The organism is Arthrobacter sp. zg.Y820 (assembly GCF_030125555.1).
GTDB lineage: Bacteria > Actinomycetota > Actinomycetes > Actinomycetales > Micrococcaceae > Arthrobacter_B.
In genome coordinates this window covers 1-55,925 of record NZ_JASKLX010000014.1, presented here as the reverse complement: position 1 = coordinate 55,925, position 55,925 = coordinate 1, and the positions used below count along the sequence as shown (strand labels likewise).

General features: G+C 64.6%; 52 protein-coding genes, 1 tRNA gene, 1 rRNA gene and 2 pseudogenes (1 of these 56 running past the window's edge). 30 read left to right on the top strand and 26 right to left on the bottom strand.

All coding sequences use genetic code 11. The features are described from left to right. Window positions 1-54, bottom strand: the 5' end (the start) of a protein-coding gene (locus QNN99_RS15760; RefSeq protein ID WP_104055710.1) for a type II toxin-antitoxin system VapB family antitoxin. It extends 246 nt beyond the left edge of the window; only the first 54 of its 300 coding nucleotides appear in the window; it begins with the start codon at window positions 52-54; its stop codon lies beyond the left edge, outside the window. 204 nt (window positions 55-258) lie between these two features. On the opposite strand from QNN99_RS15760, the gene QNN99_RS15755 reads away from it, so the two are divergent. Continuing rightward, window positions 259-1,152 carry a Cof-type HAD-IIB family hydrolase gene (locus tag QNN99_RS15755; protein WP_229967840.1) on the top strand — a complete coding sequence of 298 codons (894 nt, stop codon included), beginning with the start codon at window positions 259-261 and terminating at the stop codon, window positions 1,150-1,152. Here QNN99_RS15755 and QNN99_RS15750 read toward each other — a convergent pair. Next, window positions 1,149-2,030 carry a LysR family transcriptional regulator ArgP gene (locus QNN99_RS15750; RefSeq protein WP_229967838.1) on the bottom strand — a complete coding sequence of 294 codons (882 nt, stop codon included), beginning with the start codon at window positions 2,028-2,030 and terminating at the stop codon, window positions 1,149-1,151. The two genes, QNN99_RS15755 and QNN99_RS15750, sit on opposite strands and share 4 nt — an antisense overlap. A 70-nt stretch (window positions 2,031-2,100) precedes the next feature. Between QNN99_RS15750 and QNN99_RS15745 the strand changes: the two genes are divergently transcribed. After that, complete coding sequence (locus tag QNN99_RS15745) at window positions 2,101-2,697, top strand: LysE/ArgO family amino acid transporter (protein WP_229967998.1); 597 nt, start codon at window positions 2,101-2,103, stop codon at window positions 2,695-2,697. A 144-nt stretch (window positions 2,698-2,841) separates the two neighbouring features. After that, window positions 2,842-3,135: a hypothetical protein gene (locus QNN99_RS15740; protein ID WP_229967836.1), complete on the top strand. Its 294-nt coding sequence runs from the start codon at window positions 2,842-2,844 to the stop codon at window positions 3,133-3,135. Between the two features lie 44 nt (window positions 3,136-3,179). Here the strand turns inward: QNN99_RS15740 and QNN99_RS15735 are convergent, their stop codons facing one another. Genes QNN99_RS15735 through QNN99_RS15715 form a run of 5 tightly spaced genes read right to left on the bottom strand, consistent with a single transcriptional unit; the run spans window position 3,180 to window position 7,614 of the window. Further along, a complete protein-coding gene (locus tag QNN99_RS15735) occupies window positions 3,180-3,851 on the bottom strand; it encodes a hypothetical protein (RefSeq protein WP_229967835.1) in 672 nt (223 codons plus the stop codon). Next, window positions 3,848-4,537: a hypothetical protein gene (locus QNN99_RS15730; RefSeq protein WP_229967833.1), complete on the bottom strand. Its 690-nt coding sequence runs from the start codon at window positions 4,535-4,537 to the stop codon at window positions 3,848-3,850. Before QNN99_RS15730 ends, QNN99_RS15735 begins: the two co-directional genes overlap by 4 nt. Continuing rightward, on the bottom strand, window positions 4,534-5,388 hold the full coding sequence (locus QNN99_RS15725) for an ABC transporter ATP-binding protein (protein ID WP_229967831.1): 855 nt from the start codon (window positions 5,386-5,388) through the stop codon (window positions 4,534-4,536). The genes QNN99_RS15730 and QNN99_RS15725 overlap by 4 nt, the downstream gene beginning before the upstream one ends. Next, a complete protein-coding gene (locus QNN99_RS15720) occupies window positions 5,385-6,488 on the bottom strand; it encodes a FecCD family ABC transporter permease (protein ID WP_229967829.1) in 1,104 nt (367 codons plus the stop codon). The genes QNN99_RS15725 and QNN99_RS15720 overlap by 4 nt, the downstream gene beginning before the upstream one ends. Continuing rightward, the gene (locus QNN99_RS15715) at window positions 6,481-7,614 is read right to left on the bottom strand and encodes an ABC transporter substrate-binding protein (protein ID WP_229967827.1); all 1,134 of its coding nucleotides are present in this window, start codon (window positions 7,612-7,614) and stop codon (window positions 6,481-6,483) included. Before QNN99_RS15715 ends, QNN99_RS15720 begins: the two co-directional genes overlap by 8 nt. 149 nt (window positions 7,615-7,763) lie before the next feature. Between QNN99_RS15715 and QNN99_RS15710 the strand changes: the two genes are divergently transcribed. Both QNN99_RS15710 and QNN99_RS15705 read left to right on the top strand, forming a co-directional pair. Further along, on the top strand, window positions 7,764-8,156 hold the full coding sequence (locus QNN99_RS15710; protein WP_229967825.1) for a hypothetical protein: 393 nt from the start codon (window positions 7,764-7,766) through the stop codon (window positions 8,154-8,156). 281 nt (window positions 8,157-8,437) lie between these two features. Further along, a complete protein-coding gene (locus QNN99_RS15705; RefSeq protein ID WP_229967823.1) occupies window positions 8,438-9,463 on the top strand; it encodes an isopenicillin N synthase family dioxygenase in 1,026 nt (341 codons plus the stop codon). A 9-nt stretch (window positions 9,464-9,472) separates the two neighbouring features. On the opposite strand, the gene QNN99_RS15700 is transcribed toward QNN99_RS15705, so the two are convergent. Next, window positions 9,473-10,336 (bottom strand): alpha/beta hydrolase, encoded by an 864-nt coding sequence (locus tag QNN99_RS15700; protein ID WP_229967821.1) that lies wholly within the window; start codon window positions 10,334-10,336, stop codon window positions 9,473-9,475. 297 nt (window positions 10,337-10,633) lie between these two features. Further along, window positions 10,634-10,792 carry a hypothetical protein gene (locus tag QNN99_RS15695; RefSeq protein WP_229967819.1) on the bottom strand — a complete coding sequence of 53 codons (159 nt, stop codon included), beginning with the start codon at window positions 10,790-10,792 and terminating at the stop codon, window positions 10,634-10,636. Window positions 10,793-10,897: 105 nt separating this feature from the next. On the opposite strand from QNN99_RS15695, the gene QNN99_RS15690 reads away from it, so the two are divergent. The 5 genes from QNN99_RS15690 to QNN99_RS15670 all read left to right on the top strand — a co-directional run bounded on the left by QNN99_RS15690 (window position 10,898) and on the right by QNN99_RS15670 (window position 16,755). Continuing rightward, entirely contained in the window at window positions 10,898-11,971 is a 1,074-nt protein-coding gene (locus QNN99_RS15690; RefSeq protein ID WP_442860543.1) for a DNA polymerase IV, read from the top strand. Window positions 11,972-12,122: 151 nt separating this feature from the next. After that, the gene (locus QNN99_RS15685) at window positions 12,123-13,349 is read left to right on the top strand and encodes a toxic anion resistance protein (RefSeq protein WP_229967817.1); all 1,227 of its coding nucleotides are present in this window, start codon (window positions 12,123-12,125) and stop codon (window positions 13,347-13,349) included. Window positions 13,350-13,351: 2 nt separating this feature from the next. Next, window positions 13,352-14,161 carry a hypothetical protein gene (locus tag QNN99_RS15680; protein WP_229967815.1) on the top strand — a complete coding sequence of 270 codons (810 nt, stop codon included), beginning with the start codon at window positions 13,352-13,354 and terminating at the stop codon, window positions 14,159-14,161. 101 nt (window positions 14,162-14,262) lie between these two features. Beyond that, window positions 14,263-15,117 carry an AfsR/SARP family transcriptional regulator gene (locus tag QNN99_RS15675; protein ID WP_229967813.1) on the top strand — a complete coding sequence of 285 codons (855 nt, stop codon included), beginning with the start codon at window positions 14,263-14,265 and terminating at the stop codon, window positions 15,115-15,117. Window positions 15,118-15,174: 57 nt separating this feature from the next. Continuing rightward, window positions 15,175-16,755 (top strand): esterase/lipase family protein, encoded by a 1,581-nt coding sequence (locus QNN99_RS15670; RefSeq protein WP_229967811.1) that lies wholly within the window; start codon window positions 15,175-15,177, stop codon window positions 16,753-16,755. 64 nt (window positions 16,756-16,819) lie between these two features. On the opposite strand, the gene QNN99_RS15665 is transcribed toward QNN99_RS15670, so the two are convergent. From QNN99_RS15665 to QNN99_RS15655, 3 genes are all read right to left on the bottom strand, one after another. Then, on the bottom strand, window positions 16,820-17,839 hold the full coding sequence (locus tag QNN99_RS15665; RefSeq protein WP_229967808.1) for an NADPH:quinone reductase: 1,020 nt from the start codon (window positions 17,837-17,839) through the stop codon (window positions 16,820-16,822). Window positions 17,840-17,967: 128 nt separating this feature from the next. Continuing rightward, on the bottom strand, window positions 17,968-18,582 hold the full coding sequence (locus QNN99_RS15660) for a class I SAM-dependent methyltransferase (RefSeq protein ID WP_229967806.1): 615 nt from the start codon (window positions 18,580-18,582) through the stop codon (window positions 17,968-17,970). A 50-nt stretch (window positions 18,583-18,632) separates the two neighbouring features. Further along, window positions 18,633-18,911 carry a hypothetical protein gene (locus tag QNN99_RS15655; protein WP_229967804.1) on the bottom strand — a complete coding sequence of 93 codons (279 nt, stop codon included), beginning with the start codon at window positions 18,909-18,911 and terminating at the stop codon, window positions 18,633-18,635. A 285-nt stretch (window positions 18,912-19,196) separates the two neighbouring features. Between QNN99_RS15655 and QNN99_RS15650 the strand changes: the two genes are divergently transcribed. The 7 genes from QNN99_RS15650 (at window position 19,197) to QNN99_RS15620 (ending at window position 26,885) form a co-directional block, all read left to right on the top strand. Next, window positions 19,197-19,325 carry a hypothetical protein gene (locus QNN99_RS15650; protein ID WP_269439247.1) on the top strand — a complete coding sequence of 43 codons (129 nt, stop codon included), beginning with the start codon at window positions 19,197-19,199 and terminating at the stop codon, window positions 19,323-19,325. A 280-nt stretch (window positions 19,326-19,605) separates the two neighbouring features. Beyond that, entirely contained in the window at window positions 19,606-21,129 is a 1,524-nt protein-coding gene (locus QNN99_RS15645) for an amino acid permease (RefSeq protein WP_229967802.1), read from the top strand. Between the two features lie 62 nt (window positions 21,130-21,191). Continuing rightward, entirely contained in the window at window positions 21,192-22,772 is a 1,581-nt protein-coding gene (locus QNN99_RS15640; RefSeq protein ID WP_229967800.1) for a sulfatase-like hydrolase/transferase, read from the top strand. A gap of 68 nt (window positions 22,773-22,840) precedes the next feature. Further along, window positions 22,841-23,542 (top strand): histidine phosphatase family protein, encoded by a 702-nt coding sequence (locus QNN99_RS15635; protein ID WP_229967799.1) that lies wholly within the window; start codon window positions 22,841-22,843, stop codon window positions 23,540-23,542. Between the two features lie 15 nt (window positions 23,543-23,557). Further along, the gene (locus QNN99_RS15630; RefSeq protein ID WP_229967797.1) at window positions 23,558-24,112 is read left to right on the top strand and encodes a DUF3090 family protein; all 555 of its coding nucleotides are present in this window, start codon (window positions 23,558-23,560) and stop codon (window positions 24,110-24,112) included. Continuing rightward, the gene (locus QNN99_RS15625) at window positions 24,112-24,879 is read left to right on the top strand and encodes an SCO1664 family protein (RefSeq protein WP_229967795.1); all 768 of its coding nucleotides are present in this window, start codon (window positions 24,112-24,114) and stop codon (window positions 24,877-24,879) included. Before QNN99_RS15630 ends, QNN99_RS15625 begins: the two co-directional genes overlap by 1 nt. A 302-nt stretch (window positions 24,880-25,181) precedes the next feature. Continuing rightward, complete coding sequence (locus tag QNN99_RS15620) at window positions 25,182-26,885, top strand: FAD-dependent oxidoreductase (protein WP_229967793.1); 1,704 nt, start codon at window positions 25,182-25,184, stop codon at window positions 26,883-26,885. Here the strand turns inward: QNN99_RS15620 and QNN99_RS17435 are convergent. The 3 genes from QNN99_RS17435 to QNN99_RS15610 are packed head-to-tail and all read right to left on the bottom strand — an operon-like array spanning window position 26,851 to window position 28,376. Next, the gene (locus QNN99_RS17435; protein ID WP_331461796.1) at window positions 26,851-27,198 is read right to left on the bottom strand and encodes a PhzF family phenazine biosynthesis protein; all 348 of its coding nucleotides are present in this window, start codon (window positions 27,196-27,198) and stop codon (window positions 26,851-26,853) included. The genes QNN99_RS15620 and QNN99_RS17435 overlap by 35 nt on opposite strands. A 20-nt stretch (window positions 27,199-27,218) precedes the next feature. After that, window positions 27,219-27,689, bottom strand: a complete 471-nt coding sequence (locus QNN99_RS17430; RefSeq protein ID WP_331461794.1) for a PhzF family phenazine biosynthesis protein — start codon at window positions 27,687-27,689, stop codon at window positions 27,219-27,221. 9 nt (window positions 27,690-27,698) lie between these two features. Further along, window positions 27,699-28,376, bottom strand: coding sequence for a hypothetical protein (locus tag QNN99_RS15610; protein ID WP_229967791.1), 678 nt, complete (start codon window positions 28,374-28,376; stop codon window positions 27,699-27,701). A gap of 47 nt (window positions 28,377-28,423) precedes the next feature. Here QNN99_RS15610 and QNN99_RS15605 point away from each other — a divergent pair, with 47 nt between their 5' ends. Beyond that, window positions 28,424-29,599: a phosphoglycerate dehydrogenase gene (locus QNN99_RS15605; protein ID WP_229967789.1), complete on the top strand. Its 1,176-nt coding sequence runs from the start codon at window positions 28,424-28,426 to the stop codon at window positions 29,597-29,599. A 111-nt stretch (window positions 29,600-29,710) separates the two neighbouring features. Next, window positions 29,711-30,199, top strand: coding sequence for a universal stress protein (locus tag QNN99_RS15600; RefSeq protein WP_229967787.1), 489 nt, complete (start codon window positions 29,711-29,713; stop codon window positions 30,197-30,199). 295 nt (window positions 30,200-30,494) lie between these two features. Here QNN99_RS15600 and QNN99_RS15590 read toward each other — a convergent pair whose 3' ends face one another. From QNN99_RS15590 to QNN99_RS15580, 3 genes are read right to left on the bottom strand one after another with little or no spacing between them, the layout of a single operon-like run. Next, window positions 30,495-32,000, bottom strand: coding sequence for a tripartite tricarboxylate transporter permease (locus QNN99_RS15590; protein WP_229967785.1), 1,506 nt, complete (start codon window positions 31,998-32,000; stop codon window positions 30,495-30,497). A gap of 1 nt (window position 32,001) precedes the next feature. Beyond that, window positions 32,002-32,574, bottom strand: coding sequence for a tripartite tricarboxylate transporter TctB family protein (locus QNN99_RS15585; protein ID WP_229967783.1), 573 nt, complete (start codon window positions 32,572-32,574; stop codon window positions 32,002-32,004). Beyond that, complete coding sequence (locus tag QNN99_RS15580) at window positions 32,574-33,530, bottom strand: Bug family tripartite tricarboxylate transporter substrate binding protein (protein WP_229967994.1); 957 nt, start codon at window positions 33,528-33,530, stop codon at window positions 32,574-32,576. Before QNN99_RS15580 ends, QNN99_RS15585 begins: the two co-directional genes overlap by 1 nt. Window positions 33,531-33,670: 140 nt before the next feature. On the opposite strand from QNN99_RS15580, the gene QNN99_RS15575 reads away from it, so the two are divergent. The 3 genes and pseudogenes from QNN99_RS15575 to QNN99_RS15565 all read left to right on the top strand — a co-directional run. Then, window positions 33,671-34,189: a universal stress protein gene (locus QNN99_RS15575; protein ID WP_331461793.1), complete on the top strand. Its 519-nt coding sequence runs from the start codon at window positions 33,671-33,673 to the stop codon at window positions 34,187-34,189. A gap of 102 nt (window positions 34,190-34,291) precedes the next feature. Beyond that, window positions 34,292-34,429, top strand: a pseudogene (locus tag QNN99_RS15570) (DUF3090 domain-containing protein); the annotation flags it as partial. A 2-nt stretch (window positions 34,430-34,431) separates the two neighbouring features. Next, window positions 34,432-34,889: pseudogene (locus QNN99_RS15565) on the top strand (SCO1664 family protein); the annotation flags it as partial. 239 nt (window positions 34,890-35,128) lie between these two features. On the opposite strand, the gene QNN99_RS15560 reads toward QNN99_RS15565, so the two are convergent. From QNN99_RS15560 to QNN99_RS15545, 4 genes are all read right to left on the bottom strand, one after another. Then, window positions 35,129-36,841 carry an ATP-dependent nuclease gene (locus QNN99_RS15560; RefSeq protein ID WP_229967775.1) on the bottom strand — a complete coding sequence of 571 codons (1,713 nt, stop codon included), beginning with the start codon at window positions 36,839-36,841 and terminating at the stop codon, window positions 35,129-35,131. A gap of 495 nt (window positions 36,842-37,336) precedes the next feature. Continuing rightward, window positions 37,337-38,374, bottom strand: coding sequence for a hypothetical protein (locus QNN99_RS15555; protein ID WP_229967773.1), 1,038 nt, complete (start codon window positions 38,372-38,374; stop codon window positions 37,337-37,339). A 353-nt stretch (window positions 38,375-38,727) separates the two neighbouring features. Further along, window positions 38,728-40,380 (bottom strand): UvrD-helicase domain-containing protein, encoded by a 1,653-nt coding sequence (locus QNN99_RS15550; RefSeq protein ID WP_229967771.1) that lies wholly within the window; start codon window positions 40,378-40,380, stop codon window positions 38,728-38,730. A 5-nt stretch (window positions 40,381-40,385) separates the two neighbouring features. Beyond that, entirely contained in the window at window positions 40,386-42,326 is a 1,941-nt protein-coding gene (locus QNN99_RS15545; protein ID WP_229967769.1) for an ATP-dependent nuclease, read from the bottom strand. A gap of 620 nt (window positions 42,327-42,946) precedes the next feature. Here QNN99_RS15545 and QNN99_RS15540 point away from each other — a divergent pair. The 6 genes from QNN99_RS15540 (at window position 42,947) to QNN99_RS15515 (ending at window position 51,193) form a co-directional block, all read left to right on the top strand. Further along, window positions 42,947-44,449, top strand: a complete 1,503-nt coding sequence (locus QNN99_RS15540; RefSeq protein WP_229967767.1) for a DUF3375 family protein — start codon at window positions 42,947-42,949, stop codon at window positions 44,447-44,449. After that, the gene (locus QNN99_RS15535) at window positions 44,442-45,200 is read left to right on the top strand and encodes a DUF4194 domain-containing protein (protein ID WP_229967765.1); all 759 of its coding nucleotides are present in this window, start codon (window positions 44,442-44,444) and stop codon (window positions 45,198-45,200) included. Before QNN99_RS15540 ends, QNN99_RS15535 begins: the two co-directional genes overlap by 8 nt. Further along, window positions 45,197-48,547, top strand: coding sequence for an ATP-binding protein (locus QNN99_RS15530; protein WP_229967763.1), 3,351 nt, complete (start codon window positions 45,197-45,199; stop codon window positions 48,545-48,547). The genes QNN99_RS15535 and QNN99_RS15530 overlap by 4 nt, the downstream gene beginning before the upstream one ends. A gap of 58 nt (window positions 48,548-48,605) precedes the next feature. After that, the gene (locus QNN99_RS15525; protein ID WP_229967761.1) at window positions 48,606-49,511 is read left to right on the top strand and encodes an oxygenase MpaB family protein; all 906 of its coding nucleotides are present in this window, start codon (window positions 48,606-48,608) and stop codon (window positions 49,509-49,511) included. Between the two features lie 299 nt (window positions 49,512-49,810). Then, window positions 49,811-50,566 (top strand): VOC family protein, encoded by a 756-nt coding sequence (locus QNN99_RS15520; protein ID WP_229967759.1) that lies wholly within the window; start codon window positions 49,811-49,813, stop codon window positions 50,564-50,566. A gap of 27 nt (window positions 50,567-50,593) precedes the next feature. Next, the gene (locus QNN99_RS15515; protein WP_229967758.1) at window positions 50,594-51,193 is read left to right on the top strand and encodes a GNAT family N-acetyltransferase; all 600 of its coding nucleotides are present in this window, start codon (window positions 50,594-50,596) and stop codon (window positions 51,191-51,193) included. A gap of 2 nt (window positions 51,194-51,195) precedes the next feature. Here the strand turns inward: QNN99_RS15515 and QNN99_RS15510 are convergent, their stop codons facing one another. Beyond that, on the bottom strand, window positions 51,196-52,089 hold the full coding sequence (locus tag QNN99_RS15510; protein WP_229967756.1) for a LysR family transcriptional regulator: 894 nt from the start codon (window positions 52,087-52,089) through the stop codon (window positions 51,196-51,198). A 201-nt stretch (window positions 52,090-52,290) separates the two neighbouring features. On the opposite strand from QNN99_RS15510, the gene QNN99_RS15505 reads away from it, so the two are divergent. Next, window positions 52,291-52,977 carry a DsbA family protein gene (locus tag QNN99_RS15505; protein ID WP_229967754.1) on the top strand — a complete coding sequence of 229 codons (687 nt, stop codon included), beginning with the start codon at window positions 52,291-52,293 and terminating at the stop codon, window positions 52,975-52,977. A gap of 185 nt (window positions 52,978-53,162) precedes the next feature. Next, window positions 53,163-54,227, top strand: coding sequence for a phosphatase PAP2 family protein (locus tag QNN99_RS15500; protein ID WP_229967751.1), 1,065 nt, complete (start codon window positions 53,163-53,165; stop codon window positions 54,225-54,227). 483 nt (window positions 54,228-54,710) lie between these two features. Here QNN99_RS15500 and QNN99_RS15495 read toward each other — a convergent pair. The 3 genes from QNN99_RS15495 to rrf form a co-directional block, all read right to left on the bottom strand. Next, window positions 54,711-54,795: transfer RNA gene (locus tag QNN99_RS15495), tRNA-Ser, on the bottom strand. Window positions 54,796-55,169: 374 nt separating this feature from the next. After that, a complete protein-coding gene (locus QNN99_RS15490) occupies window positions 55,170-55,394 on the bottom strand; it encodes a TMEM175 family protein (RefSeq protein WP_229967749.1) in 225 nt (74 codons plus the stop codon). Between the two features lie 452 nt (window positions 55,395-55,846). Further along, window positions 55,847-55,925: ribosomal RNA gene (gene rrf, locus QNN99_RS15485) — 5S ribosomal RNA — on the bottom strand; the annotation flags it as partial.

Here is a 55,925-nt window from a genome sequence, read left to right as displayed (position 1 = left end):
TACGTATCCATGGTCAGGGTAGGGGCGTCCGTCGCCAACAGCTTTGAAGATCACTTATACAGACTAAAGAAGATCCGCACCCTTTGAAACAGCGGGCCTCGGCGGGGCGTCCGCTTTCCGTTACATTACGGCCACGGCCACAGCGCCGCCGCAGCGGCGTCCCGGACACCCGCATGGCCCTCCGACCTGTGCAAATGCGCTGCCGGTCGGGCGGCAGGCGGTTTTCGGGCAGGCCGCGTTCAGTGGAATACTGGCCCTGTGACTTCTCCCCGCTTTGGCCTGCTGCTCGACGTCGACGGCCCGGTGGCCAGCCCGGTTTCCCGCTCGGTGCCTCCGGGCATCATTGCGCACCTCGTGCAGCTGGCATCGGCAGGCTGGCCCGTCATCTTCAACACCGGCCGGTCCGATGACTTCATCCGCAAGCAGGTGATGGAACCAATGATCGCCGCCGGGCTGTCCGCGGAGACCACCCTGCACGCCGTCTGCGAAAAGGGTGCCGTCTGGTTCTCCTTCACCGGCGCCGGACCCGGTGAGCCCCGGGTGGATTCCGCCCTCGCCCTCCCCCAGGCCTACGCCGACGCCGTCCGGGAGCTGGTTGCTTCCAAGTACCGCGGCCACATGTTCTACGACGAAACCAAGCGCGCCATGGTGTCCGTTGAACAGCACGTGGAGGTCGCCAACGCCGAATATCTCCGGGAGCAGCAGGACTTCGACGCCGATGCCCTGGCTCTGATGCGGAAGTCCGACCTGGGCGTGTGCCGGCTGGATCACCACGCACCGGACAGCGACGACTCGATCGACTACCGGATTGATCCCACCATCATTTCCACCGACATCGAAGCCCTGGGCGTCGGCAAGGACCTCGGTGCCCGGCGTGCCCTGTCCCTGCTGCAGGACGCCGGAACCGAGGTTCCGCACATCTGGCGCACCGTCGGGGATTCCCGGACGGATTACGCCATGGCGGATGAGCTGCATGCTCTGGGGTACGACGTCGCGCACGTTGACGTCCGCCCGGCGGACGGTGTTCCGTCCAAGCCCTATCCGGTGCTGACCGCCGGGGACCGCATCCACGAAGATGCCGGCGGAGCCTATTTCGCGCGCTGGGCCGCCATGGCCGCCGGCGAGGCAGTGAACGACGACGGCGTGAGCTAGCTCGGCGGCTGGCGAAGCAGTTGCCGGCTTGCCCGGCGCACGGCCGCGGTCAGCCGGACCAGGCGCTCGGACTGAAGGGTCCAGGACTGCCAGTACAACTCGACGTCGTGGTGCGCGTGGGCATCGAGCAGCACCAGCCGCCCGTCGTCGAAGTCGGATCCGACCTGGAGCTCCGGGACCATTCCCCAGCCCAGCCCGGCCCGCACGGCAGCCATGAAGGCCTCAGAGGAGGGGACCGTGTGCATCGGCGGAAAGCCGGCCACACCGTGGGATGCAAGGAAGCTGCGCTGCAAATTGTCCTTCGAGTTGAACTGCAGCACCGGCATGGCACTCCAGTCCGGGCCGGCGCCCCCGGCAAACCGGTCCCGCAGCCCGGGGGCGGCGGCGGGGACGTAACGCATGGCTCCGAGCCGCACGGCCCGGCACCCGCTCACCGGCACCGGGTCCGCGGTCACCGCTCCCAGCACATCGCCCTGCCGCAGCAGCCGGCTGCTGTGATCCTGGTCCTCCACATGCAGGTCGAGGGTGGTATCCGCCCAGCCCGCCGCATCCGCGAGCACCGGCAGGAACCAGGTGGCCAGCGAATCGGCGTTCACGGCCACGGGCGTGGCGGTCGGCCCCGCGGACCCCGCACCCAGGGCTTCCCGGGCCTCGGACTCCAGCAGCTGCACCTGCCGGGCCAGCCGCAGCAGCGCCGACCCGGCGTCGGTGGGTGTGCAGGGCGCGGCGCGGCGCACCACAACCTGTCCCACTGACTTCTCCAGCGCCTTGATGCGTTGGCTCACGGCGGACGGACTGATGTGCAGCCGGTCCGCGGCCGCCTCGAAGGTGCCCTCGTCGATGACGGCGGCCAAGGCCCGCAGATGATCAAAGTTCATGAAGAAAATCTAATGCATGCGCACAATCTTTCGTTTGCCTGCATCAGGGCCGGGAACTAGCGTCGAAGCCATGTGGAGCATTTGGGGTACCGGACTGCTGACCGGACTGGGACTGATCGTGGCCATCGGGGCGCAGAACGCGTTTGTCCTGCGGCAGGGCATCCGCCGCGAACACGTCGCCGCGGTGGTGGTGTTATGCGCGGCGAGTGACGCCGTCCTGATCCTGGCCGGTACCGCGGGTATCGGCACCCTAGTTGACCGCTTCCCGCAGGTTCTCGATATCCTGCGCTGGGGCGGCGCGGTGTACCTGGCCTGGTTCGCAGTCAGGTCCTTCATGTCCGCGCTGAAACCTTCCGTGCTGACCGGGCAGGCTCCGCGTTCCCGCGGATCGGTCATCAGCACCACGCTGGCACTGACCTTCCTTAACCCGCACGTCTACCTGGACACCGTGGTCCTGCTGGGCAGCCTGGCCAACCAGTACGGTGAGGCGGCACGCTGGATTTTCGCTGCCGGGGCCGTTCTCGGCAGCATCCTCTGGTTCTCCGGTCTCGGCTACGGAGCCCGCGCCCTGTCCGGAGCCCTGAGCCGGCCGCGCACCTGGCAGGTGCTGGACCTGCTGATCGGAGTCGTGATGCTGGCGCTGGCGGTAAAACTGGTCCTGGGCTGACGCGCCGGCAAGCGTGAACCCCCGCGCCGCGAAGCTTCTGTCGCGCCGTAAAACCTCTGTACAGGCCCGCCTGTTCGCCCCTACACTGGCCCGGACCCGTTTGACCCGCCGCCAGGCCACTGCCGACAGGACACCGCCACCCTCATGAGCCTCGCCACCAAATTCCTTGCCGGAGTACTCCTTGCCAACGCAGTGCCGCACGGGGTCAGCGCCGTTCAGGGCACTCCGTTTCCCACCCCGTTTGCCAATCCGCCGGGCGTCGGTCTGTCCAGCCCCCTCGCGAACGCGGCGTGGAGCGCCCTGAACGCTGCCGGCGGCGCCGCCCTGCTGGGCCGGCCGGCGGCAGGCTACCGAGAACGTGCCTCGGTGGTGTCCGGCGCCCTCGCCATGAGCTTCTTCCTTGCCTACTACTTCGGGAAGGATCCGGCCAAAGCCTAGGCCGCCGCCGCCGGCCGCTGCACGATCCGCCTGTGGTCGGCGGCTTACGCCTGCAGCGCCGGAACGTGCGTTGCGGTGGCCCAGCGCAGCAGTGAATACAGCAGCTGCGAGGCTCCGGGCATGAAACCCGAGCCGTGGTGATAGATCGGGTCCATGGTGGTCACCAGCAGGCGGGCCGGCTGGGTCACCTCATCAACATAGAGCAGGGCCCCTGAATCGGTGCCGTTCTCTTCCATGACCACCAGTGAGCGCGCGCCCTCCGGCGGATGCAGCAGGCCGTGGTGGTGCCAGGAGACCGCACGCTCCGTGAGGTACTGCCACATCGGATCCGCGGGCAGCCGCAGCCGGGTGCCGTTGTCCTCCCCGGTGCGCCAGGTCCAGAACACGGTGGGCCGGAAGGTGTAGCCCACGTTCGGCAGCCACCGCTCCACCTTGTTTTCGCCGAGGATGATGACCGTCTTGCCGGAATCCTGCAACGCTTCGCGGATGGCCGGGGCGAAGCGGGCCAGCTGCCCCTGATGCAGCCGGTCCCCCACCAGGACCACGTCCAGGTCAGCGAGCGCCGCCGGATCAGCGTCGGGAAGGTAGACGGACTCGAGCCGGTAGGGCTGCAGCGCCGGATCGGCCAGCGCCCGCAGCGCCGGGTAGGTGCCGCAGTGCAGCACCCCGATGCGCGGAGTGCTGCCGGCGGCCGCAATGCTGGTGTCGACGATCATTCGCGGGCTCCTTCGATGCTGCCGGGCGGGGTGCTGTCGGATTTCGAGGCGCCGTCCAGCCAGGCGACCAGGTTCGGGCCCAGCTGCCGGGTGGAATACCGGTCGTCGCCGAAGCTCTCCAGATCGTTGCCGCCGTGGACCAGCACTTCCCCGGCGCCCAGCCGGTAGCTGTAGTCCAGGGGCAGGCGGTACTGGCCGATGCCGGTGACGGTGCGGGCGCCGTCGGGCAGGTCCAGGTGGTAGCCGCGCCCGTAGAAGCCGGCGACACCGATTTCCTGCAACCGCTCGTAGCTGTGCGTGCCCGGCACTCCCGTGCGGTAGTGCAGGTCTCGGTAGTCCACACCCTCCCAGACCGGATGCGGTGTCACGGGATGCGGCTGCACATCCCGGGGACCGCGGAACTCCAGCTTGCGCCAGGGTGCCAGTCCGTCGATGAACGGCCGAACGACCTGCCCGTTAACCAGCACCCGGCCGCCGTTGCGGACAAACCCGGTGAGCGCGGCCCGGTGCTTGATCAGCAGCAGGTGGTCGACCCCGCCGCCGATGATGAGGCCGTCGGCGGCGAGGATCCGCGCCCGGGCGGCGTCGTCGTCGAGGTCGTAGGCGTCCACGTCCTCCGGCGCACCGCGCCAGGAAGGATCGCGCTGGCCGCGCATCGGCGTATCGCCGATCAGTCGGAAAATCACAAAGGGTCCTTTCGAAATGGCAGTGCGTTGCCGGTTCTGGGCGGCACGGGGCAGTCCTCGCGGCAGGAGGGTCCGAAGTCCGGCACCGCAATGACGCGGTCTCCGGATACCGTGCCCACCGTGGGGGTGCAGATGGGAAGCCCGTAGACAGCGGACAGGGCGGACCCGGTCAGCAGTTCCTCGGTGGGACCCCACCGGGTGTCGTCGCTGCCGACGAAAAGCAGCGCGTTGCGGGAGACGTGCAGGGCATGGTCGGGGTGGTGGGTGGTCATGATGACGCCCATCCCGTCGGCGGCGAGGCCGGACAGCACGGTCAGCACCCGGGACTGGTTGTGCAGGTCCAAAGCCGAGGCCGGCTCATCCAGGATCAGCAGCTCGGAGCCGGAGGCCAGCGCCCGGGCAATAAGCACCAGCTGGCGCTGGCCCCCGGAGAGCTCGGCATAACTGCGGTTGGCCCAGGCGGCCACGCCCACCCGCTCCATGGCGGCGTCCGCGGCGTCGTGATCCTCCCGGCGCGGTGTCTGGTAGGCGCGCAGGTGCCGGCTGCGGCCCATGAGCACCATCTCGGCAACGGTGAAGGACGTGCCGCCGGCCCCGTGGTCCTGCGGGACGTAGCCAATGGTGGTGCCGCTGGTGAGCTGCCCCTCGCGGGCGGTGAGCAGTCCGGACAGGCATTTGAGCAGGGTGGTTTTGCCGCGGGCGTTGGGCCCGAGGATGGAGAGGATCTCGCCCCGTTCCAGGCTGAACGCCAGGTTCCGGAACAGCCAGGGCCGGAGCCGCGAGTAGCGGAAGCCCAGGCCGGTGGCCTGCATCAGCGGCTCGGGGGCGGTGGATGCGGCAGCGACGGTCATTGCACTGCGCCTCTCTTCTGGGAACGGGCCAGCAGCGCCACGAACACCGGGGCGCCGATGATGGCGGTGAGGATGCCCAGCGGCAGTTCGCTGCTGCTGAGCGAACGGCTGAGGGTATCGATGAGCATCAGGTAGGTGCCGCCGAGCAGCAGTGACGCCGGCAGCAGCACGCGGTGATCCGGGCCGACCCAGAGCCGGGCCAGGTGCGGAACCACCAGCCCCACCCAGCCGACGGCGCCGGCCACGGCCACGGTTCCCGCGGTCATCAGCGCGACGGCGCACAGCAGCACCACGCGGGACCGCTGCGGATTGACGCCCAGCGCCGCGGCGTCGTCGTCGCCCAGCGAGAGGACATTGAGGCGCCAGCGCATCGCCAGCACCACGGCTCCGCCGATCGCCACGGGAACGAGAGCGGTGAGGACCTTTGTGTAGCTGGCGGCGGCAATGGAACCGAGCAGCCAGTGCACGATCGAGGGCAGTTCGGAGTACGGGTCGGCGGTGTAGGTAATGAAGGAGACCAGTGCGTTGAAGAACGCCGCCACGACGATGCCGCCGAGGACGATCATCAGCATCGGCCCGCCGGCGCCGCCCATCCGTCCGAGCGCCAGCACGACGGCGAGCGCGGCCAGCCCGAAGCCGAACGCGCCGCCCACCATCCAGCCGCCGGAGAGGCCGAGGGTCAGCACCAGCACGCCGCCGAAGGAGGCTCCCGCGGTGACGCCGATGATGTCCGGGCTGACCAGCGGGTTGCGGAACAGGGCCTGCAGACAGGCGCCGCCCAGCGACAGGGCGCCGCCCACCAGGAAGGCCAGCAGGACGCGCGGCAGGCGCACGTCAAGGACCACTGTGGCTTCCTGGTCGGTCCAGGTCCGGCGCAGGAGCCCCTCGCCGCCTCCGGCGCCGAAGAGTGCGGTGGCTTCGTTGGCCAGGATGCGCAGGATTTCATTCGGCGGAACCCAGTACCGGCCGGCGGCCATGGAGACCAGGGCCACCGCGAGGAGGATCAGGACGCACAGCAGCAGGGCCAGCCGGTGGCTGCGGGCCGCCGGCCGGGCCGCCGTCGTCACCGTCGTCGTCGTGCCGGTGTCCGCCTCAGGCACTGAACACGTCATAGCCGGCGCTTGCGCTGTTCAGGTCCAGCCGAAGGGCGGCGTCGATCTGGGCCTCGGAAATCTCGTAGCCGTAAAGGTAGGAGATCTTCTCGGCCATGGCCGCACGGAGGTTGTGCTGGGTGAGCTCGGGATGGAACAGTTCGGCTGCCCACTGCCACATCAGCGGCGACTCGGCACACGGCACTTCCCAGCGGTAGCCGCCCAGCGGAGCCTTGTAGACCCGGCGGTTGCGCACCGCGGACACGGAGGCCAGCGACTTGTCCGCGTACACCTCGGCCGGCGTGCGGGCATCAAAGCCGCCCAGCGTAATGACCTCGGGATCCCACTCGATGAGCTGCTCGGCGCTGACCACGTTCTCGGCGGAGATGTTGTCGGCGGCCATGTTCTGCCCGCCGGCCAGTTCCATCCAGTAGTGCATGTAGGCGGTCTTGTTCGACGCCGAATAGCCGTCGCCGGACTGGCCCAGATGGACCACGCGGACGGGAGCGGTGACGGAGGACAGTTCCCGCTGCAGCCGTTCGATCTCGGTGTGCATCCAGTCCACGATCTCCGTGCCGCGCTCCGGCTTGCCCAGGATCGCGGCAAACAGGCCCACCCAGGTTTCCAGGTATTCCTGCGTGCCGTAGAGCAGGCAGACGGTCTTGAAGCCGGCGGTTTCCAGCGGCTCCACCAGCCCGTCGCCCTGGTCCGCCCACTGGAACACGACGTCGGGATCCAGGGCGGTGAGCGTTTCAATGTTCGGGGTGAAGCTGGACGGCGAAACGGTGGTGGTGGTCTTCGACTCCGGATACATCTCCCCGAACAGGCCCTGCCGGTTGGCCTGGACTGTCGATTCGTTGATTCCCACGATGCGGCCATAACCGCCGTCCACGGCGGCAAGCATCGACGGCGAGGGAATGACCGTGGTGGCGATCCGCTGCACCGGGGCGTCAAAGGACACCTGCACGCCGCGCATGTCAGTCACGGTGAAGCCTTTTGACCCGGCGGCTCCACCGGCCGCGGCGACGGTTTCGCGGGAGGAGCAGGCGCCAAGAGCGAGGGCGAGGAAGCCGAGGCCGGCTCCGCCGAGAAGGCTGCGGCGGGTGGTTCCCCGCGGGGTGTGGGAGTCGGACAACGTCGTTCCTATCGCTCGGAAGGTAAGGCTTACCTAAAACTGACCTAGATCATCAGACCATATCCGTGCGATTAGCGCACAATTTCGTAACCTAATTGAAGTCATTAGGGCTGGGGCCATGACCGGAACCGTGGGCTAGCATCACGGCTATGACGGATCAGCCTCCCCCGGGCGTGCCGGCCCTCGCCGGCGACCGCCGCCGGAGCCTCAGCGCCCTGGCGGCCGCCCTGCCGGCCAGTGCGGCGGCCCTTGTGGCATATTCGGCTCTTGTCCCGGTCCGGGTCACCCTGAATACCGTGGCGCTGACCGCCTTCGTGTTCTGGATCGCCTATTCAGCCGTCTGGCTCATCCTGACCCACCGGGTTTTCGCCGCGGCGGACGCTGCCACGCTGCACTCCTGGCTGCGGGCGACCGCGACCCGTACGGGCCGGCTGCCGACCGTCAACGTGCAGGCGTCAATCCTGGCGACTGTCGCCGTCGCCCTGGACCTCCTCCTTCCCGGGCTGATCCGCGCAGATCGCCACGACGTTTTCCTCCTCTGACATCAACGTCCTGACCACCCGGGCCCGCAACGCCGTGACCGGCCAGGCCTACGTTGCCTTCGCCTACACCACGTTCATCCTTGCCCTGTTGATCGCGATTTTCTTCCCGTGATCCGGTACGACTGCAGGGCAGGGAGCAACAGCGCAGGTGTCGCCGCAAGACGCGGTGTTACGCGGACCGTGCTGCTTTGACCGATAAAGCCGCAGGTCAGGGGCGCCTACGATGGGCGGGACGTAATATTCGCTGCCCGGTTGACAGCAGACGGTGATAACTTCGCACCATGACTGCGATCCCCACATCGATTCCTGTTTTGGACCTGAGCACTGCCCGCAATGCCGACGGTTCCTTCAACGCCGAATTCATTGCCGCACTGCGTGACGCTACCCACCGGATCGGTTTCTTTCAGCTGGTCGGCTACGGCGCCGGCGAGGCAAAGGTGGACCAGCTGTTCGACGTCACCAAACGCTTTTTCGACCTGCCGCTGGAGACACGGCTGGAGCTGGACAACCGGAAGTCGCCGCACTTCCGCGGCTACACCCGGCTGGGCACCGAGCTGACCCAGGGACGCCCGGATGCCCGCGAGATGGTGGATTTCGGGCCGGAACGTGCCGCCGTGGAAAATTACCCGGCCGATCAGCCGTTCTGGCTGGTCCAGGGCCCCAATCTGTTCCCCGACGAGGTGCTGCCCGAGCTGCGGCAGACGTCGATGGAGTGGGCGGAACTGATGTCCGGGGTCGGCGCGGAGCTGCTCAGCGCCATCGCCGTCTCCCTTGAGCTGCCCGAGGACCACTTCGCCGAGCCGTTCGAGGGCACCCCGGCCTGGATGGCCAAGCTCGCGCACTATGTGGGCGGCGAGGTTCAGGAACCCGGCAGCCACGGCGTGGGCTCGCACGCCGATTACGGCTTCGTGACCCTGCTGCTGCAGGATTCCGTGGGCGGGCTGGAGGTCCGCCCGCACGAGTCCGACACCTGGATTCCGGTGGAGCCGATCCCCGGAGCGCTAGTGGTCAACCTCGGAGAAATGCTCGAAGTCGCCACCCAGGGCTACCTCTCCGCCACCATCCACCGTGTGCAGGCACCGGCTCCCGGCGTGGACCGCTACGCCGTTCCGTTTTTCTGGTCCCCGCGCCTGGACGCGGTCATTGATCCGGTGCAGCTGCCCGAGCATCTGGCGGCGCAGTCACGCGGCATCTCCGATGACCCGCAGAACCCGATGCTGGCGTCCTACGGCTCCAATGTCCTTAAGGGCTGGCTGCGGGCCCATCCCCAGGTGGCCAAGCTGCATCATCCGGAGCTGCTTTCCTGATCGGGGCGGTCAGGAAGGCTGCGGCCGCGCGTGGGTTAGCGTCCAGTCCAGGGCATAGTCGGCAACGTCTTCCCATCCCGGCTCGGCGCACGTCCAATGGGCGCGGCCTTCAAACTCGTGGTACTCCGTGAGGGCCGGGGACTTGGCCCAGTGCTTGGCGTTGGACCTGTTGACCGAAGGGGGCATGATGTGGTCTTCGCTGCCCCCGATGAACAGCAGCGGCGCCCTGTCGACGGAGTAATCCACCCACGTCTCCTGGTGCCCGGGCTGGAAATTGGCAAGGAGTCCGTAGGCCCAGACCCAGTGCCCCGGAGCAGCGATGGCGTACCGTTCGTAGGCGGCGTCGGATTCCTCCCGGCTGAGGGTGTTCGTGAAGGCGTAGTGCCATTCCTCCGGGGTGAACCCGACGGCCTTGTGGAAGGTGGCGGGGTTCTTCAGGGCCGGGAAGAGGGAGCGGGCCTGGGACAGCGGGGTGACCCGGACGCCCTCGGTCGGGGCCGCGTTGATGGCCGCACCGGCGGCGCCCAGGCCGCGGGCCAGCAGGAGTTGCGTCAGAAGCCCGCCGAAGGAGTGGCCCATGATGATGGGCGGCTTGGGCAGCGACTCGACAATGCCCGCGAGGTGGTCCACCGTTTCCGGGACGGTGAGGTCCGCGATGACGTCGGGGTTGTTCCGCAGCGCCTCGACCTCGATTTCGAATCCCGGATAGGCGGGCGTGAGAACGGTGAAGCCCTGCGCCTCATAGTGGGCTTTCCACCCCTCCCAGCTGCGCGGTGTGACCCAGAGTCCGTGGACCAGCACGATAGTGTCCGGCGCGTTGCCGTCCGGGACGTTGCTATCCGGGGCATGATCCGGGGCATTGGAACTGTTCATGAGGGTGTTCCTCCCTTACGGCTTTTGCCGACCAGAGCGAGAGAAATGGAAGGCCTCAAAGGTCTCCGATGGTGGCCCTGCCAACATCCGCTGGCCGGGCAGGACAAGTGCGCTGACGACGGATTGAGCAAGTCGTGCCAACCAGCATCACGGCACCAGTCATGGCCCACAACACGAGGCGCAAAAGCGGCTGGCGGAGATGGCAAACCGCCGGCTGCGTAGTCGCCCCGGGACGCCAGGTAACCCTCCCGCGACGGGCCGGACCTGCTCGCTTAGCGCTCGAAGACCGTCGGCGGCTCATTGTGGTGGTCGTCGAATCTCAAATTTCCTGCCTTCGGTCGCCGGCGGGTATTTTTCCGCGTTGATTTTCTTGAATCTGCGCAGGAGGAAGACAACCGCTAAAACAAATACGGTCGTTGCGGCGATGGCGATAAGAAGCGGCATTCCTGGTTCCATGACGATCCTCTCATCGATAAGTCAACGGCATCCGATGATATGCGCGAATTGGGGCGATGCGCTGCAGTGTGGCGCTTGTCCGGGACGTTGGGGCAGACTGGTCGCGTGAGCGGAATCCCCTGGGTGCTTCATGTCGATCTCGACCAGTTCATCGCGGCGGTCGAAGTGCTCCGGCGCCCGGAGCTGGCGGGCAAGCCGATCATTGTCGGCGGCAGGGGCGACCCCACGGAGCGGGCCGTGGTGTCCACCGCTTCCTACGAAGCCCGGGCGTTCGGCGTGGGTTCCGGCATGCCCCTGCGCATCGCCGCCCGGAAAGTACCCGACGCCGTGATCCTTCCCGTCGATGCCGAGGAATACCTCGCAGCGTCTGAAACGGTGATGGCAACCCTGCAAAGCCAGCCCGGCGCCGTCGTACAGGTGTTGGGGTGGGATGAAGCCTTTGTCGGCACCGAGACGGAGGATCCGGAAGCCTATGCCCGGCAGCTGCAGGCCGCCGTGTTCGAGCAGACGCGGCTGCACTGCAGCGTGGGCATCGGCGACACTCTGGTCCGGGCCAAAAACGCCACCGATTTCGGCAAGCCGGCCGGCATTTTCCGCCTCACCGCCGGAAACTGGCTCGACGTCATGGGCGAGCGGCCCACCAGGGATCTGTGGGGCGTCGGAGCCAAGGTGTCGGGCCGGCTGGCCAAGCTCGGCATCACCACCGTCGCCGAACTGGCGGCGTCCGATCCCTCGAATCTGGTCCCGGAGTTCGGCCCGAAAATGGGGCCTTGGTACGCGGAGCTCGGGCGCGGGGACGGCGCCAGCGTTGTGGACGACACTCCGTGGGTTGCCCGCGGGCACAGCCGCGAGACCACCTTTCAGCGCGACCTCACCGAGCCGGAGCAGGTGCACGACGCCGTGCGGGAACTGACGGCGCGCGTCCTGGAGGATGTCGTGGCTGAAGGACGGCCCGTGATCGGGCTGACCCTCAAGGTCCGGTACGCACCGTTCACGACGAAGACGCATGCGAGGAAGATTCCCGAGACCTTCGACCGGAACGAAATCCTCGCGCGGGCGCTGGACCTCGCGGGCGCGATCGAAGCCGGCCGCCCCATCCGGCTTCTGGGCCTGCGGGCCGAAATGGCGATGCCCGATGACGCCCGCAAGGGACACACGCCGACGCGCGGCGGTTGGTGACGGCTTACGCCGCACGATTCCTCAACGACGCTTATTAAGTGACGGGCCGGCATCCTCGTTTGAATCCGGCAAACAATTCATTACCGCCTAACGCAGGATCGTTAGGCGGCACGGTTAGACTGCAACCCAGCCGGAATTCAAGGAGCAAAAGATGTCTAACCCGCTTGACCTCAGCAATGCCCAGTACTCCGAGGTGGAAAGTCCCCTGGTATTGGAGCCCCCAAAGCCCGTGGTCGAGGTGACGGTCCATAATCCGGAGAAGGTCGGCGGCATGATCCTGGTGGATTCCGAAGCGCAGCAGAAACACGCTGAGACCGCCAAAAGATTCCTTGGCGACCTGCTGGCCACCCCGCTGCAGAGCCCGGAGTTCCAGACGAAGTTGGCGCAGCTGACCCGGTTGGGCGAGGACACGATGCAGCAGGCAAGCACCGCATCCAACCGCATGCTGACCAGGCCCGCGGCTGCTCTCGCGGCGACCGGCGCTGATCCTGCGTCCCGCACCGGCAACACGCTGGTGGAACTGCGGCAGATCGTGACGGAGCTGGATCCAAAGCGCCATGACCTGACCGGAACGAAGCGTCTCCTGAGGTTCCTCCCCGGAGGCAGCGCCATCCAGCGGTATTTCCTGAAGTATGAGTCTGCGCAGGAACAGCTCAACGCCATCACCAAGGCACTCAAGGGTGGGCAGGACGACCTCCGGCAGGACAACGCTGCCATCCAGACGGAGCGTGACGCCCTGTGGGCGGCGATGGGTCAGCTTGCGAACTATGCCGTGCTCGCCAATCATCTGGGAAATGGGCTCGAGCAACGCATCATCGACCTTCGCAACCAGGGCAAAACGGATGATGCCGCCACTCTGGAGGCTGATGCCCTCTTCTACGTCCGCCAGCGCCACCAGGACCTGATGACCCAGATGGCGGTCTCCATTCAGGGTTACCTGGCTCTTGATGTGATCAAGAAGAACAACTCAGAGCTGATCAAGGGCGTGGATCGGGCGCTCGGCACCACCTTGGCGGCGTTGCGGGTCGCCGTGATCGTTGCGCAGGCGCTGGCACAGCAAAAGATTGTGCTGGCCCAGATCGATGCCCTCAATTCGACCACCGCGGACATGATCGTCTCGACTTCCGAACTGCTCCGTTCCCAGGGCGCTGCCATTCATCAGAACGCCGCCAGGAGCGCCATAGATCCCGCCAAGCTGCAACAGGCGTTCGACAACGTGTTCCAAGCCATGGATGAGGTTGACCGGTACAAGGCCGAAGCGGCCCAGTCGATGAAGCAGACGGTGCAGGTCCTTCAGGGGCAGATTAGCCGTGCCAAGCTACAGCTGGAGCGGAGCCATTCCTCTGACGCTGCCACCGCTCATCCCCCGAGAGGATAACGATGTCACGTCTCACCGTGGGCAATGTCTTCAAGGTCGCAGTTGCCCTCTTCTTTTTTCCTTTCCTCCCTCTCTTGGTGCTCATGATCGGGGTGCGCAGGAAGAACAGGAAGGTGATCCTCGAGGGGGCCTCCTACATCGCCATCTTCCTTGTTGGCATCTCGGCCGTGGGAGGCGACAGCGCGTTCGCCACCCTGTCGGCCTTTGCCGTCCTCGGGATCGTGCCCGTGTCAGCAATGCGGTCCTACATGCTTCGTGACTTGTGGCTGCATCGGAGGGTTCGGGGGCAGCAGCCTGAGGTTATTACCCAGCCGCATCCGCCGAGGACGCCCGCCCAGCAGCCGACACCGGCAGCGGCATCGATCACTCCGCCAACGGCGGACCTGTCACCGGCGTTGGCGTGGGTAGCCTCGCTCGCCAAGCAGAACAAGAACCGGCTTCCCGCTGAGTCGTACGTCGCTGTCCTGGAAACCTGCCAGACACTGGACGCGGTGATCGACGCGGAAGCGCGGCAGCCGCTGGCCGATGCCGCGTTTGAGTACGAGCTGGCAGCCATAGTGCGTGAGTACCTGCCGGCCGTGCTTCAGGGCTACCTGGCCATCCCGCCCGGCATGCTGGACAACCGGCAGCCGAACGGAAGAACGCCCAACGAGGAATTGGTCGAGCAACTCCAGCTCCTCTCCGGACAAGCCGAGTCCCTGCACGCCAGCCGGCACCGCCATACTTCGGCGGAGCTGACCAGCACGGGCAACTTCCTGAGGGAACGGTTTGGGCACCATCAGCAAGGTGGCTTCGACTTCGGCGTCAAGTAAGCCCGCTTCCCGGGCGATCAGCGGCGCCGTCAGCCGGTGACGGGACATCCGGCAGCTCCGGGCTCGAAACCGTCGGCTGTTCGTTGACAGGATGCAGGGCGTTGGAGATCCTCGTGCTACCAGCTGCAGCACACGTGATCGAACCGAATCGGGTTCCCATGGATTACGACGAAAATGCAGAATTGAAACTGGATGTGGTGCGAATCTGGCGCCTTCGCCGGGATGGGGCGGTTGTTCACGTCGCCAGCCGCCAGCAACGCCTCATCGCCGCGCTCGCCATCCGCGGACCGTGTCTGCGGAGCTACCTCATTGGACTGCTCTGGCCCGAGTGCCCGGAGTCGAAGGCCTTGGAAAGCCTGAGGGTCAGCATCCACGTGGCGTCCCGGCAGGTGCCCGGCTTGATCGTCAATGACGGCCGGCTGCTGTCCATCAGCACCCGTGTTGAGATCGACCTTCACCGGGTTCAGGCGGCCATTCGTGCGCTGCACGACGACCAACAGGATGCCGATGCCTCAGTGTATTTGCGCGAATTGCGGGATGCGGAGCTCCTGCCGGGCTGGTACGAGGATTGGGTGGTCTCCGCACAGGTTCGACTGACGCAAGACCGTCTCAGTGCTTTCCTTTTGTTTGCGGAACGCTCGCTGGAGCGGGGCAATCCGCTACTCGCCGAAGCGGCCGCAGCAATGGCGGTGGAAATCGAACCCCTGCACGAAAACGCCGTGCGCCTGCTTCTCACCGCCCAGATGCAGCAGGGCAATCCTGCTGCGGCGCTTCGCGCCTACGAACGGTACCGGAAACAACTTGAATCCGATTTTGGCATTGGTCCGGCCGCATCCATCAAAGGGCTCATTACTGATTCGTTGACAGGCCACGGACTCAGGAGGACTGAGCATCTGCCCTCAAACGGCGCTCTCTGGCGGCAAGGCAGTCCAACCTCGCCAGTAACGCCCGCGTAACGGCCTGTGCGGAGTCTTTTCCTTACCGCGGATTTGCCCTCCACGAAGGAACCTACAATGAACTCTCCCGGCAATGACGGCCGGCTCCCCGTAATCTACGTCCGCGGGTTTGCCGGTACAGGTTCAGGCATTAACGATGCCGTAGATGACCCGTTCTACGGCTTCAGCCAGGGCTCCGTCCACGTCCGCGCTGACGGCAGCGGACACGCGAAGTTTCACCAGTTCGAATCCCCCATGCTGCGCTTGATCAGCGACCACAACTATGACGTTCCGGTCCACGGGGACCAGTGGACTTTCCTGAACAGCGCGGAGGCGGGAAGCCTAAACCCCGCTTCTGTGTGGATCCACCGCTTCTACGACGAGGCCGCCACCACTTTTGCTGACAACCCGGAGAACTTCAGCCTCGAGGAAGCTGCAGCGAGCCTGTTCACGCTGGTCAAACTGGTACGGGAGAAAACCGGGGCGCCCAAGGTGTTCCTGGTTGCACACTCCATGGGAGGACTCATCTGCCGCTGCATGCTGCAGCGCGTTATCCCGGAAAGCAGCGCCGACGACAGCGGCGGGATCGACCCCGCCGCAGGCACCGAATACGTAGCCCGGGTCTTTACCTACGCGACACCTCACGGCGGAATTAACTTCGCCTTGGGTTGGGGGCTGCTGGAACGCCTCCGCGATGCCACGGGCCTCCACGGGGCGGACATCTTCGGACCGGACCGGATGTATGACTACCTCACTCCGCACGCTCAAAGGGGCGAGCTGACACGGGAGGCGTTCAAGGGAACCGTCATGCCGGCCGGCGGATTCCCCGCCGAAAACCTGTTTTGCCTGGTTGGGTCGAACCCTGAGGACTACGACGTCGCAATGGGGCTGTCGTCAAAAGCCGTGGGCGCCCGCAGCGACGGCCTGGTGCAAATTGACAACGCCGCAGTCCAGAACGCACCGCTGGCAGTGGTGCACCGGAGCCACAGCGGACGTTACGGCATCGTCAATTCGGAAGAGGGATACCAAAATCTGCAGCGGTTTCTCTTCGGCGATCTCAAGGTTGAGGTGGGACTCGTCGGTTTCACCGTCGGCAGGGCAGACCCGCCGGAAGTCGAGTTCCAGCTGGATGTTGGTCTGGCCATCCGGGGCCTTCCGGTGCTGGTCCACGAACAAAGCGCAGCTCACTTCTGCCCCGTCCAGATCGAGCATTGGAAGGAAGGTGACCCGATTGACTCACCGGTTCCTCTGCTCACGACCTTCCTTGCTTCAAATGCGCCGCGGCCCCTGGTCGACGGCAGGAAAGTCCCAACGCTTCGCCATGCACTCAAACTGCGGCTGATGTCCATCTGGGAACGAGAGGGACATTTTTTCTTCACTGACCACTTGGAACAAACGGAAGACTGGCAAGACACCCTGCTCATAGACATTGAGCCGCCCTCCCCCGGCCAAGCCCTGCCCCGTGCGTGGGCCGCCTGGAACAGCTCCATTCCCTCCACACTCAGGGACTGGAATCCCGGGGAGGAGGATTTCCTGACGGACACCGACCCCACCACAGCCCGGTGGAAAGGCCATGTGGACGTACCTGAATTCTTCAAAGACCTGCTGGGTCACGGCGCGGGGATCGATCTCACGGTCACACCCAGGTCCGTTTACTAACCGGATGGACAACAGCAGGTCCACAGCTCCGCGGCCTAATCAGGTTCAGATCAGGTGATCGTCCTCAGGCAGTCTCGTCGGAAACGCGGATGAGGATCTTGCCGGTGGTGCCGTGCTCCACGGCGTCGTGCGCGGCTGCGGTCTCTTCAAGGGGGAACCAGGTGAGGGGAAGCCCGGCGGACTCCCCCACGGGCAGGGCGCCGTCCCGCAGAGCGGCAGTGATGTCTTCAGCGGCCGCACGGTGCGCCTCCGCTCCCACCGTGTAAACAAGCACGCCCTGCCAGCGGACGTTCTTCGCGAAGCTCGCGATGATCGGCACCGTGAAGTCGTCGCCGTTGTTGTTCGCGTAGTAGGCGATGCTGCCGTGATTGGCGATCACGGCGACGTCGAGTGCCGCGTTCTGCGCCGGAGCCACCTCGACGATCTGGTCGACGCCGTCCGGGGCGATCTCGCGGATGCGGTCGGCGAGCGCGTCGTCGGGATAGCGGACCACATGGTGCGCCCCGGCGGCGCGGGCGAGCTTCTCTTTCGCATCGCTGCTGACCGTCGCGATGACGGTGGCGCCCGCCCAGACGGCGAACTGGATGGCGGCGTGCCCGACGGCGCCCGCGCCGCCCTGAACGAGGACCATGCGTCCGACAAGTGCGTCGGGGGCAAGCCGGGACGGCCCGAACTCATGAACGGTCAGGGCGCGGTGCGCGGTCATCGCGGGAACGCCGAGGCTGGCGGCCACGTCAAAACCGATGCTTTCCGGAAGCGGCACCGCCCGGTCGGCGGGGAGAACCGCGAACTCCTGGGCGGTCCCGGTGGGGCGGCCGTGAGCCGCGAGGTACACCCAGACCCGGTCGCCCACCTGCGGGCCGGTGACGCCGTCACCCACCGCGTCGACCACTCCGGCACCGTCCTGGTTCGGCACCATCTCGGGAAAGGGCACGCGGCTGGCGCGCGCCTTCCAATCGGTGGGGTTCACGCCCGAGGCGACGATGCGGACCCGCACTTCGCCCGGACCGGGAGCAGCGGCCTCGCGGTCGACGAGATTGAGGACGGAGGAATCGCCAGCGGCGGAGTACACGATTGCTTTCATGAGGACTAGAAGAAGCAGGCTCCGCGTTCTATTCCCGAGGACGTGAACCGGATCACGGAGTTGGCGCACCCCGCCCGCACGTCACCGAGCTGCGCGCAGATCATCCCGTCCGGGATCAGCAACGTGATCTAGGCGGCCTGCGGGCGTCCCAGCACGGCCACCAGGAAGTCGGAGTCCGGAGCGAACGGGCGAAGGTCCCAGGTGGAGAATTTCTGCTGGCATTCCAGACCGGCGGCGGACGCGTCTTCCAGGAACTGTCCGAAGTCGTAGCCGCGGCCGGCGCCGAACCCCGTAACCAGACGGCCGCCGTCGGCCAGATGCTTCCGCAGCCGGGTCAGGACTTCCTGATGGGTTCCGGGAGCGACGAACGTCAGCACGTTGCCCGCGCAGACAATCGCGTCGAACGGCTCGGCAATGCCGGCCGCCGGCAGGTCCAGCTCAGCGAGGTCCGCCACCAGCCAGGGCACGTCGGGAAAGTCCTGCTGGGCGGCGTCGATGAGTTCGGGATCAATGTCGACGCCGACGACGTCGTGCCCGCGGGCAGCCAGCTCGCCGCCCACCCGGCCCGGGCCGCAGCCGGCGTCGAGGATCCGGGCGCCGCGGGGAACCAGCGCGTCGATCAGCCGGGCCTCGCCGTGCAGGTCAGCGCCCTGCTCCCGCATTTGCTGAAACCGGGCGATATACCAGGCGGAGTGGCCGGGGGAGGAACGTTTTTTGGCTTCCCAGAGGGTTTCTTTGCGCATTCCTCCAGCGTACTTCGGTGCCGGGGATCGGCTCGAGCCGCCGTTCACCGCTAGTTCGACTCGCGCAGCCGCTTCACCTCGCGGGCCACCTTGTCCTCCCGTATCCGGAAGGGGAACTTGCGGTAAAGCGCCAGCCCCCACACGATGGCCGCCGCACCCAATCCCAGAATTGGCCAGACGGGCCAGAAATAGCCGTCCGGCGTCGTCGCCCACCAGATAAACAGCATTCCCGCCATGGCTAACGCCCACACCACAAGTACGGCCTTGTAGACGGTGCGGGCAATGACAATGGCGCGGGCGCGCTGTTCGATGTCGGAATCTTGATCCATCACGTTCTCCTGTGCTTGAGAAGCGTTACAAAGGCCACATCATGCACCAGCAGACGCGCTTCTGCCGCCGTAATTCGCCATTAATATTCCTCGTACCGCAAGGCTTCCGGCACCGGCCTACTTGCTTGGTGTGCGGACACCAACTCCCTGCCGTCCAACGCCCCCTGCCGCGAAAAAAGTCGGTGCAGGTGGGTCACAAAGCGTTGGGCGTGGCGCAGGATGGGGATATCAAACCGAGGCCGCCGGCGTGTGAGCCGCGGACCGCAGAGAGGAAGGCAGAGTTCCATGGCAGATCTGGGTGGCATGGCAGACAAGGCAAAGGACGCGGCAAAGGACAACCCGGAGAAGGTTGACCAAGCCAAAGACAAGGCAAAGGACGCCGTCGACGGGAACAAAGACGACGACCAGAAGTAGAAACCGGCAGAACCGAGCTGGGCCATCCCCGCGGGGATGGCCCAGCTTTTTAACGCCGGCGGCTCGATGCCCCGCGCTTTGACGCTGGCCTGTGGCCCGTGCCAAAGTCAATGCGTGAACCTGTCAGACAGCCGAATAGCGGGACACCGTGACCGCCGTCGAAACAGGAAATGCTGAAGAGGCCCGAAACTCGTACCCGAATCTGGGCTGCGCACCGGCGAGCAGCCACTGAACTCTTCAGCCCGCGGCCTCGCAAAGCTGAGCAAGTAAAGGACCACTCATGACACAGCAGCAGGCCCTCTCCGAGCGTGCGATTCCGGCGCGTTCCTCCGCCTCCGAGGCCAGCCTTCACCGCGAGGACGAGGGCTACCACAAGGGCCTCAAACCCCGGCAGGTCCAGATGATTGCGATCGGCGGCGCCATCGGCACCGGGCTCTTCATGGGTGCCGGCGGCCGGCTGGCCACGGCGGGCCCGGCGCTCGTCCTCAGTTACGCCGTCTGCGGTTTTTTTGCCTTCATGATTCTCCGGGCCCTCGGCGAACTGATCATGCACCGGCCCTCCTCCGGATCCTTCGTTTCCTATGCCCGCGAGTTCTTCGGCGAGAAGGCAGCCTTCGTCACAGGCTGGATGTACTGGCTGAACTGGGCCATGACCGCGATCGTCGACATCACCGCCGTCGCGCTGTACATGAACTTCTTCCGGAAGTACTGGCCGCCGATCGCTGACGTGCCGCAGTGGACCTGGGCCCTGGCCGCCCTCCTTCTGGTCCTGGGCCTGAACCTCATCAGCGTCAAGGTGTTCGGGGAGCTCGAGTTCTGGTTCGCGCTGATCAAGGTGGTGGCCCTGGTTACCTTCCTGATCGTGGGCATCTGCTTCGTCATCTTCGGCACCCCGGTGGACGGCCAGGAGGTCGGTTTCAGCCTCATCTCCGGCAACGGCGGCATGTTCCCCAACGGCTTGCTGCCCGCCGTCGTCGTCATGCAGGGCGTTGTCTTCGCCTACGCCTCGATCGAGCTCATCGGCACCGCCGCGGGCGAGACCGAGCATCCGGAAAAGATCATGCCCCGGGCCATCAACACCGTGATCGTGCGCATTGCCGTGTTCTACGTCGGCACGCTCGTCCTGCTCTCGCTGCTGCTGCCGTACAGCTCCTACAAGGCAGGCGAAAGCCCGTTCGTCACGTTCTTCGGCTCCATCGGGGTGGGCGGCGTGGACGCCATCATGAACCTGGTGGTCCTGACCGCCGCCCTGTCCTCGCTCAATGCCGGCCTGTATTCCACCGGCCGCACCATGCGCTCCATGTCATTGGCCGGCTCCGCGCCGAAGTTCGCCGGGCGGATGAACAAGGCGGGCGTCCCGTACGGCGGCATCGCGCTGACCGCGGCCGTTGCCCTGCTCGGCGTCGTCCTCAACGCCGTCGTTCCTGCCCAGGCCTTCGAGATTGTCCTGAACGTCGCGTCGCTGGGAATCATCAGCACCTGGGCCATGATCGTCCTCTGCCAGATGGAGCTGACGCGGCGGGCCAAGCGCGGCGAACTGGCGCGTCCGTCCTTCCGGATGCCCGGCGCTCCGGTGAGCGGCTGGATCACGCTCGCGTTCCTTCTCGCCGTGCTGATCCTCATGGCCTTCGACTCGCCCGTGGGCACCTGGACCATCGCCTCCCTGGTGGTCATCATCCCCGCGCTGATGCTCGGCTGGCGGCTCTGCCGTGTCCGCGTCCTGGAGCTCGCAGCGGTGCGCGACGGCGACACCGGCGCCTTCCCGAAGTCCCGGCCGTCTGAAACCAGGCATTTGATCAGGTAGCCTGACGGCACTATTCTTCCCGCAGAACTATTTCCCTCTCAAAAGAACGGTTTGGTGTCAAGATGCACGGCGAAACGCGGCGAACGCGAGGTGTTGCCGCGTCAGGCCCGGTTCTGCGCGCGGCCCGAAAGGCCGGCGTGGTCCTGGGACGGATTCTGTTATACGTCCTGATCTGGGCCGGCCTTGCCCTGCTCATCGCCGCCGCGGGCATCCAATTCTATTGGGGCGAGATCTCCGTGAGCCAGATGATGCTCAACCTCGTTTCCGTGGAAACGGAAGGCGGAGGTGGATCCGTTGTCTGGGCGGGCATCCTGGGCATCGGTGTTGCTCCTGTGGTCATCACCGCCCTGATTGCCCTGTGGCAGTTCTTCCGACGCCGCAAGCGCCGGAAGAACCGCGGGGAGCCCCGCCGTCCGCAGTGGATTCGGCGCACCATCTCCGCCGTCTTGGTGTCCGCGCTGGTCATCGGCGGCGTTACCGCCTTTTCCACCACGGTTGGGGTGGCGGATTACATCAAGGCGGCCAACTCCGACTATGACCTCGCCGACTACTACGTGGAGCCGACCGTCACCGACGGCGAGCACAAGCGCAACCTGGTGGTCATCTATCTGGAGTCCGGTGAGGCAACGCTGGGGGACGACCAACTCTTCGAAAAGGACGCGTTCGCCCCCCTCAAGGAAGCCACTCCGGCCTCGGAGGGCTGGCAGAGCACTGAGGGGCTCCAGCAGTTTCAGGGCGGAGGCTGGACCATGGCCGGCGTCGTCTCCACACAGTGCGGCGTACCGCTGAAGGGCACCGGACCGGAGCCGAACGACGGTTCCGGCGAGGTAGGTGTAGGCGTCAGCACTTATCTGGGCGGGGCCACCTGCCTCGGCGATGTTCTGGCCGACCACGGCTACACCAGCGTCTTCCTGGGCGGCGCCAATTCCGCCTTCGCGGCTAAGGACATCTTCCTGAGAGGCCACGGCTACTCCGAGCAGAAGGGCCTCGCCGACTGGCGCTCCGCCGGTGAACCGGAGGAGAGTTTCCGCAGCGACTGGGGCCTGAGCGACGAACGACTGATGGCCCATGCCAAGGATAAGATCGACCTGCTGCACGCCGAGGCGGAGAAGACGGGCCAGCCGTTCAACCTCTCCCTGCTGACGCTGGACACCCATAAGCCGGCGCACGTCTTCGACTACTGCAACGTGGATACGCAGAACACTGACATCTCGGTGTTCTCCTGCTCCATGGCCCAGGTGGCCGGATTCGTGAACCACATGAAGGAAAAGGGATACCTCGACGACACCGCCGTGGTGATCATGGGTGATCACCTCAAACAGCTGAGTGCCGGGGACGCTTTCCACGAGCAGCTGGACGGCCACACCAGCCGCTCCATCTTCAATCGGATCTGGGTTCCCGGCCGCGACAAGAACAGCACTCTGCGCTCCGGCCTGGACCAACTGAACATGTTCCCCACGCTCCTGGAGGCCGCCGGCCTCACCCTGGAGGATCACGAGGCGGGGCTGGGCGTGTCCGCCTTCGCCGAGAGGGTTCCGGGAAGTTCGGCGCAGGCAATGGATCCCAATGACTATTTGGAACTGCTGAACTCGCATTCCCCCAAGTTCTATACGAAGGCCTGGGCGGGTGAAGACGTCCGGTAGCGCCCCTCCCCTCCCCTCCCCGGCAGCTCAACTCCGCGCAAATTCGAGCACATGACTACTCTGGGGGAATGGCAACAGTAATCCTCGTGCGGCACGGCCGCACCACAGCGAACGCCTCCGGCGTGCTGGCCGGCCGGACCCCCGGCGTCGACCTCGACCAGGTGGGCCGCGACCAGGCCGCGGCGACCGGCGACCGGCTCGCCGTCGTGCCCGTGGTCGGAGTGGTGTCCAGCCCGCTCGAGCGCTGCCGGCAGACCGCCCGGTTCATCCTGGACCGCCAGTCCGGCAGCCCGCATGCGCCGGTCGATGACGATCTCACCGAGTGCGGCTACGGCTCCTGGCAGGGCCGCACGCTCGAGGAGCTCGCGAAGGAGAAGCTGTGGGCCACGGTGCAGTCGCAGCCCTCCGCCGTCACCTTTCCCGGCGGCGAGTCCATGGCCGCGATGCAGGCCCGGTCGGTGGCGGCGATCCGGCGCCACGATGCCGCGTTTGAAGCCGAGCACGGGCCGGGGGCGGTGTGGGTGGCGGTGAGCCACGGGGACATCATCAAGTCGGTCCTCGCCGACGCGCTCGGCATGCATCTGGACCTGTTCCAGCGCCTCAGCGTGGGCCCGGCGTCCGTGTCGATCGTGCGCTACGGTCCCGGACGCCCCACCGTCCACGCGACCAACACGGACGCCGGGGACCTGTCCTGGCTGGCGGCCAGCACTGCGTCGGAGGATGCCCCGGTCGGCGGTGGCGCAGGGCACGCGGCGCCACGGGCCGGATGAGCCTAAAGTAGTCCTATGCCTACAACCGTTCACGAGTTCGCCTGGCCTGACCGCGTCGTCGTCGGCACCGTCGGCGTCCCGGGACAGCGCACGTTCTACCTGCAGGTGCAAACGGGGAAGCAGATCGTCAGTATCTCCCTGGAGAAGCAGCAGGCGGCCCAGCTCGCCGAGAAAATGGACGAGATCCTCGACCAGCTCATCACCATCGACGGCAACCCCTTCCACGTTCCCGCGAGCACTCCCATCGAACTCGTGGACAATGACGATCTTGAGCCGGTTCAGGAACAGTTCCGCGCCGGCGTGATGAGCCTGGGCTGGGACCCGACGACGGCGCAGATCGTCATCGAGGCCTACCCCCTCGAGGAGGTGGATCCGGACGACGACGGCTTCCTCGCGGACGAGGACGACGCTGATCCCGCCGAAGTGCTGCGGGTGCGGATGCCGGTCGGCACCGCCCGGGCCTTCACGAAGCGCACGCGCGAGGTCGTGGGCGCCGGGCGTCCGATCTGCGTGATCTGCGGCCAGCCGATCGACGCCGACGGGCACACCTGCACCTTCCCCGAGTCCTGATGCCGGCGCCCGACCTGGTGGCCGCCGAGCTGACGCTCACCGGCCGGATCACGACGGCGTCGAACGCCACCTTCCTGGGCAGCATCGGCGGCGCTGCCGTGGTCTACAAACCGATCGCGGGCGAGCAGCCGCTGTGGGACTTTCCCGACGGGTGCCTGGCCCACCGCGAGGTGGCCGCCTACCTGGTGTCGGAGGCTCTCGGCTGGAACATCGTGCCGCGCACCTGGCTGCGGGATGGTCCGTTCGGCGAAGGCATGGTCCAGCTCTGGCAGGACACGGACCCGGAGCAGACCGCGGTGGACCTGGTCCCGGCGGACGACGTGCCGGACACCGGCTGGAAGCAGGTCCTCGAGGGTGAGGACCAAAGCGGGCGGACCGTCGCACTGATTCACGAAGACACCCCGGCGCTGCGGCGGATGGCCGTGTTCGACGTGCTTGTCAACAACGCCGACCGCAAAGGCGACCACATCCTGGCCATGGGCGGCGGACACCGGTACGGCGTGGATCACGGGCTCACCCTCCACAGTGACCACAAGCTGCGGACCGTGCTGTGGGGCTGGATCGGCGAGGCGTTGAGTGCCGAGGAACTCGACGGCGTCGACCGGATTCTCTCGGGGCTGGAGGGTGAGTTGGGCCTGCAGCTGGCGAAGCTGCTCACCGCCGAGGAAATCGCTTCGCTCGCCGCGCGCTGCGTCCGGCTGCGCTCGGCCGGGCAGTTTCCGGCTCCCAGCGGTGACATGCCCGCGGTGCCCTGGCCGCTGTTCTAGAGAGTTGCGACTGCATGCTTCCTCATGGCCTTCGACTCGCCCGTGGGCACCTGGACCTGAGGCTCCCTGGCGGTCTTCATTCCCGCGCTGATGCTCGGCCGGCGGCCCTGCCGGGACCGCGTCCTGGAACTCGCCGCAGTGCGCGACGGCGACACCGGCCTTTAGCGTCTCCCTGATGTTTCCGGCGGGCCATCCATTCCTCCGTTCAATCAGGTAATCTCACTGCACGCTTAATCCACAGCCCAGCTCCGCGTTGCAATCCCGTTTCTCAGGATGAGAGCCATCCCTGCGGAAGGAACAACATGACGGATGTCAGTGAGCACCCTGCCAAGCGAACCAGTGCCGTGCCTCGTCTTTCCGACTCCCAATGGGAAAAACTCCTCGCCCTGGCCGCACCAACGGACGTGCTGGCCGGCGACTATGTTTTTCGCGCGGGGGATTTGAACTATCCAATGATCCTGGTGGAATCGGGGGCCCTTGAAATGGTGCGTGACCCGTTGTGGTGGGATGAAGAAACCGTTCTCAGCACTCTGGGGCCACGCTCGTTCGCCGGCGAGCTCGGGCTGCTCAACGGACAGTCCGCGCTCCTGTCGGCGCGGGTGAAGGAGTCCGGGCGCATCCGGCGGCTGGCCCGCGAGGACCTGCGGCTGGTCATGAATCAGGACGACGATCTTGGCGGGATTGTTCTGCATGCTCTGTGGGAACGCCGCGAAGCGCTTCGGCGAGGCCCCGCAGCCATGACGCTCAAGTTCATTGGGACGGAAGCGTCGAGTGGCTTGCTGGCTCTTCGGCGCTTCGCTGAACGTCTTGATTTGATTCATACCGTCTTCGTCGTCCCGCCTGACGGCATGGGTGCCCTCGACGGCCACGGCATCGCAGCCGATGATCTGCCGGCAGCGCTGATCCAGGGCAAGCTCATACGGCGTGCGACGCCGGGAACCATCGCCGAGCGCCTCGGGCTGAGTTACCAGCTCCACCATGAGGGGGCCACGGACCTGCTGGTGGTTGGCGGCGGACCTGCCGGGCTCGCGGCGGCCATCTATGCAGCCTCCGAAGGGCTGAGCACGGTGGTGCTCGACGCCGTCGCGCCGGGAGGGCAAGCGGCGTCGACCTCTCGAATCGAGAACTTCCTTGGTTTTCCCTTCGGAGTTGCCGGTGGAGATCTCATCCGCCAAGCGACCTTGCAGGCGATTAAGTTCGGGGTAAGAGTCTGTGCACCCTGCGAAGCGGTGGCACTTGAGACTGCGGATGAAGGCCTTCAGATCACGCTGGCCGACGGGGCCACCCTGCAGACACGCACCGCATTGATTACGTCGGGGGCAGCCTATCGAAGCCTGGGCGTGGAGGGGTGGGAGGACTTTGAGGGGTACGGCATCTATTACGCCGCTACCAGCCTGGAGGCGCGCCAAGTCGCGGGGCACCCGGTGGTTGTCGTTGGCGGGGCCAACTCCGCCGGCCAGGCCGCGCTCTATCTCGCCTCCCATGGATGCGCGGTTCATCTGGTGGTCCGGGGACTTGAGGTTGGGGCGCGGATGTCCTCCTACCTCGTGGACCGTCTGCGGCAGGATTCCCGCATCCACATCCATACCGCGTCAAACATCATTGGTCTGGAAGGAGACTCCGGCCTGGATTCGGTCCGCATCGACACCGCCGGGCCGGTCGATGCCCGCGGGCTGTTCTGCTTCATCGGAGCCGACCCTGCCAGCGCCTGGCTTCCCACCCTCGACCGAGACAATGCCGGGTTCATCCGCACCGGAACAGACATTGCGGTGCAGTCCCTGGAGCAGTGGCAGCCGCTGGGCCGCGAACCCATGCCCTTTGAAACCTCGGCCCCGCGCGTTTTTGCGGCCGGCGACGTCCGGCACGGCTCCATGAAGCGCGTCGCGGCAGCGGTCGGCGAAGGGTCAAGCGCCGTCGCATCCGTTCACCAAGCGCTCAGCGGCCCTGCCAGTCCCCTCGCCCGTCCGAACGCTACACGAGGACCGTTCCCTCGACGCAGCTCGTGACCTGTCCGCCAACCCAGATCTTCCCGTCGCGGAGACTGATGTGCACACGACCCCGGCGTCCGAGGACTGTTCCCTGCGCCGCCGTGTAGGGCGGCGCGGCCACGGCTGTGTCGATCATCCAGCGTGCCAGGCCCGCGTTCAGGCTGCCGGTCACGGGGTCTTCCCAGACGGGGTCCCCTCCGATGAAGGCACGCACCTCGAACCGGGTTTCCTCCGTGGGCTCCTGCGGGCCCACAACACCGATTTCCAGATCGCCTGCCTTTCCCGGGTCGGGCCGCAGGCTCAGGACTTCCCGTGCCGAGGAAAGCCGGATCCCAATCCACCGGGGGCCGTCTACCAGCCACGACGCATCCAGGATTTTCTCCCGCGGGATTCCAGAATCGTCGCTATCCGGCAGACGAGGGGCTCGTCAACGGGCCCGTAGCGGGTGAGCGGTGGCGCCTCGAAAGCCAGTTGCCCCTCCTCCGCTCGGCGGATCGAAATCAGCCCTGCCGCGCATTCCTGGACGAGTGTCCCGCCGGGCCGTGGTGATCCGCCTGCGTTCAGCCAGGCCTGGGCCGACCCCAGCGTTGGATGCCCGGCGAAAGGCAGTTCTTCCTTCGCGGTGAAGATCCTCACCCGGTAGTCGGCCTCCGGACTGCTTGGGGCGAGGAGAAACGTCGTCTCCGACAGGTTCGTCCAGTTGGCGAACTGCTGCATCTCCTCGGCACTCAGGCCGTCGGCATCGTGGACAACCGCCAAGGCATTGCCCCGATAGGGCTCAGAGGAGAAGACATCAACTTCGCTGTAGGGACGGACTTTCATGGCGCCACTTTAGTACGTGTCGTCCGGATAGTTGGGGCGCCGCGTTTCCTCGCCGTACGGGGTGGACAGCCGGGTCTGAGTGGTGTCGGCGGGGTCTTCCTGCTCCGCCTCGAAATCGTAGTACTGGCTGGAAACGCCGTACTGGGGGTCATATTTTGACCGCACCAATACGTGGTCCTTCGGGTGCTTGAGGCAGCCGGTCCGAACATCAAACCCCACTGCGTGGTACGGATCGATGGCGGAGGGTTCCGCATACTCGTAGTCGGCGGAGAATCTGAGGTCGCCCTTCTCGTATAAAAAGGACTGGTAGTCGGCTGAGCTGTCCTTCGTGACGAGAGTCCAGCCTTGGGATTTAACGTAGCTTTCCATGGTGTCCATGGCCTGCTCGGAGGATGCGGCGTCCGGGTAGTGTCCGCTTGCGTAGGTTCTGACCTCGGTCACCCGGTTCCAGTCATCGTTCTTGATGGGATCGAAGCAGGTGCCCTCCCTGGCGCTTTTCACCCTGATCGGCGAGGCGTACCCCAGGTCCTCCGCGAGCATCTCGTTCACGAACGGCTCGGTGTCAGCCAGGGACTCGGCGGGAGGGCGGACCGGATCCTCGTATTTGGCGTACGCGCATGAGCTCAGGCTCGCCACCAGAACAATCGACGCGGCGGCTAGGCAGGCAATGGGTTGAAGCTTCAGCATTGCGTAAAGTCCTTCCGATGCTGGCTAGTTGAGCGCAATGCTAGTCGATGCGGCGGACCTGGCAGCGCGTCGTCGTCGTCGGCAAATGGCAGAAGGACCAGAACCAGGAACAGGCCCACCAAGCCCGGCATGGTGTGAACTGTAAGCACACAGCCACTGACGGCATCGCGTCCGCTCACACAGAAAGAGAAACCCACCCCACCATGGCCACCCGCATCCTGATCACCACCGACTACCTCCACCCGGGAGATGCCGTTGACGAGCTCCTGCGCGAACACGATCTGGCGCCGGTTTACTCTCCGTTCCGGGGGTCGCGGACTCTGGAAGAACGTCTGTCGTTATTCGACGGCATATCCGGCGCGATCCTCGCCAGCGAGCCGGTCACCACCGATATGCTCGCCAGTGCCACCTCTCTGCAAGTCATCGCCCGCAGCGGTGTGGGCTATGACTCCATCGACATCCCGGCGGCCACCGCACACGGCATCACGGTATGCAACGCCCCCGGCACCAACCACCACTCAGTAGCCGAACTGACCATCGGGCTCATCATCATGACCGCACGCCACCTCGCGGATGTCTCCACCGCCGTCCGCCAAGGCCGCTGGCCCCGCGAAGCCGGCCATGAACTGCGCGGATCCACCCTGGGCATTATCGGTTTCGGTCCCAGCGGACGCGCCACCGCCAGTCTGGGTGTCGCTCTGGGCATGAACGTCCTGGTCAGCACCGCTTACCCCGATCGCGAGAACACCGCTGTCCGCTTCGTTGATTTCGACACCGTTCTGCGCGACGCTGACTACGTCTCCCTGCACACCCGCGTACACCACGGCACCGGCACGCTCATCAGTGCGCCCCGGCTCCAAATGATGAAACCCACAGCAGTGCTCATCAACACGGCGCGCGGCTCACTCGTCGATGAGCAGGCCCTGGCCCAAGCACTGCTCGACGGGACGATTGCCGGCGCCGCGCTGGATGTGCTCGAGAGCGAACCCCTACCCAGCGACAGCCCCCTTCAGGAACTGGACAACGTGCTCATCACATCCCACCTCGCCGGACAAACAGTTCAGGCCCGGGCACGCGCCGGGCTTGCAGCTGCACAGGCCGTCATCGACGTCCTCGAAAACCGCGAACCCGCTCACCCGGTCGACCATTATCCTCAGTTCCCTGACCATTCAGCAGCGCCTCTCGGCCGTTGCGGAGCCGCCGGCCGTGCCCGGCCTCCATGACAGTGGCCGGCAACTTCCGCTCCGGGGCCGGCGAGGGCGCCGCCGACCCTGACCTGCGCGGGGGTCTCCGGCCTAGGATGCTCATCAGGCCCCGGTGAAAGGTTTGAAGACATGACCAGTAACAGCCCGTTCACGATTGTGGTTGGCGTTGACGGCTCCGAGGACTCCCAGTCAGCCCTGGACTGGGCAGTGGACGAGGCCCGGCACCGCAACGGCCGGCTCCGCCTCATCACCGTCTGGGCCAAACAGCCAATGGCGTGGTACCCGGCGGTGCTCGAAACGGCGGCAGGCGGAATTGCCGTTGTGAAGTCCCCGGAAGAAGACGCAGCGGCGCTCCAAGCCCAGGCGTTGAAGTCCGTTGCAGAAACGGGCGTGGCCGCCAGCGGGACGCTTATTCACAGTCATTCACCGGCGTCGGCGATACTGGACGCGGCCCAAGAGGCCGATCTTGTGGTCGTCGGCTCACGAGGTCACGGCGGGTTTTCCGGGCTGCGCCTCGGGTCGGTTTCGCACCAGGTCGTCAACCACGCTGCTGTGCCAGTCCTGGTCGTCCCCTCAAAGACCCGCGCACGCGACCGTGGTCAGGCAGCCTCGCTGTAGGGGTTGAGTTGCAGTGGAGCTGAAGGCCCATGCGGAGGTCATCCCGGCCGGGATCTGCAACGTCGTTGCGGCTCCCTGGTTCGGGGTCAATGTCGACGCCGACGACGTCGTGCCCGCGGGCGGCCAGCTCGCCGCCCCACCCGGCCCGGGCAAGCAGCCGGCGTCGAGAATGCGCGCACCTCGGGGCACCAAGGCATCGATCAGCTGGGCTTCGCTGTGCAGGCCAGAAGGGCAAACCGCGAAGGGCCTCGCTGATCAGCGAGGCCCTTCGGGGTTATTTCATGCGGGTCGGGACCTAGAGATCCCGGCGGGTCCGGTTCACAACCTTGGACCGCACAGTAGCCACCAGCACAATGAACAACAGACCGTAGAGCACCAGTGGGATCGGCCCGGTCACGAACACGGAGTAGTCACCGTTGGAGGACAGCAGCGCATCGCGCATGCTCGTTTCCGCCAGCGGACCCAGCACCACACCAATCATCAACGGGGCCAGGGGCATTCCGTGACGGCGCATGATGAAGCCGACCAGACCAAGCCCGAGCAGCATCAGCAGATCGAAGACCGCCCCGGAGGTGGCGTAGACGCCCAGCCCGCAGAAGACGGTAATCCCGGCGTACAGGTACGGGGCCGGGATGAGGAGCAGCTTGGCCCAAAGCCCCGCGAAGGGCAGGTTGATGACGAGCAGCACCACCATCGCGATGAAGAAGCTCGCCAGCAGTGCCCAGACCAGGTCGGGGGATCGATCAAACAGCAGGGGGCCCGGCTGCAGGCCGTACTGCTGGAACGCCGCCAGCATGATCGCGGCCGTGGCCGAGACCGGCAGGCCCAGAGCCAGAAGCGCTCCCATGGCGGTGCCGGTGGTGGCGTTGCCGGCGGCTTCAGGAGCCGCCAGGCCACGGATCGCACCCTTACCGAACTTCGGGTTCTTGCGGCGGCGGTCGATGCGCCTTTCCACGTCGTAGGAGATGAACGTCGGAATCTCGGACCCGCCGGCGGGGATGACGCCGAACGGCAAGCCGATCGCGGTGCCTCGGGCCCAGGCCGGGGCTGCCTCTTTGAGCTCGGCGCGGGAGAGGAAGGGACGGCCTGCGGAGCTGATCTGCTTGCCGGCCGGATCCCGGCGTATCCGGGAAGCGATATGGAATACCTCGCCCAGGGCCAGAATGGCTACGGTCACGGTAATCAGGGAAATGCCGTCGAACATCTGGGGCGCACCGAAACTGAAACGTTCGGCACCCGAGAACGGGTCGATACCCACTGTGGCGATCCCCAGACCGATCACGAGGGCCGCGAGGCCCTTCACCGCTGAGTCTGAGACCACGGAGGATGTGGCAACGAAAGCGAACAAGGCCAGCGCAAAGAATTCAGCCGGACCGAAATTGGCTGAGAAATCAGCTAAGGCCGGGGCGAGGAACACGACGAGAACGGAGGCCACCATGCCGCCGATAAACGCGCCGATCGCTGCGGTTGCCAGGGCCTGTGGGGCCCTGCCGTCCTTGGCCATTTTGTGCCCCTCGAACGTGGACGCGATGGCCGAAGCCTGGCCCGGGGTGTTCATGAGGATCGCCATGGTGGAGTCGCCGAACATGCCGCCGAAATACACTCCGGCGAACATGATGAAAGCGGCAGTGGGGTCGAGGGCAAAAGTTACCGGCAGCAGCAAAGCCACCGCCATCGAAGAGCCCAGTCCCGGCAGCACACCGACGGCGGTGCCCAACAGGCAGCCGACGAGCACCCACAGCAGGTTCATCGGTGTCAGGGCTGAGGAGAAGCCTTCCATCAACAGGTTGATTGAATCCATGCTAGAAACCTCCTCCAAGGATGCCGGACGGGAGGCTGAGTCCCAGACCGATTGAGAATGCCAGATAGACTGCGCTGCTGATCAGCAGGGCAAGTGAGATGTCGAAGATGGGGCGGCGGCTGCCGAAGCCCTTCGCTACAAACCAGAACATCAGGGCGGCGGCGATGATCCAGCCCAGTGTTTCCAAGGTCAGGGCGAAGAGCAGGAAGCCTCCTGCGGTCCAGAGGACTGCTGACCAGTCCGTGAAGGTGCGGTAACGCCGGGAGGAAGTCTCCGTGGGGTGTTCCGGGGAACGCACGTAGTGCAGCGCCAGCAGAGCAGCCAGGACGTAACCGGCGACCATCAGGATGCCGGGGAAAAACTTCGGACCGGGAAAGTCCGTGCTCTCACCCACGTCCATCGTGAGGATTCCGACCAGCAGGTAAGTGCTGAAGGCCACCATAACGAGCGAGAGGAGCAGCCCGCTGCGACCGTCCCACCAGGAGGTGCGGACGGGAGGTTGTCCGTCCGCAATGCCGGTCTTTTCGATCGGCTGCTCCGCCGCATCTGCGGACGAGGGCACTGGAGTGCTCATCAGCCGATCTCCTTCACTAGTTCACCGATGCGCTGCTGCTCCGAGGTCATGAACTCGTCGAACTCGTCCCCGGTGAGGTACACATCGGCCCATTTGTTGCGCTCCACGGCGTCCTGCCACTCGGGGGTCGCGATGGTTTCCTCGATCAGGGTCCGCAGCTCCGCGAATTCCTCGTCCGTGATGCCCGGAGGTGCCACGAGGGCCCGCCAGTTGGCGAGATCCACGTCATAGCCCTGCTCGGTCAAGGTGGGGATGTCGACGCCGTCGAGCCGCTGCGGGGCAGCCAGCCCGAGGGCGCGCAGGCGCCCCGACTTGATCTGGTCCTCAACATCCTTGTACCCCGAGGTGGCAGCTTTAGCGGTATCCGTGATGAGTGCCTGCGCCGCCTCGCCTCCGCCGGATTTGGGAATGTACGTGGTGGTGGAGGGATCCACTCCGGCAGCCAGAGCAAGTTCGGTCATGACCAATTGGTCAAAGGTGCCGCCGCCGGTCCAGGCAATCGCCGCCGGGTCAGCCTTCCAGGCCTGCACGAGGTCGTCGAGCGTCTTGTACGGGGAGCTGGCCGGAACCACAACGACGTCGTATTCCTCCACCAGGCGGGCGATGGGCCGCACGTCATCGTGCGTCACCGCCGAGTCCAGCTGCGCCACTCCGGCGACCAGTCCGGCGCCCGTGACCATGAGGTTGTTTGCCTGCCCGGACATGGTGGAGAGCTTGCCGAGGCCAATAGTGCCGGCAGCCCCGGGGATGTTGACTACCTGCGTGTTATTCACCAAACCGTTGGCACGCATGGCCTGTTGCTGCTCGCGCATGAACGTGTCCCATCCCCCGCCGGCGCCTGCCGGAGCAATCAGGGTGAGGTTTGCACGAATGTCTGAACCGCCGGAAGCGGACTGGATGGAAAAGAAGCTGGCCAAACCGATCGTGGCGACAGCCACGATGCCATAGGCGGCCATAAAGATCGGATGCTTGCGGCGCGTGCCGGACCCGGCTCGATCTGGTGAAGAACTCACGAAATCAACTGTCCTTAGTGGGGGTGAAGGGACATCAAAACTGGCTAGTACTCAAAGTCGCATTAACCACCCAAAGAGCTTAGGTGATCCGCATCATATTGACGGGATCGGCCTGGCTGCCGCTCTTAATAAACTGCACCTGTTTTGCTTTTACTGCTCAGTGCGGAGAACCTGAAGAACAAATTCGCCCGCAGAATGAACTTTCCATCGTTCTTCTTCACCCCACCCACCTTGGAGACTTCATGACCGTCATCGTTGCTCGCACCAGCACTCCCGAGGGCGAGGCCGCACTTACCGCCTCCATTGAAGAAGCCCGGCGCCGTCAGGAAGACCTGATGGTTTTCAATCTGGAAGGCACCCAGCTCGACGCGGAAGGCGCCGAGCTCAACGGCGTACCGGTCACCTATCGTTTGCCGGATGCCCGCAATCACGACGCCGTGGGCGATCTCCTCGACGCCGCTGAAGAGGTCGACGCCTCCGCTGTGGTGATCGGTGTCAAGCACCGCAGCCCGGTGGGTAAGTTCCTGCTCGGCAGCGCGGCGCAGCAGATACTGCTCGAAGCCAACGCCCCGGTGATCTCGGTTAAGTCCCGGCGACTCTAAGGAGGACTAAAAGAGGGCGCCCCGCGGGCGGCCCTTTGAAGCGACTATTTCCCACATGCCCTGATCCATGCCAATCCGGCCCGGGTGTCGTCCCTGACTCAGCTCGCCGAGAAAATGGACGAGATCCTTGACCAGCTCATCACCATCGACGGCAACCCCTTCCACGTTCCAGCGAGCACGCCCATCGAACTCGTGGACAATGACGATCTCGAGCCCGTTCAGGAACAGTTCCGCGCCGGCGTGAGGTGCCCGCCACGGGCTGGAAGCAGGTCCTTGAGGGTAAGGATCAAAACGGTCGGGTTTTTGCCCTCGTGCATGAAAACACCGCGGCGCTGCGGCGGATGGTGGTGTTCAACGTCGTCGTCAACAATGCCGACCGCAAAGGCGACCGCATCCTCGCGATGAGCGACGGCCACACGTACGGCGTGGACCACGGGCTGACCTTTCACCGCGACCACAAGCTGCGCACGGTGCTGTGGGGCTGGATCGGAGAGGCGCTGATTCCTGAGGAACTCGACGGCGTGGACCGTGTTCTCTCCGGGCTGAGGGGTGAACTGGGCCAGCAACTGGCGAACCTACTCACCGCAGAGGAAATCGCTGCCCTCGCTGCGCGCTGCGCCCGGTTGCGCTCGGCAGGGTGCTTTCCGGCTTTCCGGCTCCGCGCGGCGGGATGCCGGTGGCGCCCTGGCCTCTGTTCTAGGGCAACTTTCGGTTAGCTCCGGGCCCGGACGCCCCAGAAAAATCGATTCAGCATTTTATCGTGATTAAAGATGGAAAGTGCCTTCCTGCCAACCCTATCGCGCTTACACGCTGTCCCGTCCGCTCATAGTTGACGAATTTGTTTTGGGGAGAACGCCGCGACAACAGAAACGAGGGCGTCTTGGGAACCTCAGAGGGGTTGCAGTTTCTACGGACCCGGCGTTCACCATACTGGCTAAATCATGTGTGAGCGTTGGCGTTCCGGATGACCTCGATGACCTTCTCCACTCGGTTCTTCAAGTCTAGAGGCCATACGTTAGCCCTCCCGCGCGTTGCGCACTTTGCAATCGCAACCTTGCTGGGCTGCTGAATACCAAGCCGATCACTCGCCAAGGGATTCGACCACCTGTGCTGCGGTGCTAATTCGCGTTTGGCGGTGGAGGGGTGCGCAGCGTGTATAGACGCACTAAGCACCGGTTCCGGAAGGTAATTCTCGATTGTGTAACCGGCAGTCACCCATGCAAAGCCCGTGGAGGGGTCTTCGTCTACGCCACTGATTACGCGTCGTTTACTTTCATTCAGGCGGGCACTTGCGTATTTCTTGTCGGAGTCAATCAGGACCACCACGTATCGGTTAAGGTTCCGCAGGGAGATGAACTCTTCAACTTCTTCGGCATCGAGTGGTGACAGTGCGCTAAGCAGCGCTCCACCGTAGAACATCACGGAATAGTGAGTTCCTTCAACGAACTGGTTTGGCGCAAGTTGTTCGATCCAATGCTTTAGGTAGATGCGATCCGAGGGCCCCTCAACCCACAGGACGGCATTTGTTTGTACGAGGTCTGAAGGGCGGTATCCGAGATCCGCACACACGGACGCTCGGTCCCTCGCAGCACCGGCAAAGCGAACACTTGAAACATCATCCTCGCGTGAAACATGGAATATGCTACCGAGTTGCGAATCCAACAAGTGCGCAGAATGAGTTGCAATAAAGTACTGGTTAGTCGTATTTGACACTAAATAGCGAAGAAGCTTTCGTTGCAGTATGGGATGCAAATGCACCTCAGGCTCCTCGATACAGAGAATAGAATCCTGAGTTATCGTCGCAGCGGCTGCAAGAATTACCACTTCATGAATACCGGTCCCAGTGTTCTCAATTGGCAGCGTATGGCCATTTTGTGTTATGTGGATCGTTGACAAGTCATGAGGTATATCGATCGTTATTTCCGCATTATCCAAGACCGCTCGCACGAAGTCCTGCAACTTAACGAAGACTTCCTTGTCTTTCAAGCGGTCCGTCGACGGGTTCTGCAACTCCAACAGTCGACGTTTGATACTAAGACCGTTCAGATCCGGCGCTTGGGTACTGTCGGCCGAGATTGTCCTTACACCTTCAACGGTGTACGCGGTAGTTAATGCAGTTGGTTTGGCGTTCAAAATCCATCCCAACACTCGACTCACATCCTGCTCCAGTGATCCACCACTTCGCCCGGACAGTGCTCCTGACAGACCTCCTGCAACATGGATGTTTTGAATCTCACTCAAAGTATTCCATGGATCATTTAAAGTATAGAATTGCCGCCCTTTTGTGATACCAAACCAGACACCCTTTTCGGGGGTCTGGCTAGCGAATCCCGGATCGCAGATGAACGCCTCGAGCAAACCTCGATGCCGCTCGGGTAGATTAGACACGTCCGGCCAGGCGAGGATATCTGCAAGCGCACAGAATTCGCGCGTTCGGAAGTCATTTTCGGACTCCCCAAGAGGGCGATCCCAGACCGAGCCAGCAACAGAACTATTAGTATAAGTATCAGCAATAACTCGCAGGATATTGGACTTACCCGTATTATTTTTCCCGACAATAAGATTCATCTTGCCGAGGGGCATAAGCGTTGCCGGGCGAGACGATGAAAAACTTCTATACCCCTGAAAGGAGAAACCATTAATGATTGTCATATCTCGATCATCCTACTGCAGAATCGTCGCCGCCCTAGCCCTGCACGCCGGCTAATGCATGGCGAAACTATTGCAACCAGCGACGATATGGTATCCAGGCAATGTTTACACCGGCTGATGGGCGCCGCGCCTCCAACGCAGATAGCAGTCTATCCATGGTTCCAGAACATCGATGCGGCCTGCCTGGAGGCGACGCTCCCCCCCTGTAGCACCACCCTTCATTCAGGGCCCGGTTGAACCGCTCAGATTTGCTAGGCTGCCACTGATGGGCTCACCATCCACAGCGACCAGAAGCTGCAGACCATACTGTGGGCCTGGATCGGCGAGGGCGCCAACCTCCTCCGAACTCGCGGGCCTAGACCGTGTCACCGAAGAATTTATGGGTGAGCTGGGCCGCAGGCTGGCGGGCCTGCTCGCTGTCGAGGAAATTGCTTCGCCCGCTGGGCGCTGCACCCGGTTACGCTCGGCTACCACCGTGACGTGCAGGGGATCCTGTCACCAGTGACTAAAATGCGATCGTGCACTATCGATAATATAGTCCCATTCCTTCGAAACAGCCCATTCAGGTTTTTTGACTTCCTTTTCCGCACCGGGATTAGGCCACCCTCTCTTAGAGCCAATTTGCAGCCTAGGCAGGAACCAGTTTTGGCTCGGATAATGCAGTCCATCACTTGTCAGGTACCACGGTGCCAAATCGGGTCCCGCGACTTCCACCAGGCCACTCTTGAATGGGAGGGAACCAGGAACGTTATTGCTGGCATCAACCGCGACTTTAATTCCCTTTTCAAAACGAGGAAGAATGGAATTCCAGTCGATTCTTTCGGCTAGGCCCCGCTGGCGCATGCGAGCCAGTTCCCCTGCCAAGTTTAGAGCCGCTCTGTCGAATTGGTCGGCTGGGTCCCAGACTACCTCTGCATAAATTCCGGAGCCGCTGGCACTAAGATGCAGCGCCTTGCATTCCTCCTGTGGCGTGGCTCCCTGATAGCTCGGGTTGTTATAACTCTGTAGCTCATTCGTGAGCCTCCACTGCAAACCGATATGAAGTCTCCCCGGTTCGTCCTCTGCCTGGACTACTATGGAGTCGTTAGCGAGAGCGCTTACGTCCGAAGCGTGTCTGAAGGATTGCAAAACGCGTTCGTGGGTGAAATCGCTTGCAAGGCCCTTGATGATCGTTTCCTGTTCAGCCAGCCTTGCATCATATAGCGAATTTATACGTTCTGACAGGGGCGCCAGTCGTTCGTTCAAGTCAGCGTGGACGGCATCTCGCACGTCCTTCTTCACATCTGCTGTGACTGATTGGGTGATGGCTTTGCGGAGCTTGGGTTCGAACAGCAGCAGTACGGCGGCGGAAAACACGGCTACCCCGAAACTCGTGCAAATTGACTGCCATACCGCGACGGCGTTGACGCCAAGGGCTGGAACGAAGAATGGACCCCAGAAGGCAAGGTAAGTGACGGCGGCGCCGAAAAGGGCAAGGACCGTCACCCATCCGAAATGAATCCCGGGCGCGGTCAGGGGCTTTGTTTCTTCCACAGGGAAACAGTACACGCCGCGAATGGTCGCAAATGCGCACACCAAAGTGCGGGCTCGTCGTTGCCATTGCCGTTCCGAGCGAAGACCCGTTTCACCATGGCCAGAGCGGTAGCGTCACCACGCACGGCGACCAGGACCAGAACCAGGAACCGCCTGACCATCGGATGATACTTGGACTTTCCAAGGCGAGGACCCCGCGGAGTTTGGGTGGATATGCAGCGTGCTTCAACGCTGGCATGCCTCGCCTAAGTATTGCGGAAGATGCCGGCCAGGCATTCCTGCGGCTCCTTGAACCATTCTGAGCGCAGAATCGAGCCACCCGCTAGTTCGTTAAGGCGCACGGCCTTGCCATGCTAGGCAGGCTCCACCGCATAGCGGAGCAGTTCCTCGTATGCAGTCCGTTCCTCGGACCAACGAGCATTAGCGCCTTCAGGTTTGGTGCGGAAAGCCGAGTGCGTCACGATCAACTCGTCCTTTGCTCGCGAGATCGCGACGAAAAACTCCGACTTGGCGTCAGAAGGTTTCCCAAAGAACAGTTCCGTCTCGACACCGACAACGATAACCTTTTCAAACTCCAGCCCCTTGCACTTGTGAATAGTGAAGAATCGAACCGCGTCCTCCTCAGAGAGACGATTGAGTGCTCCAACTGCGTCTCCATCGATGGCAAGCTCTCGATTGAAGGCCTCGATCGTATCTTTCAGAACCCCGTCGAGACGGCTTCCTTGGTGGTACGACGGCGACAGGGCATTGAGCTGCGAGCGTGGGACGAGCCGAAGGTAATCCGCAATAATCGGCCTCCATGAGCCAAAATCCGTCTGGTCGAAGTTCTGCGTTCGAACAGTTGCGCGCGCATCACGGAGATGCTGGCGCAGCAGGCTTTCGAACATCAGACTCTCAGTCTCGCTGTCACCTGTTCGTGTAGCGACGCGAATAAGTTCTGCATAGGCATCTGGACGACGATCGTCCGCGACAACCCGCAGGAAGTTCAAGATCAACGCCGCCGCCGGCTCCGCGGTCAGGTCTTGGGACTCTTGCTCATTTCGATACGCGATTCCGCGAGCGGCGAGTTCCTTCCCGATGACCGCACCGACTAGATGCGGTTGGTTGCGAATCAGGACGGCGATCTCACTGTGCGGTGTTCCATTCGCGAGCCACGTTTCTAGGATGTCGGCGACACCGGCGGCCTCTTCATCATCTGTATTGAATGGCAGCACCTGTATTTCGCCCTCATCTCCTACAAGGTCCGAGGCTGGACTAGCTGCGGCAGGATCCATGTCATGGACCATGCGGTTCTGCATCCGACGGAGTCGCGGCTTAGAACGGAAGTTTTGGTACAACGGACGTGACTCCGCCGCAAAGTCAGTCGCGAACGTCTCCATCACGCCGTCGAGCGCGCCCGCCCAGGCCATGATTCGCTGCTTGACGTCCCCAACGGCAGTCAAGCGGGCGTCGATGCCGGCGAAACCGGCTTTCACCAAGGAGTATTGCTCTCCCGTCGCGTCTTGGAACTCGTCGAGGAATACGTGGCTGTAGGTTTGCCGTAGCGCACCGCGTGCATAAGCATTTTCCTCAAGAATCTCGAGCGCAAAGGGCACAAACTCTTTGAAGGTGATCTGCTCGCCCTTGATGCGAGTGTCAGGATCGACGCGGTAGTCCGGCAACAGCGCATTCAGGCCGGTGAGAGCAGGACGGTAATTGTCGATCAGCCGTTTTGCGAAGGCGTGGAAGGTGAAGCTATCGAAACGCGCTGCATACTGCGCTCCGGAGCGACTACGCACTCGATCCTGCAGGTTCCGCGCCGCATCGGTCTTGAATGAAATGGCCAAAATGCGCCGCGGGTAGGGTGACGCGCCCGTGCGGAACAAAAAATCTGCTCTCTGCGCCAAGAGCTCAGTCTTACCTGCGCCCGGGCCAGCCGTGACCACCACGTTGTTTTCGATTTCGCGAACGGCGGCCATCGCATTCGGCTCCAGATGAAGTCCCCCAACTGGCTGCCATTCCTCCAAACGAATCACTCTGGTAGCTCCGCAAGGCGAGTCTCCACTTTCTCTGCCAGCCGTTCAAGCACCGCTGGCAGACGTTCGAGAAGCTCTTGGTCGGTCAGATTGGACAGGGCACGCAAGTGGCTCGCTGGCTTGCTCGTGAGATCAAACTTGGCGTGGTAATCACCGAACAACGCGAGAAGGTCGTCACCTAGATGATCTTCGTGCACGTGCTTTTTGCCGAGTACCGCCACGATCGTGGCGTCGTCCGGTTGTTCATCCGTCTCGGCCCCGTAGGCCTCCGGGTACGCCTCAAGCATCATCAGGTCGAGATCCACGGGATGTGAAAAGTACACGTCTTTTCGCTCCAGACCGGGTATCGGCCCTTCGCCTGGCTTCCACTTAGGGTGGACGAGGGAGGGGAAGTCCACGTCGTCATTCCACTTCGGGATGGCAGTCAGCTGCTCTTTCGAGAATGCGCCTGGCTTCAGCTTGTTGTACTGCATCAACGCGTTACTGACGCGACCCCAGCCACCGCCGAAGCGTCCGGAGTCGAGGTCAAGCAGCGTGATATGCGGTATGTCCAGTGCGTTAAGAAGCCGCCAGAAGTGATTCACGTGACGACCACCGAGCGGCACCACTAAGACAGACGCATCATCCTCGGTGATCCCCCTTGCAGCGAGCACACGCGGGAGTACAACGAGTTCGCTGTCCCCCTCGCCCAGGACCACGAGACGTGAGAAGTACAGCTCCGGGTATCCCAGCACCGCTTCACGCACGTACTTGCCTGCCTCCGTACCGTCTGCTGGCATCTCGATTCGACGCACCTGGGACCGCCGCTCATCATCGAGCCGCAGAAAACAAATGGCCTCCGGATCAACTCGGCGAAGCAATGCGGGCGAATGCGTGGCAACGATCGACTGAACATTGCCCTGATCCGACGCCACCTTGAGCTGACGCATGATTCGTCCGAGGTATTGCGGTGCCAAGCTATTCTCCGGCTCCTCCAACGCGATGACGGTATGGACAGGTGGTCGGAGGCGGTGCGCGTCAAGAGAATGCTCTTCGCCATTCAGCACCTTTCGCGTGATGGACTGCCACGCCAAGACCAGCGATATGTAAAGCAGGGACTTCTGCCCATCAGACAGCCGATCGAATGGAAGATCCATACCCTCTGGTGACGGTGAGAAGGAGACGGTCAGTTGCCGGAGGACTCCTTCAAGATCGCCGTGTCCGAAGACGATTGATGGATCTTTGAAGAAGTCACCAGTGTGCAGCCCTCCCCATTCAGAGGTGAGCTGCAAGCCGATGCTGGCGACCGCTTTGTTGGAGCTAAGTGCGTCCGTGATCTGCTTTGACAGATCCTTGAGCGACTCCTTTTCCGAAGTCCAATCTGCCGCCCGTAGTAATCTACCGATGAGTGAAGCAGCGGTGTACGAGATGTGATCGGCAGGATCGCGCCGTGCCGGCAGGTAGTGCACCTCGACGCTGCCGCGATCAAAGCGGTTCAGGTCCGCGGTTGAGGTCGGCTTTCCGTCTTTGTCCGCGGCGAGCACGTACTGAATCTTTTCATCAATGACGCCGTCGGGTGCAAGGATTCCCGTCAGACGGACTCGGACGCGCGGGACTCCATCTTCAGTGTCGATTCGCATGTGAGCGAAGTTCGCTGGGACCGAGGCGTGTTGGCCGTCCTCACTAGCTTCGCGAATCTCGATGTCGACTTCAATCCACAGCTCTGGCTCCTCGAGGTGAATGTCCATGGCATTGCGGTCTTTCGGGACGTGGAAGTCGCTAAGCTGGATCTTGCGCTGGCTGGGAATAGGACTGAATAGACGCGATAACGCAGTAAGCGCGGCCGTCTTGCCTGCGCCGTTTGGTCCGAGGACAAATGTGACTTCCGCTAGGCTAATCTCAGTAGGTTCGAGGCCGAACGATTGAAAATTGGAGAGACGAAGCGTGGTGATCTGCATGTTTACTCGTTTCGCCTATTTGTCGGAACAACTTCCCTGGCACGCGGCCTTGGGACGATGGGCAGTTGTTCAAGTAGTGGCTTGACCATACGGGCGGGCTCTCCTTCGCACACCGGTGGGACTAGTTGAAAAGTCACCGGGCACCTAAATGATATCTGCGCCACAAACATTTAGGAACGCCTCACGTCCCTTCCCACTTATCATGGTACTCAATGGTTGGGATCGAGAGTCGCTTTAGGTCCACGCTACAGAAATATAATGATCATCGAGATCACCGCGATGGAAGTCAGCTTAGGCATGGAGTAATCCGTCAATGTTGACTTCGCGTTTCCCAGCTTCGGCAAACGCCAACAACAGCGCTAATGATAATTTGTCGAGTGCCCTACTAGCTCGTATGGGCCCTCCCCGCCCTCGATAAGGCTGGGCTTAGAGGCGGCCCGCAGACGACATCCGTGAAACAGCCATTGCGTCCCGGAACATCGCCCCACACCTGTCAACTCTGCCGCGCCATGCCGTCCGCGCGCCCGCGCGACAGCAGGCTCCCAATGCCGGGTTCGGGCCTGTCGACAGCTAAAATCGACAAGGCCCGTTTGTCCTGTTCCCGGTCCGGAAAGCGCAGCATGTCTTTTATCGAAAACGCGGTGGCCCACTGGGCGGAACTGCAGCGGCTCCAGGCCACACCGGGCTGGAAACTCACCACCGCAAACCCCTGGGTGCTGGCCCTGTTCCGGGAAGCGTTCACCCGCACGCGGCCGCGGATTCCGCTCGAGGAATTCCACAAGATGGCCGACGGCTTCCTGCGCCAGCTGCGCATCTCCGGCGTGAGCCTGCGCGAGGACTGGACCGGCAAGAACTACGCCGACGACTGGGTGGCCCGCCGCTTCCTGGCCCGCCCCCGCGTCGAGGGCCGGTTCGTCTACGAACTCACCGAATCCTCGGTCCGCTACCTCTCCTATCTGGACGGGTTCACCTCGGACAAGACCAGCCTGAACTCCTCCCGCCTGGCGACGCTGCTGGACCGGGTGGAGAACCTGGCCCATGAAACCAATCCGGACCCGGCAGCCCGCATCGCCGTCCTTAAAGAGGAAGTTGCCCGCCGCGAGGAGATGATCCGCGCCCTGGAGGCCGGCGACGCCCCCGCCCCGGTCGACGGAGACACCGCCGTCGAGGCGGCCCAGGACATCCTGGACCTGGCCGCGGCACTGCCGGCGGACTTCAAGCGGATGCGCGACGGCCTGGAAAAGATGCTGCACTCCCTGCGCCAGGAAATGGTGGAATCCAACGCCGCCAAGGGCCTGACCATGGGCGAAATTCTTGAGGCCGACCGCAAGCTGCGCAACACCAGCGAAGGCCGCACCTACGAGGGCTTCACCGCCTTCCTGAACGACGCCGAACAGCAGGACCGCTTCCGGGCCGCCATCGCGGAGGTGCTGGAGCGGGACTTCGCCGAGGACCTGAGCCCCGAAGACCGGCAGGGCCTGCACCGGCTGATCAGCGACATGCGCGGCCAGGCCACCGAAATCCACCGCATCTACGGCCGGCTTTCCGAGTCCATGCACACCTACGTGCAGAGCGACGAGTACCGCGAATCGGTCCAGCTGCGCCAGCTGATCCGCACCGCGGAGACCGCCATCCACAAGGCACCGCGCAGCAAGCGGCGCACCGCCGTCGTCCCGGCACCGCTGCTGCACGGCGCGGCCTTCGAATCCCTGGGCATGGTCCACCTGTTCAACCCCGCCGACCACGCCCCGCCGCCCAAGCTGCCGGCACCGCCGTCGTTCAGCGAAGCCGACATCCACCGCTCCATCCGCACGCCCCGGGCCAACCGCCGGGCACTGCGCGACGCCGTCACCCGCGCCGCGGGCTCCCGCCCCACCGCAACGGTCGGCGAAATCTTTGCCGAACTGGCACCCGAGGACCGGCACCTGAACAGCATCCGCGCCCTGCTCTCGGCGGCGCTGGCGGCCGGCTCCGCTGACTTCGGCCCGGAATCCACTGCGGAGCGCACCGCCGCCGGACTGGCCGCATCGCCCGAATCCATCACCTTCACCCAGATCGACGGCAGCGAGCGCACCGCGCTGCTGCCCGCCGTCGCCGTCGCGAAAGCCCCCACCCATGAGTGAAACCAGCCTCGAATTCACGAGCGCCACCGATGCCGCAGAGAACACCTCTCCCGACGGCGATTACAACGCGGCGCCCGCAGCCCGGAACGTCCTCGTGGACGGCCCCGAACTGTTCCCCGGCGACACCGGAACCCTGCCGCTGAAACTGCGCCAGGCCCTGATCCGGCTGCTGCGCGGCCCGTACCTGGACGCAACCAGCTCCGACAACGTCTACAACACCGTGGTGGACAACCAAACCGAGCTGCGGACCCGGCTCAGCGAGCTGTTCCTGACCCTGGTCATCGACGAGGACCGCAAGGTCGCCCTGCTGCGCCCGGTGGACATGCCCGAACCGCACACCGCAGTGCTGCAGCGCCAGCGCGAAATGACCCGCGAGGAAACCCTGCTGCTGCTGCGCATGCGCCTGCTGCTGGACCGGCACGCCGGCACCGGCAACGACGCGGTGATTGCCCGCAGCGACATCCTGGAAATCATCGAGGGCTACGTCGACCCCGGCCAGCGCGACGCCAAGTCCGTGGAGGACGTGGCTGACGCCGCCATCCGCAAGCTGGTGCAGGAACGGCGGCTGCTGCTGCCCACCGAGATCGAGAACGTCTGGGTCATTTCCGGTGCCCTGCCGCTGGCCCTGCCCTATGAACACATCGGCGACATCGTCACCTTCATGCAGGCCCTGACGGACGCCTCCGGCGAACTTCCCGACCCCGAACTGCCGGAACCGGCCACAGCCAACAACGGCGAGGACATCGCGTGAGCATTGAAACCACCCTTCCCATGGGCGACCTGATCAACCCCGGCCAGAACCGGCTCTCCTCCGTGCAGATCGTGAACTGGGGAACCTTCGACGGCGCGCACACCATCTACGTGGACCGCGCCGGCACCCTGCTCACCGGCGACTCCGGCGTGGGCAAGTCCACCATCTTCGACGCCATGCTCCAGGTCATGGACGCCCGGCCGAAAATGAACGAGGCGGCGCAGAACAACGGCGGCGGCCTGGCCGAGGAAAAGCGCACCGCGTTCTCCTACATGCGCGGCCGCCTGGGCACCCAGGGGTCCGGGAACGGAACAGGGCCCGACGACGGCGGCGCGGCCGGCGACGGCACCACCTACCAGCGGCCCGGCGCCACCTGGTCCGCGATCTGCCTGACCTTCGACAACGGACTGGGACAGATCACCTCGCTCTCCGTGCTGATGGACCTGCCCGCCAACGGCACCGAACACCACGTGGGCCGCTTTTACGCCGTGCACAACCGGCCGCTGGACATCAGCACGCTGGAAACCGAAATGCGCGGCCGGTTCACCAAGGGCAGCCTCGAAACGCTGCTGCCCGGCGCCGGCATCTTCGATTCGCACAAGATGTTCGCCGAGCGCTTCCGCACCGCGCTGGGTGTGGAGGACGAGAAGGCCTTCGGCCTGCTGCGCATCCTGCAGACCGGCAAGGGCCTGGGCGGAACCGTCAACGACTTCTTCCGCACCAATGTGCTGGACACTCCCAAGACGCTGGCCGCCGCCGACGAGGCGGTGGAGGACTTCAGCCACCTGCGCAGCATCCGCCGGCAGCTCGAACGCGCCCGCCAGCAGCGCGACCACCTCGCCGACGTGCCGGAGCTGCACCGGCTCCACACCACCACCGACACCGAGCTGCGGCACAACCGCGCCCTCACCAAGGAGGGGCTGCCCGCCTACCGGCAGCGCCTGACCCTGGCCAGCCACGAGCGCGACGTCGCCCGGCTCACCGCGCAGGAGGAAGCCGGAGCCCGGGAGCTGGCCGCCGCGGAAATCCGCCGCAACGACCTGAAGAAAAAGGTCGACGCCCTCGCCGCCCGCTACAGCGAGGAGGGCGGCGGCACAATCGCAACGCTCGAACGCGAGCTGGCCGCCGCCGTCGTGCAGCTGAACGCCCGCGTCGCGCTGGAGGAAGCCGCCCGCGGCGAACTGGCCGCCGCCGGCATCGAGGTGGACTTCTCCCCCGCCGGGCTGGTCACCGCCCGCAGCCGCGCCGCCGAGCTGGTGAAGTCCCTGACCCTGGAGGTGGAGGCGGCCCGTGAGCGCAGCAGCGATGCGCACGGGCAGGCCTGGCAGCTCAAGGGTCAGATCGCCAAGCTGGAAAATGACATCGGAAGCTTCCGGCGCCGGACCTCGAACATCCGGCAGGAGTCCCTGGACCAGCGCGCCCGGATCTGCGCCGCCACCGGCCTGGATGAGGCGGACCTGCCGTTCGCCGCGGAACTGATCGACCTGGAACCGGACCAGCAGCAATGGCGCCCGGCCGCGGAGCGCACGCTGCGCTCCCTGGCCACCGCCCTGCTGGTGCCCGGCGAGCACATGCGCGCGGTCACCCGCTACCTCTCCGAGACCAACCTGAACGGGTTCCTGCGCTGCATCGACGTCAGCGTTCCGGTGGACGGACCGGCCGAACCGGGACCGCGGGACCTGATCACCAAGCTGATCACCCAGGATTCCGAAATGGGCCGCTGGGTGGCGCGCAAGATCACCGCCCACTACGACTTTGTCTGCGTGGAGGATCCGGATGAGCTCGCCGGGCTGTCCCGCGGCGTGAGCCTCGGCGGCGCGGTCAAGCGCAACTCCTCCACCACGGAGAAAGATGACCGGCATGCCAAGGCCTCGGACAACGTCCTGGGCTTTGACAACAAGGACACCGTCGCGGCGCTGGGCAACGACCTCCTGGCCCTGCGGGACCGGTTCGCGGAGGCCGACACCCGGTCGCAGGCCCAGGCCCAGCAGCAGGCGGAACTGGTCAGCCGGCTCACCGCCGTCCGCCGCGTGGCCGCCGACACCCGCTCCTGGGAGGAGCTGTCCGCCTCCGCGCAGCGCGACGCCCTTGCCGCCGCCACCGACGCCCTCGACGCCGCCCGGGACGCCAACACGGACCTGGACCAGATCCGCTTCGACCTGGACACCGCGGAGCTGGACTCCACAGCGGCGATCGAGAAGATCGGCGTGCTCAAGGGCGATCTGGCCCGCACCAGGGAACAGCTCGCGGCAGCCACCGGCCGCCGCGACACCCTGGCGGCCAAGGCCCTGGCCGCCCTGGACGCCGGACTGCAGAGCGCCCTGGAGGAATTGTTCGCCCCCTTCGGCGAGATCACCGACGTCGTCCGCCTGCAGGAGGCCGCCGCCGAGGTGGAACGCGCCCTGCTCACCGAGGGCGCCCGGCTGGAAAAGACGCTGCTGGAAACCCGCAACCGGCTCGAGCGGACCTTCGAGACGTTCACCGACAAGTGGGGCTCGGACTTCGGCACCTCGGCGGACGCCGCCGGAGCCTACGCGGAGCGGTTCGAGAGCATCGTCTCCGAAGGCCTGCCGCAGCACGAAACCGAGTTCCGGGAATACTTCAACAACCGCACCTACGAGCGGTTCAGCGACCTGCTGGCCCTGCTCGACGAGGAACGGCGCAGCATCTCCTCGCGCCTGCTGCCGCTGAACTCGGTACTGCAGCGAGTGGAATACCACGTGGACAGCCACCTCGAGATCGAGGTCAAGACCACGGTGCCCGACGCCGCCCACAAGTTCCGCACCGAACTGAAGAACGCGCTGCCGATGATGGGCCTGCGGCAGAACAAGGCGGACATGGACGCCCGGTACTCAGCGCTGGAGGCACTGGTGGACCGGCTGAAGGATCCGGAGGAACGCCGCTGGCGGGCCGAGGTCCTGGATGTGCGCTCCCACGTGACCATCACCTGCACGCACCGCCTGGCCAACGGGCAGGCGTTCACCAACCTGCAGGCGTCGCTGATGTCCGGCGGCGAGGGCCAGCGCTTCACCGCGTTCATCATGGCCTCCGCCCTGGCCTACCAGCTGGGCATCGTCTCGCAGGGCTTCAGTACCTACGGCACGGTGATGATGGACGAGGCGTTCGTGAAGTCCAGCCTGTCCTTTGCCGAGGCGTCCATCAATGCGCTGCACGAGTTCGGCTTCCAGCTGCTGCTCGCCGCCCCCGAGGACAAGGTGGACCTCTCCCGCTTCCTGGGCTCGGTCACCGAAATCCTGCGCGACGACGCCGCCAACCGCTCCGGCGTGCTGGAACGGGACACGCGGCGCGGGTCCGGCTCGCAGCCGGTGAACATCCTGCTGCGGTAGGAATTGCTCCGCTGCGAAAGCGGTGGCGCGCCGGCGCCCGGCACAGGACACTGGTGGAGTGTTAAGAATCCTGGAGACCTGGCGCCGGCAGCTGATCGGGACGTTCAGCAACAACGCCGCCGAAATTCCGCAGTGGGAACTGGATCTGGCCAAGGGTGAAGACACCGGGTTCTATGGTCCGGAGTCCGCCGTCTGGGCGGTGCACGGGTCGATGACGCCGATCATCGCCGGCATCCGCGCCCTGCTGCTGCAGGCCCTGCATCCGGGCGCCATGGCCGGGGTCCACGACTTCTCCGACTACAAGGAGGATCCGCTGGGCCGGCTGGCCGGCACCATCCGCTGGATCTTCACCGTCACCTACGGGGACACGGCGGCGGCGAAGTCCGGTTCCGACTGGGTGCTGCGGCTGCACGAACGGGTCCACGGCACCTACGAGGACGCCGCCGGCGTCGAACGGCTCTACTCGGCGAATGATCCGGAGATTGCGCGCTGGGTGCACCTGGCCTTCACCGATGCGTTCCTCAGCTCGCATCAGCGCTTCGGCGGCCCGATTCCCGGCGGCCCGGACGCTTACGTCTCCGAATGGGCGGTGGCCGGGGAACTGATGCGCATCGGCAATCCGCCGCGGTCCGAGGCCGAGCTGCGGGCACAGCTGGCGGCGTACGACGGCGAACTGCGGCACAGCGACTATGTCCGGGAGGCGGTGGGCTTCCTGCGCCGGCCGCCGCTGCCGCGGTCCCAGCTGGCCGGCTACCGGGTCCTGTTCGCCGGCGCCGTCGCGTCGCTGGAACCCCGGCACCGGGAAATGCTGGGCTTGAAGGAGCCGCGGCTGGGCCCCTTCCCGGTGCCGGTGCGACTGCCGGTGAAACTGGTGCTGGGGGTGATCCGGCTGGGACTGGGCCCGCAGGGACCAAGCGAACGGTCCGCCCGCGAACGGATCAGGCGTCTTTCCGCCGCACAGTAGGGTCTGCCGCGCGGTCAGAACTGCCCGGCGGTGGGCCTGCCGGCCGTCGGAGTTCCGGTCGTCCGTGGGCCGGCCATCGGTGTTCTAAGCAGGCCCCCGTCCGTGCCGCCCCACGTGATCAGCTCGGTCCGCAGCAGAGCCTGCGCCGCCAAACACCTCAGCGACCTCCGTCGTCGTGCTCGCACCTTCGCAATAAGAGGTCAACCGCGACCTTCGCCAATACACCGAAGGCTGATTTTCCTTGTAGATGCATTCGACGTCGGATTTACTGTTCGCACACGCACAGGAGGCACTCAGAAATGACGAGCTCAAACGCTGCAGCTGAATCACGCATCAGATCACGGAACAGAGACATGCTGTCGGGTGAGGCGATCGCCGAGGCCGGGCTGACCGATTGGCGCAAGTTGGCCCAAGGACTGCACGCCCGGTATCTGGTCGATGACTTCGGCACAGGTGCACGGTTCGTGACCGCGGTAGGTGAGGCAGGCGATGCGCTTGGACACTACCCGAGCGTGTCGATCGGCAAGGGGTACGTCGACCTCAAATTGGTCAGCTCTGACGCTGTCTACCGCGACGGCGAAGGCACCGAACACATCGTCGAATGGGTCACCCGGCAGGATATCGATCTGGCCAGGCTGATCACCGGGATCGCCGCCGACCACCAGATCGACGCCGAACCGGCATCGGTCAGCGTCCTCGAACTCGGCCTCGACACCGCAAACTCCGCGACGATCGCCCCGGTGTGGGCAGCCCTGCTGACAGGTAACCCAGACGCGCAGGGCTACGGGTCGCCCAGCGACGAGATCCGGGACGCCACGGGGCGGGTACCAAACCTGTGGTTCGGCGACGCCAACGAGCACGACAGTCAGCGGTTCCACGTCGAGGTCTACGTGGCGCCAGAGGTGGCCGGGCAACGAATTAACGCCGCCGTCGCCGCAGGGGGAACCGTCGTGGATGACACCGGTTCGCCGTCGCTCACGGTGATTGCCGACCAGGACGGCAACACTGCGGTCCTGTGCGTCGCCGAGATGCCTGCGGCGGAGGCTGAATCTTGACCTTCTCGAACTCGTAACAGGACGGACATGGCCATGCCGCACGTAATCAAACCGCTCACTCCGGGAACGTTTCCGGCATGGCTTGCACTCGCGCAGAAACACAACGGGGTCTGGGGCGGGTGCTACTGCTCGTATTTCCACGGCGACACGGAGGGAACCATCAAAAGCGAGTACGACCGGCCGACCTTCAAGCAGCGACTCGTGGCGGAAGGCGCAGCACACGCGGCACTCGTCTTCGACGGCGACGACGCGATCGCATGGTGCCAGTACGGCAGTCCGCTCGAGCTGCCGGGGATCTACCACCGCAAGCAGTACGACGCCGGCGAGACCCAGCCAGCGCCGTGGCGCATCACCTGCTTCTTCGTCGACCGCGACCATCGACGTTCCGGTGTGGCACGGGAGGCACTGGACGGCGCGCTCGAGCTGATCGCACAGGCAGGCGGAGGTGAGGTGATCTCATTCCCCAACGAACTCACCCCCGGCAAGAGAACATCATCCTCGTTCCTTCATAACGGCACACGGGCCATGTTCGAGAAGGCGGGATTCACGTTCGAGCGCCACATCGGCAAGAGCAAGACAGTGATGCGTAAGACCGTTCAACCGGCCCTGCGGCTGACCCCGGATTGAACCTACGCCCGTCCGGCAGCCACCGCCACAAGCTCGGCCGCGACTCCGGTCAACCGACGCGGACCGGACCAAATGGCAGTCAGGGGTCGGCTGATTCCATCTCCTTCGAAGGGGACCCGAAGCAGCTCACCGCTGGCAAGCTGGTCGCGCACCACCAGCTCACTCAACACAGCAGGACCGGCTCCGGCAGCGACAGCAACCCGCACCGCAGTATTGCTGCTGAGCACCTGGGCCGGCTCGACGACGTCGTACCCGGCAAGCACTTCCTGCAGCGCCTCGCGGGTACCAGACCCGGGTTCCCGAACCACCAGTGGGATTTCCGCCAGTTCCTGCAAACTGATCCGGGTCCGGTTGGCCCATTCGTGGTTCGGATCAACAACCACCACCAGTTCGTCCTCACGGACCACCAGGGCATTCACTCGAACCGGCAGATTCGGAGTCTCCACAAACCCCAGCTGGAGGGTGCCCCGCTGCACCTCCTCGATGACAGCCGCCGAGTTCTCCACCCGCACGTCAATACGGGCATGCGGCAGCCGACGCTTCAGTTCGGCAAGCCAGGCCGGCAACAGCATGTCCGCGATGGTGAGGCTGGCACCCACACTCAGTTCCATCGTCTCGCCGCTTCGGCCGGTACGCACCACACTGTTGAAGCGCCGCGCAGCCTCCAACAGTTCTCGGGCCGAGTCCGCCAGCAGGAGTCCCATTGCAGTGGGTGCCGAACCGCGCGGGCTGCGTTCAAGCAGGGGAGTCTTCAGATCCGCTTCCAATTCCGCAATAGACCGGCTCGCATTGGACTGGGCCATGCCCAGTTTCCGCGCCCCGGAAGCCACGCTGCCCTCGTCCACCACGGCAACGAACAGTTCCAGCACCTGAAGGTTCGGCCACGCATGAGCCATATCAAAAGCATATAAACCCATGCCGGATTGCAGGCTACCGGACGGTCGGATCCGGTGGGAGCATCGAAAATAGTGGGCGCAGCCTGGGCCTCACGGGCGGACATCGACCCGTGGCAACCATCGCCTCACGGGCGGACATCGCCGTTGAAGGCCTGCAGAGCGCGCCGAACCGCGAACCCTGACTCTTCACCGGAAGGAACTATGCGCAAGAGCATCCTCGCCCTGGTTATGTCCGGGCTGCTGGCCACCGGCAGCGTGGTCTCCTGTGCGGGTCCGGAACCCACGGAAGGGACCGCCTCACCGGAAACAACAGCCAGCGCACCGGCAGCAACCGCTCTCCCGGCCGACCGCGTGGATCAGGTGGCTCCAGCGGACGCCAGGGCCATCACCGATCCCGCGGATCCGCAGGCGACACTGGTTCTGTTCACCGACTACCAGTGCCCGTACTGCGCCATGATGGATCCCCTGATCCAGCAGGCCAAGAACGATTACGGGGACCAGGTCCGCATCCTCGTCCGCAACTACCCGCTCCCCAAGCACCAGAATGCCGAGACCTCGGCCCGGGCGGTGGAGGCAGCGGCTGAACAGGATGCGCTGGAAGAGATGGCCGCGGCCGTCTTCGAGCATCAGGAGGAGTGGAAGAACCAGACGGATGTGGAGGACCTCTTCGTCTCCTACGCCGGGGACCTGGGCCTGGACACGGAGAAGTTCCGCGCCGACTACAACTCCGACGCGATCAAGGACCGGGTGGCCAGGGACCTGCAGGATTCCCAGGACCTCCAGCTGCCGGGTACTCCGTCACTGGTGCTCGACAACCAGGTCCTCGCGCTGGATTCCGTGGACTACAGCGCCATCCAGGAACAGCTGGACAAGGCCCTGAACAACTAGGCTCCCAGTACCTTTTCGCAGGTCCATGCTGCAGGATGTGGGCCGCTCTGCAAATCCTCCGGCGCCGCCCGCTGGCCCGGCTGAAAAGCCGGCGAAGTCCGCCGCAGCAAGGTGTGATGGAAAGCATACTGACCATTGGTGTCTTCGGTGCGGGCGCTGCGGAGATCTTGGGATAAAAAGGGTGAATGACTATCGAAGCCGGGCTCGCCCGTCCCGCCTGGCGCCGCCTCTTTGGGGTTCCGCTCCTCATTTCCGTGGCGTTTACCGTCCTCATGCTCATTGTTGCCTTCGTGGCGGACCTGCCCGTGCGGGACCCCGAAGGCTTCCTGGGTCCCAGCTATGTGCGGCTGCCGCTGATGGTGCTGCTGATGATCGCCGCCGACGTCGTACCCCGCGTCCTGGCCCGGCGACGGGAGCTGGGAGGGATGAGAGCCGCCGCGTCCGATGTGCTGCGGACGCGGTGGTCCGGCCCCCGGCTGGCCGTGGCAGTGGCGGGACTGATCACGTTCTACCTCGCCTACATGTCCTACCGGAACCTCAAAAGCTTCCTGCCTTTCCTGCAGCAGCACCTGACGGACGCCTTGCTGGAGGACTCGGACAAATGGCTGGCCGGCGGCAGCTACCCCGCTGATGTCCTGCAGAGCCTGCTGGGCACCGGCTTCAGCGCGGAGCTGCTCTCCGGCGTCTACATGCTTTTTATGGTCTTCGTTCCCGTCTCCCTCGCCGCAGCGCTGGTGTGGTCCGATAACCTGCAGCGCGGCGCCTGGTACGCCACCGCCCTGTCCTTTAACTGGATTCTGGGTACCTTCAGCTACTACGCCCTGCCGTCCCTGGGGCCGATCTACCACGACGCCGCGCCGTTCAGCGACCTGCCAGAAACCGCCGTCTCGGGCCTGCAGGACACCCTGTACGAGAACCGGGTCGAGGTGCTGGCCGATCCGTTCGCCACGGACTCCGTCCACGGCATCGCGGCCTTCGCTTCCCTGCACACCTCGATCGTCTTTACGGCGGCACTGGTGGCGCACCTGACCCACCTGCCCAGGGCGGCCCGCTGGATCATGTGGGTCTACGTTGTCCTGACCACGCTGGCCACGGTCTACTTCGGCTGGCATTACGTTTTGGACGTGGTCGCCGGGCTGGCCCTCGGCGCCGTGTCGGTGTGGCTGGCCGCCAAGGCTGTGGGAGTCGGGCGTGCGGAGAAGGTTGCAGTGCCCGACGTCGAGCCGGAGCTTGTCTCGACCGTGCGGTAGGCTGCCTCCCGGGAAGCGCCGGAGCATCTGCTCAAGCCGGCTCTGGTAACCCTCCTGAGCATCTTTGCGGTCATCGCCCTGGTCGCCGGCTACAGGGTGGCCGTCTACACCGCCACCCGCCGGGCCGCCGCCGGCTCGCGGACCGAGGGCTTCGTCGTCGTGACGTCTCGTACTTGCCTGTCCGCAGTCGGACCCGTGCCCGCAGTGATCAGTGAAGAAGACTATGCGGCCTTCTGGGACGAACCCGCCTTGAACACCCCGGACTTCCTTGCAGACCTGCTGCGGCGATGTGGCCGGCGCCTCGTACCTGGCCATGCTGTTCCACCCGGACGCTTCTGAGTCCGGTGTCGATTACTGCTGCAAGTCGGGCGTGCGGTTCCGCAGCCGGCGCAGATCCGTACCGGCCAAGAGCAGCCCCCGCCCGCCAGTTGCCGCAGACAAAGAGAAACACCCCGGTCCGAAGACCGGGGTGTTTCCCTATTGCGGAGGATGGGGGATTTGAACCCCCGAGGGCGTTAACCCAACACGCGTTCCAGGCGTGCGCCATAGGCCGCTAGGCGAATCCTCCAGGCATTGCTCCGTAAGAAGCAGATATAAGACTACCCGATGCAGGGCTAATCCAACGAATCGGGAGATTGGGGGTTCGTTTCGCCAGGCGCCGCAGCCCTCCTGCCCGGCAGCCAAAACACCAGATTAACCACGACGATGGCGGCCGGAAGCAGGTGGCGGCAGCCGGGCTCAGAAAGGCTATCGGAATGGATAGCAGGAACACTGCAGGGTCACCGCCACGCGGGTCCGGGCATACGCCAGAAGTTGGGGTTGGACGTCGTCCTGGAACCCCGGTAGCCGGCACAGATCCACATTGACGTATTGGCTACCCCGATGAGCCCAATATCGCGGCGTAGGTGACGACACCGAGCACCCGGTCACCGTAGAAGGCAATCATGTCCGCGGCATAGCCGTCAGAGCGACAAACAGGAGCAGTGTCAGGTTCAGCCGCTGGAGGCCCACGGTAAAGCCGGACAGCAGCCGGAACAGGCGGTGATGGCTGAGCCAGTAGGCAGCCGTCACCACAAAGGACAGCAGGTAGGCTGCGGATTCCGGAAGCTGCTCGACGACGGCGGGGCGCAGGTCATCGCCCGGCACCTGCGGAACCTTGATGTCCACCGCCGGCAGGTCATGGCAATGGCAAAGACCGCATCACTGAAGAATGCGGTGCGCTCAACGTCCGGCCCGGAGTTAACCCGTTGAGCGAAGGCCTGGTTCATGCTCATGCGGGACACACAGTCCAGCGTGGTGGACTGCACGCCGGGCGTCACCAGTTCAACGGCCTCCCCTCCCCGCGAGATGGCAGTAAGTGCTCTTCCCGGCCTCCAGACGGGCACTTACTGCCAGTTCGGTGCGCGAACGTGCTCAATCTCTCGCGAGATGGCTGTAAGTGCTGTTCCCGGGGCCGGGACGTGCAGTTTCTGCCATCTCGGCGCAAACGAGCCAGGGCCCGGGAGGTGCCGGCGGGCCTGGAACACACAGGTTAAACAAGTAGGTGTTAAACAAGTAAGGCCCCGCCAATGGCGGGGCCTTACTCTCTGAACAACCGGTGTCTTTCAACCGTAAATATTGTCCGGCGGTGACCTACTCTCCCACATCCTCCCGGATGCAGTACCATCGGCGCTGTGGGTCTTAGCTTCCGGGTTCGGA

What these genes read in the sequence shown, in the direction of transcription:
- QNN99_RS15535 (WP_229967765.1), top strand. Translation starts at nt 44,442, where the DNA reads ATGAGTGAAACCAGCCTCGAATTCACGAGCGCCACCGATGCCGCAGAG.
- QNN99_RS15500 (WP_229967751.1), top strand. Translation starts at nt 53,163, where the DNA reads ATGACTATCGAAGCCGGGCTCGCCCGTCCCGCCTGGCGCCGCCTCTTT.
- QNN99_RS15660 (WP_229967806.1), bottom strand. Translation starts at nt 18,582, where the DNA reads ATGCGCAAAGAAACCCTCTGGGAAGCCAAAAAACGTTCCTCCCCCGGC.
- QNN99_RS15685 (WP_229967817.1), top strand. Translation starts at nt 12,123, where the DNA reads ATGTCTAACCCGCTTGACCTCAGCAATGCCCAGTACTCCGAGGTGGAA.
- QNN99_RS15710 (WP_229967825.1), top strand. Translation starts at nt 7,764, where the DNA reads ATGACGGATCAGCCTCCCCCGGGCGTGCCGGCCCTCGCCGGCGACCGC.
- QNN99_RS15725 (WP_229967831.1), bottom strand. Translation starts at nt 5,388, where the DNA reads ATGACCGTCGCTGCCGCATCCACCGCCCCCGAGCCGCTGATGCAGGCC.
- QNN99_RS17430 (WP_331461794.1), bottom strand. Translation starts at nt 27,689, where the DNA reads ATGAAAGTCCGTCCCTACAGCGAAGTTGATGTCTTCTCCTCTGAGCCC.
- QNN99_RS15640 (WP_229967800.1), top strand. Translation starts at nt 21,192, where the DNA reads ATGCACGGCGAAACGCGGCGAACGCGAGGTGTTGCCGCGTCAGGCCCG.
- QNN99_RS15590 (WP_229967785.1), bottom strand. Translation starts at nt 32,000, where the DNA reads ATGGATTCAATCAACCTGTTGATGGAAGGCTTCTCCTCAGCCCTGACA.
- QNN99_RS15650 (WP_269439247.1), top strand. Translation starts at nt 19,197, where the DNA reads ATGGCAGATCTGGGTGGCATGGCAGACAAGGCAAAGGACGCGGCAAAG.
- QNN99_RS15750 (WP_229967838.1), bottom strand. Translation starts at nt 2,030, where the DNA reads ATGAACTTTGATCATCTGCGGGCCTTGGCCGCCGTCATCGACGAGGGC.
- QNN99_RS15560 (WP_229967775.1), bottom strand. Translation starts at nt 36,841, where the DNA reads ATGACAATCATTAATGGTTTCTCCTTTCAGGGGTATAGAAGTTTTTCA.
- QNN99_RS15515 (WP_229967758.1), top strand. Translation starts at nt 50,594, where the DNA reads ATGGCCATGCCGCACGTAATCAAACCGCTCACTCCGGGAACGTTTCCG.
- QNN99_RS15740 (WP_229967836.1), top strand. Translation starts at nt 2,842, where the DNA reads ATGAGCCTCGCCACCAAATTCCTTGCCGGAGTACTCCTTGCCAACGCA.
- QNN99_RS15620 (WP_229967793.1), top strand. Translation starts at nt 25,182, where the DNA reads ATGACGGATGTCAGTGAGCACCCTGCCAAGCGAACCAGTGCCGTGCCT.
- QNN99_RS15600 (WP_229967787.1), top strand. Translation starts at nt 29,711, where the DNA reads ATGACCAGTAACAGCCCGTTCACGATTGTGGTTGGCGTTGACGGCTCC.
- QNN99_RS15670 (WP_229967811.1), top strand. Translation starts at nt 15,175, where the DNA reads ATGAACTCTCCCGGCAATGACGGCCGGCTCCCCGTAATCTACGTCCGC.
- QNN99_RS15680 (WP_229967815.1), top strand. Translation starts at nt 13,352, where the DNA reads ATGTCACGTCTCACCGTGGGCAATGTCTTCAAGGTCGCAGTTGCCCTC.
- QNN99_RS15625 (WP_229967795.1), top strand. Translation starts at nt 24,112, where the DNA reads ATGCCGGCGCCCGACCTGGTGGCCGCCGAGCTGACGCTCACCGGCCGG.
- QNN99_RS15630 (WP_229967797.1), top strand. Translation starts at nt 23,558, where the DNA reads ATGCCTACAACCGTTCACGAGTTCGCCTGGCCTGACCGCGTCGTCGTC.
- QNN99_RS15745 (WP_229967998.1), top strand. Translation starts at nt 2,101, where the DNA reads ATGTGGAGCATTTGGGGTACCGGACTGCTGACCGGACTGGGACTGATC.
- QNN99_RS15695 (WP_229967819.1), bottom strand. Translation starts at nt 10,792, where the DNA reads ATGGAACCAGGAATGCCGCTTCTTATCGCCATCGCCGCAACGACCGTA.
- QNN99_RS15605 (WP_229967789.1), top strand. Translation starts at nt 28,424, where the DNA reads ATGCGGCGGACCTGGCAGCGCGTCGTCGTCGTCGGCAAATGGCAGAAG.
- QNN99_RS15665 (WP_229967808.1), bottom strand. Translation starts at nt 17,839, where the DNA reads ATGAAAGCAATCGTGTACTCCGCCGCTGGCGATTCCTCCGTCCTCAAT.
- QNN99_RS15510 (WP_229967756.1), bottom strand. Translation starts at nt 52,089, where the DNA reads ATGGCTCATGCGTGGCCGAACCTTCAGGTGCTGGAACTGTTCGTTGCC.
- QNN99_RS15545 (WP_229967769.1), bottom strand. Translation starts at nt 42,326, where the DNA reads ATGCAGATCACCACGCTTCGTCTCTCCAATTTTCAATCGTTCGGCCTC.
- QNN99_RS15655 (WP_229967804.1), bottom strand. Translation starts at nt 18,911, where the DNA reads ATGGATCAAGATTCCGACATCGAACAGCGCGCCCGCGCCATTGTCATT.
- QNN99_RS15505 (WP_229967754.1), top strand. Translation starts at nt 52,291, where the DNA reads ATGCGCAAGAGCATCCTCGCCCTGGTTATGTCCGGGCTGCTGGCCACC.
- QNN99_RS15540 (WP_229967767.1), top strand. Translation starts at nt 42,947, where the DNA reads ATGTCTTTTATCGAAAACGCGGTGGCCCACTGGGCGGAACTGCAGCGG.
- QNN99_RS15705 (WP_229967823.1), top strand. Translation starts at nt 8,438, where the DNA reads ATGACTGCGATCCCCACATCGATTCCTGTTTTGGACCTGAGCACTGCC.
- QNN99_RS15585 (WP_229967783.1), bottom strand. Translation starts at nt 32,574, where the DNA reads ATGAGCACTCCAGTGCCCTCGTCCGCAGATGCGGCGGAGCAGCCGATC.
- QNN99_RS15735 (WP_229967835.1), bottom strand. Translation starts at nt 3,851, where the DNA reads ATGATCGTCGACACCAGCATTGCGGCCGCCGGCAGCACTCCGCGCATC.
- QNN99_RS15610 (WP_229967791.1), bottom strand. Translation starts at nt 28,376, where the DNA reads ATGCTGAAGCTTCAACCCATTGCCTGCCTAGCCGCCGCGTCGATTGTT.
- QNN99_RS15520 (WP_229967759.1), top strand. Translation starts at nt 49,811, where the DNA reads ATGACGAGCTCAAACGCTGCAGCTGAATCACGCATCAGATCACGGAAC.
- QNN99_RS15700 (WP_229967821.1), bottom strand. Translation starts at nt 10,336, where the DNA reads ATGAACAGTTCCAATGCCCCGGATCATGCCCCGGATAGCAACGTCCCG.
- QNN99_RS15645 (WP_229967802.1), top strand. Translation starts at nt 19,606, where the DNA reads ATGACACAGCAGCAGGCCCTCTCCGAGCGTGCGATTCCGGCGCGTTCC.
- QNN99_RS15635 (WP_229967799.1), top strand. Translation starts at nt 22,841, where the DNA reads ATGGCAACAGTAATCCTCGTGCGGCACGGCCGCACCACAGCGAACGCC.
- QNN99_RS15580 (WP_229967994.1), bottom strand. Translation starts at nt 33,530, where the DNA reads ATGGCCGCCTATGGCATCGTGGCTGTCGCCACGATCGGTTTGGCCAGC.